Origin of the sequence: Thalassospira sp. NFXS8 (assembly GCF_040148805.1) — a bacterium.
Classification (GTDB): Bacteria; Pseudomonadota; Alphaproteobacteria; order Rhodospirillales; family Thalassospiraceae; genus Thalassospira.
Map to the genome: position 1 here is coordinate 1,672,182 of NZ_JAGEMF010000001.1, position 57,671 is coordinate 1,729,852.

Below are 57,671 nucleotides of genomic sequence, written 5' to 3' on the forward strand. Positions count from 1 at the left end.
TGATCGGCATAGTTTTTGCCAATACAAAAAATACGATTTACCGGAAAAACATCGTCGCTGCCGTCAACCGGAACAGTCGTAACATCGGCAGGTGCAAACAAATAGGCCATTGGGGGAACTCCCTGAGAGACATTTATCCCCCAGTGATACCGAAGCCTGTGGCAAAAGGAAATGGCGCAACGTTCAAATTCGCCACACCCCTGTCAGGATATGTCAGGAGGAGCGATTAATTTACCTGACCACCCCAACCTGCCCGCCCCAAAATGACCCGATACATTTTACCCCGACGGATCAGCGGCATAAAAAAAGCCCGCCGTCTATCATTGCGGCAGGCTTTTGGCAGTTGATATTGATAGAGACCTGAAAACAGAACCTGTGTTTTACAGTAACCCTTCAATCACGCGGTCGGGCGGGGTATGTCCATCGACAAAGGTTTTAATGTTAATCAGCACCTTTTCGCCCATATCAATGCGCCCCTCGATGGTGGCCGACCCCATATGGGGCAACAGCACGGCATTGTTAAGTTCGATCAGTTTCGGGTTTACCGCAGGTTCATGTTCAAACACATCCAGCCCGGCCCCGGCAATTTCCTGATTGGACAACATCCGCGTCAGCGCGGCTTCGTCAACAATTTCACCGCGTGCGGTGTTAACCAGAATGGCGTGTGATTGCAAAAGCTTTAACCGCCGCGCCGACAGCAAATGATAGGTCGCCGGTGTATGCGGGCAATTGACCGATACCACATCAACATGGGCCAGCATCTGGTCCAGGCTTTCCCAATAGGTGGCTTCAAGTTCTTCTTCAATATCGGGGTGAACCCGGCGGCGGTTATGATAATGTACCGACAGGCCAAATCCCTTGGCCCGGCGTGCCAAAGCCCGGCCAATGCGGCCCATGCCAACAATACCCAGGCGCTTGCCCCAAATACGGTGGCCCAGCATCAATGTTGGCCCCCAGCCATTCCAGTCGCCAGAACGAATAAGGCGTTCCCCCTCGCCGACCCGGCGCGACACGGAAAGGATTAACCCCATCGTCATATCGGCGGTGTCTTCGGTCAGGACATCGGGGGTATTAGTCACAGTAATGCCGCGCTGGCGTGCTGTTTGCAGATCAAGATGGTCTATACCATTGCCAAAGTTGGCAATAAGACGCAAATTCGGCCCCGCATGGGCCAGAACCGCCGCATCGATACGGTCGGTAACAGTCGGCACCAGAACATCGGCATGTTTCACAGCTTCGATCAGGGCGGTTTTGTCCATCGGCGTATCGTCGATGTTCAACCGGCTATCGAACAGTTCCATCATGCGGGTTTCAATCGCTTCCGGCAACTTGCGGGTCACGATGACGAGGGGCTTTTTCTTGGTCATCTGCCGATCCTATGCGGTCTTTTAACTCTTTGCTGGCAAGATTGCTTTTTGGGCCTTTGCATCTTGCCGCAATGCAGTGATGCCACGGCCAAAGGTACGAAAGCAAGAATTTTGACGTCTTTTTTGTAATTTTATTTCTTAAATATCCGATTTTGACGATAAAGTCGGGTTACTGACCACAAAAAGGGAACCACCCCCATGCCTGCTGGGATGCGAAAGCTCCTTCTATTGATCGTATTATGCGGTTTTATCCTGCCAAACTTTGCTCTTGCACAAGAATCGGGCCTGCCGATCCCCCGGTTTGTTGCATTGCGGTCAGATAAGGTACATCTGCGTTCCGGCCCCGGGCTGCGTTACCCCAAGGTCTGGATTTATCAGCACAGCCATTTACCGATGGAAGTGGTATCGGAATTTGATACCTGGCGCAAAGTACGCGACTGGGAAGGCAGCGAGGGCTGGGTCCATCAAAGCCTGCTAATCGGCACCCGTTATGTCATTGTCACCGGCGATGAAATTACGCTTTATGCCGCAGCCGACAAAAATGCCCGGCCCATTGCCCTGGTTAAAGCCGGGGTTGTCGGCCGGGTGGAAACCTGCCCCAAAGGGGTCGACTGGTGCCAGGTCCAGTTTCAGGATTACGACGGCTGGGTGCAACGCCAGGGAATTTGGGGTGTCTATGACACCGAAACCATCGAATAAACGGGCGGCCAAAACCAGGCCGCCCTGTTAAATGCAGGGTCACATCAAAACAGGGCGACGATACGATATTAACCCTGTCAGGTCATGTTGTTGCCAATAGGCGGCTTTATGACGCAGGAAAGGACACACCTGTCATTTTCTCGCTTAACTGCCACAGCTTTTCCGCCTGGTGCGGATCACAGGCCCACGGCCACACACCGGGAAAGAAAACCCCGACCGTTTCCGCATCGGCACTTACGACGGGGGAAATATCGCAATCTTCGCAATAAACCCCGCCCATACCGTTTAATTGCGGGCTGGTTGCACACCAAACCGTGGTGGCCGCCCCTTGTTCCAGTGTTTTTTTGCCTGTTTCAGGGTCGATAATTGGCGATCCGTCTTTGGCAACAAAACCGGTTGCCTGCAATGCCTCGGCGGACATATGCCGGCTAAGATTTGTGGCAAGAATACCGCCTGGATGCAGCGAAAAGGCCCGCACATTATGGGCTTTACCACGTTGATCAAGTGCCAGGGCAAACAAGGCATTTGCGGTTTTTGACTGACCATAGGATTTCCACGGGTCATAATCACGATTGTTAAAATTCGGGTCTTCCAGATCCACCGGCGCATACCGATGCCCACGGGACGACACCGCCACCACGCGTGCCCCTTTGGCCTTGCACAAAGCCGGCCATAACCGCATCGTTAACTGAAAATGCCCCAGATGGTTGGTGGAAAACTGCGCTTCGTTGCCGCGATCATCGCGCAAAAGCGGGCTTGCCATCACAGCGGCATTATTTACCAGCACATGCAATGGACGCCCGGATGCCAGGAACGCATCGGCGAAGGCATCAATTGATGCCGGGTTCATCAGGTCCAGGTCCATAAGTTCTGCACCGGGCACCTCCGCCAGCGCCTTTTCCGCCCGGGCGCGGTCGCGGGTGGGCACAATCACCTGTGCCCCAGCCTTTAGAAAAACCCGAACCGTTTCCACGCCAAGCCCCGAATACCCGCCGGTAACAATGGCAACCTTACCTGTCAGGTCTTGTCCGTTGATAACATCGTTTGTCGTTGACGCGGCCTTGAACCCCGAGCCGATGGGCGCCTGTGCTGTTGTCATTTTGTGTCTCCTGTTCATACGGTGACACTTGATATAAGCTGGGAATTCTGAATGATGAATACGCTAAAGTCCCAATAAATTGCGCGATCGTACCAAATGACTGTTGATCCCCTGTCCGATGCCCTACATATTTTAAATGCTCGCAGCACCATTTCCGGGGCGATGAAAGCAGGCGGTAAATGGGCCTTGCAATTGCCGCCTCCTGACGGTGTAAAATTTAACGCCGTTGTCCAGGGTGGCTATTGGCTAATACCGGACCCGCGCGAGGATCTATCTGCGGTCTGGATCGAAACCGGTGACGTTGTGCTATTTAACGGGTGTTACGGCTATGTCATGGCCAGCGAACCGGGCCTGACGCCAATTGATGCCCGCAAGGCGTACCGGGACACCACAAATAATTCCCTTGTCATTGGTGAACAGCCGGAGTGTTTTGTTCTGGGGTTGCATGTCCGCCTTGATATCGACGGGATGGATTTTTTGACCGGCGTTTTACCCAAACTGGTGCGTATTCGCGCAGATAACCGGGAATCGGCGATTTTGCGCTGGTTACTGGAACAAATGATTGCGGAAAAGGACCTGGGTTTGCCAGGCCAGGCTGTGGCATCCAACCAGTTGGCACAATTGATGTTCGTACAGGTATTGCGAACCTATATTGCCAATGCCGACCCGCAGGAACGCGGCTGGTTACAAGCCATTGGCGACCCGCATATCGGCCCGGCCCTGCGCCATATCCACACCTGCCCCGCCCACGCATGGACCCTGGCCGAACTTTCCCAAAAAGTAGGCATGTCACGCACCAGTTTTGCCTTGCGGTTTCGCACCAGGGTTGGCATGCCGCCATTAACCTATGTGCAAAACTGGCGTATGCGCCTTGCCCGTCGCGCCCTTCGCGAACGTGATATTCCTGTATCCTCGCTGGCCCTTGAACTGGGTTACATGTCGGAAAGTGCCTTTAGCACTGCGTTTAAACGCAATACCGGCCTGTCCCCCAAACAATTTCGTACCACTGCCCGCCAGTTACACGAAAGGCCACAATCAGTTGCAGGAAACCCGCAGCAAACTGTGGCCTAACACAAATTAAACAGGCACACGCGGCCCGCAATTACGCGGCAGCGGGCAACGTCCGGCGCAAAACGGCAAACATTTCAAGATGGGGCGACCACAAAAACTGATCGACCGGCACCACCTGTTGCAATTCATAGCCACCATTACGCAACAGACGCATATCACGGGCAAAGGTTGCCGGGTTGCACGACACCGCCAAAATCCATTCCGGGCCAAAATTAGCCAAAATTTCGCATTGTGCCAGTGCCCCGGCGCGCGGCGGGTCAAACACCACAACATCGGCATCTTTCAGGGCCTCGGCATCCAGCGGCTGGCGAAACAGGTCGCGATGCACAACCTCGATCGGCGCAGATGCCCGACCAACGGCATATTGCATCGCCCGCACGGCAGCAATATCCCCCTCAACCGCCATGACCCGGCGCCGGTCACCGGTTAAGGCCAGCGGAAAGGTAAAACTGCCAATTCCACAAAACAGGTCAATCACCTGACGGGCAGGAATGCGCGATAATGCGCTGGCAATGGCATTGGTAAGGGCCGTTTCGCCCTGTTTGGTTGCCTGCAAAAAACCACCCGACGGAACAAACACCGGCACATCGGCAAAACGAACTTCCGGCGTACGGCGCTGGGCAACGGGTTCGGCTGCGTGATCGCCCACTTTCCATGCCAAACGGGCAAGATCAACGTGATCAGCCAGTTCGGCCAGGCCCTGGCGCAAATCAAGGTTGGGCTCATGGGTGGCGCCAATCATGACATCAAGGCCGTTGTCGCTGGCATTGACCACGACATTGCGAATGATGGCAACGGTTTCACGCGGCAATGATTCGAGAAACGCCTGGCACTGATTTCTAAAATCTACAATCGCTGGCAGCAAAACAGCACAATCGGAAACATTGACGATATGGTGACTAAAACGTTCGGTAAAGCCGACAAAAACGCCGTCCTGCGTACAAATAACCGAAAAATCGGCCCGGCGGCGGCTGGCGGGCGGCGATGTTTCAAGGGCAGCAACCATGTTTTCGGCCGCCCCGGCATCGGAAATACCGGCCCGCATCACAGCCTGCACCGCACGATGCCGTTTCCAGATGCGATAATCCTCGTCAGGAAGATGCTGTAACGAACAGCCCCCACACTGGTCATAATGCGAGCATTTGGCCGCTGCATGGTCTTTGGGGCGTTTTTGAACCGCGACAACCTCGGCGCCATATCCGTCACCGCGTTTTTGACGCAGCTTAACGCGAACCTCATCGCCGGGCAGCACCCCGTCGACATAAACCAATACCGATTTTCCCCCAATGGCTGTGGTTTCGGCCAAACCGTCTCCTCGCGCGCCGATATCGGCAATTTTAACATCAACCTCAACCCCGATCAGCGGGTCACGCCGGGGCGCTCCGGAACGACGGCCGGGACGGGAACGAGGATTGCGCGCGCGGTTTTTCATAATCGATCTCTTATACGGGATAAAATTTCAAACCTGCTTTGGCCTTCATCGCGCGATGGCGTTTTTCTGTCACGATGGGACCTGCGGGTTATGACGGCCCCTGTTATAGGGCCTTGGGCCGCCTGTGCCTAGGGTCCAACTGGCACCTATTGCCATGTCGCAGGGGACGACCCCTAACTTCCGTATAGGTGTACCGATTTATCTTTTATCCCTAACCTCGGTTTCAGAAAACATTTCGCGACACATTTGGAATGAAATCCGATAAGCTGCCATCTTAAGGTGCGGAACGACATGGGCGAATTCCTGATTTGCCCGGATAAGTGGGGGATCGTCGGGCCAGTTCCAGGAAACCTGGCCTTCGCACAGACCAGGACATAAATAACAAAACGGGGAGCCCATGCAGGACGGCGTTAATCTGCCTGACGATGGTCGGGAAAAAAACAGAACCGCAATCAAGCCACGTGCAGTCGCTATTGCAGCCCTGTTCTTCTGTATACTGGGCGGCGCTTTCTGGCTTGTGGCCCGGCAAATGGAACAGGCGAACGATCACGCCCTTGCCGCCAATGCGAACCTGCTTGCGCAGGGGCTTGGCGACCGGATTGATGAAACCATAACCGCCAATTTACATGCCCTGGAAAACTTTGCCGATAGCTGGCAGGGCGACGCACCGCTGGATGAACGCCAATATTTATCCCACGCGTCCTCGTTGCAATCCCGGTTCGAGGCGTTACAGGCCGTCAACTGGATTTCCCCCAACTATATCATCCAGTTTGTCGCGCCGATAAAGGGCAATGTCCCGGCAATGGGGGCCGATTTAAAACGCCACCCGGTGGCGGGGCCGGTTCTTGACATGGCGTTTGACCAGCGCAAAATCCAGATGACGCCGACACTTGAGTTATTGCAAGGCGGGCGCGGATTTGCCGCCTATGTGCCCGTTATAGACAGCAAGGGCGAAATTATTGGCATGGTAAACGGGGTGTTTCGCATCCGCACCATGCTAAGTAATGTGCTGGAAAGCGATTATCTGGCGGGCTATACTATTCGGGTACGCGAAGGCGATAGCGTCCTGTTTGAAATGCAGGGCGACAGCACCGACCCCAGACTAACCCGCAGCACTCGCATCAATGTGGCCGGGCGGCATTGGGATATTGAGGTTACGGCCGATCCCGACATTTCCGGATTGAGCGCCCTGACCCCGAACATGATCAGTGTTTTTGGTCTCATACTGGCGTGCTTGCTGTCTGGCTTGTTATTTATGTATGCCAACCGCAACCCGACGGCAAAAAGCCTGCACCGGCTGCGCGGGCGCGAAAATATCAGCGACCTTGCCCTGACCATTAACAAGGCAGATGGTCATTTGCGTATGATGTCGCCCGAAACCGCCAGTTTTTTTGATCTGCGCGAAGAAGATTACGGCTTTATCCGCCTTTACAATATCGCCCCTGAATTTCAATCTGATGGCACATCATCGCACCGCGCCCAGGACAAGCTGTTAACCGCCGTCAGCCAGGGCGAAACGGAAGTCCGCCGCGAATGGGTCGTTCGCAGTGCTGAAGGCGTGCATGTTGTTTGCGATCTATTGATGACGCCGTCGGATGTCCATCCCGATTGCATTGATGTTGTGTTGCATCATAACCCGGCGGCCAACGCGGCAGTAAACCGCCTGCGTTACCTTGCCACCCACGACCCGCTAACCGGCCTGCCCAACCGTGCCCTGTTTGACGACCGCCTGAACCAGGCCGTTGCCCACGCCAAACGTTACGAAAAACTGTTATCGGTTCTGGTTGTCGATATCGATAACTTCCGGGCGGTGAATGATAAATACGGGTCCGATGTGGGCGATGAAACCCTGCGGTCCATTTCCGGGCGATTGCGCGCCACAGTGCGCGAAAAAGATACCTGCGCGCGACTTTCCGGTGACATGTTCGCCATTATTGCCACCGACCTTTCCGAGGCCGAAGGCGCCGCCCTGGTGGCTGAACGCATTGTCGAGGCAATTTCCCATCCTATTCCCATTGCAGGGGATGAAATCCGCTTGCATGTCAGCGTTGGCGTGGCCCTTTACCCCAATGATGCGCGTGCGCCATCCCAATTGCTGGCCAATGCCGATGCGGCGATGTACCGGGCGCAAAAATCGGCTGAGTCGTCTTATTGTTTCTTTGTTGAAACCATGAACAACGTCATGCACGCCCGTCTGTCACTGGAAACACAGCTACGCCGGGCAGTGGATGAAAAACGCTTTGTTCTGGAATATCAACCACGTTTTCGTTTGTCCGATCATGGTGTGACCGGCTTTGAAGCCCTGCTGCGCTGGGTCGATGATAGCGGCCAACGTCACCTGCCCCCCGACTTTATTGCCGTGGCGGACCGAACAGGTCTTTTGGCACCGCTGGGGCGCTGGATCATTGAAACAGTGTGTTTGCAAATCAATCAATGGCGCAGCGAGGGATATTTGCCGGTGCCCATTTCCCTGAACCTTTCGGGGCGGCAATTTATTCAGGCCGATATTATCAAAAACATCGTCGAGGAAACCGAACGTCAGGATATTCCACCAGCCCTGATCGAAATTGAGGTTGCCGAAGATATCGCCATGCGCGACCCCGAACGGTCGTTAACCCAGTTTTATCGCTTTGCCGAAGCCGGTATCGGCCTGACGCTGGATCAGTTTGGCGCTGCCAATTCGTCGCTACGCTATCTTAAACGCTTCCCGATCCAGCGGATAAAACTGTCGCGCAGCCTGTTTGATATCGAGCTCGATGAACAACCTGAAAACAGCGTGCTAAACCCCGCTGTTCGCCTGTGCAAAAGCCTGAACCGCCGCGTTGTTGCCGTTGGTGTCGAAACCGAAGACCAACTGGCAATGCTGGGGGCGGCAGATTGTGACGAAATGCAGGGGTTCATTTTTTCGGCCCCGGTTGCAAAAGACGAAACCCAAACATTTTTGACCCGCCAGGCAACGACAGATCAGCCCGGCGATCATTGATTTTATATCGGGCGGCGACCATACGGCACGAACCAGCCACATTGATCATGGCTACCGTTACCAGGCGGTAGCCATTTTCACATCGCCATAACATATGCAAATTACCGTGGCGGGAATCGCACCCAAAACTGAAACCCGCGTGCCGGGTGACCATTACGGGCAAGCCCCAAATGGGCGTGCAGGGCATTGAGCCTGCTTAGCGGGCGTTCCTACATTAAAAAGGCAGCCGCCAGCCCCAAAAAGGCAAAGAACCCGACCACATCGGTAATGGTGGTTAAAAAAACCGATGACGACACCGCCGGGTCCACGCCCGCCCGTTCAAGGGCCAGCGGAATAATCGCACCTGCCGCACCGGCCATAATCAGGTTAATGACCATCGCCACCCCGATAACCGCGCCCAGGCGCATGTTATCAAACCAGAACCAGCTAACAGCCCCGCTTAGCACCGCGAATGCCAAACCGTTAAGTGTGCAAACCGCCACTTCCTTGCGCACCACGCGCCAGGCATTGGTGCTGTTTAATTCGCGGGTGGCAATGGCGCGAACAGCCACTGTCAGGGTTTGTGTCCCGGCATTTCCGCCCATCGAGGCCACAATCGGCATCAACACGGCCAGGGCCACCAGGCTTTCAATGGTATGTTGAAACAGGCCAATCACCAGAGATGCACCAATCGCCGTTCCCAGATTGACAAACAACCAGGTAAAGCGGGACCGCGTGGTATCAAAAATGGCACTGGAAAGGTCGTCTTCCTCGCCAACACCGGCCATGCGCATCATGTCTTCTTCGTATTCTTCGTCAATCACGTCCACCACGTCATCGACCGTAATCACACCAACCAGCCGGCCATTATCATCCACGACAGGGGCGGAAATCAGGTCGCGCTGGCGAAACAGATGGGCGACATTTTCCTGTTCCTCGGTGACCAGCACCGTGCGCATGTCGTCTGTTTCCATCACGTCACGCACCAGCACCGGGCGATTGGTACGAATGGCGCGCGATAACGGCACCATGCCCACCGGGCGATACCGCGGGTCCACCACGATAATATCGTAAAAATCTTCGGGCAGGTTTTTGGCTGAACGCAGAAAGTCAATTGTCTGGCCGACACTCCAGTAATCGGGGATCGCCACCAGCTCGCGCTGCATAATACGGCCAGCCGTGTATTCCGGGTACGATAGGGCTTCCTGTACCCGGGCGCGTTCAATTTCCGATAACGCGCCCAGCAATTCGCGCTGGTCTGCTTCTTCCAGGTCTTCGATAACTTCAACCACGTCATCCGAATCAAGTTCGGAAATGGCTTCGGCCACGGCTGCCGTACCAAGCTGCGCGATGACTTCCTCGCGCAATTCGTCGTCAAGTTCGGTTAGAAGTTCGGGGTCAAAGTCGGGGCGGATAACATCGACAAGCTGCTGACGTTCCGTACTGCCGGCCCAGCCCAGCAAATCGGCAATATCGGCAAAGTGAAGCTCGCCAACCAGTTCTTCAACGCGTGGCGTATCTTCCTGATGCAGGGCATCAAGAATTTCGCGGGCATATTCGGGTGTCAGATCAACATAATCATCGCCTGTCGATACAGACGACGTCGCACTGCCCGGACGATCAAGTTCGTCGATGTCAGTCATCTGCCCCTCCCCAGTTATTTTACATGCTGCGCCGGTTTACTGTCCCAAAGAAAAAAGCCGTACCGGACATTGCAGTCCGGCACGGCTGTTTCTGCGCTAACGTTCATGTCCGGTCAAGTGCGGTGATGCACTGCCCGGTTAAACGCAATTAATTGCGAGACTGTTCCCGGTCAATCGCATCCACAACAGCGATGGCGCTCATATTTACAAGGCCACGCACAGTGATTGACGGGCTAACCACATGAGCAGACTTTGCCGCACCGACCAGAATCGGGCCAACAGGCAAGCCATCGCCCAGCATTTTAACCATATTATAGGAAATATTCGCCGCATCCAGGGTTGGCATCACCAGCAGGTTGGCAGCGCCCTTCAACATCGAATTGGGAAAAATGCGATTACGAATGGTTTCGGAAATGGCTGCATCGGCATGCATTTCGCCTTCAATTTCCAGATCCGGTGCCTGAACACGAATAATTTTCAGGGCATCCCGCATCTTGCAAGCTGACGGATTTTCATGGCTGCCAAAATTGGAATGCGAAATTAACGCTGCCTTTGGCGTAATCCCGAACCGTTTTACCACATCGGCCGCCATAATCGCGGTTTCGGCTACATGTTCGGGGGTTGGATCAACCGAAACATAGGTATCGGTCAAAAAGAACGTCCCCTGTTTCATGATCATCATATTTACAGCCGAGAAATCCGAAACACCTTTACGCAGGCCGACCAGATTACGGACATAGCGCAGATGGCGCAGGAAACCGCCCTGGCACCCGCAAACCATCGCGTCCACCTCGCCACGACGCAGCATCAGGCAGGCCACCACGGTCGGGCGGGTCCGCACGATAGAACGGGCATATTCCGGGTTAATGCCGCGACGGCCCATAATGTTATGGAAATCCTGCCAGTCCTGTTCGAAATGGCGATTATCGTCGGGGTCGTGAATTTCAACCTGAACATCCGGGATCAGGCGCAAGCCAATTTCCTTGATGCGATCCAGAATAACCTCGCGACGCCCAATCAGCACCGGATGGCAAACGCCATCATCCACCAGAACCTGACAGGCCTGAAGCACACGCCGCGATTCGCCTTCGGGGTAAACCACGCGTTTTTTATGGCTGCGTGCCATATCAAATACCGGCTTCATCACCAGGCCGGACCGGAAAACAAACCCTTCCAGCTGCTGGCGATAGGCATCGAAATCCTCGATCGGGCGTTTGGCAACACCACTATCCATAGCCGCCTTGGCAACACGGGGCGGAATTTCCAGCATCAGGCGCGGATCAAACGGTTTCGGAATCAGATATTCCGGCCCGAATTTAAGTTCCTCGCCACCATAGGCCGTGGCAACAATGTCCGAAACCTCGGCAGTTGCCAAATCGGCAATCGCCTCGACAGCGGCAATTTTCATTTCCTCGTTAATTTCGGTGGCCCCAACATCGAGCGCGCCACGGAACAGGAACGGGAAACACAGAACGTTGTTAACCTGATTGGGGTAATCGGTCCGTCCGGTTGCCATAACGGCATCGGGGCGAATTTCCTTAACCAGTTCGGGCGAAACTTCCGGTGTCGGGTTGGCCAGCGCCATAATGATGGGGCGTTCGCCCATTTTGCGCAGTTCTTTTTCACCCATGATGTTGGGTGCTGAAAGACCCAGGAAAATATCGGCGCCTTCGATCACGTCATCAAGGGTGCGGGCATTGGTTTCAATGGCATATTCCGCTTTCCACGGGTCCATTTCTTCTTCGCGGCCTTTGTAAACCACGCCGAAACGGTCGGTAACGGTGATGTTTTCGCGCGGCAGGCCCATCGATACCAGCAGGTTCAAACAGGCAAGGGCGGCGGCCCCGGCACCCGATGCCACCAGACGAACTTTTTCAATGTCCTTGCCAACAACGCGCAAGCCATTGCGCACGGCAGCGGCAACACAAATGGCAGTACCATGCTGGTCATCATGAAAAATCGGAATATTGCAACGTTCGCGCAATGCTTTTTCAATGATGAAGCATTCCGGCGCTTTGATATCTTCAAGATTGACGCCGCCAAATGTGGGTTCCAAGGCTGCGACAATATCAATGAATTTTTGCGGGTCCAGTTCGTTCACTTCCAGATCGAACACGTCGATATTGGCGAACTTTTTAAACAGGACGGCCTTGCCTTCCATCACCGGTTTCGATGCCAGCGGGCCAATCGGGCCTAACCCCAGAACAGCCGTACCATTGGTGATGACCGCCACCAGATTGGCACGCGCCGTGTAATGAACGGCGGTTTCCGGGTCTTTGACAATTTCCTCGCAGGCAAAGGCGACGCCGGGCGAATAGGCCAGGGCCAAATCACGCTGGTTGGCAAGTGTGGTGGTTGCCGCGACTGCCAGTTTACCGGGGGTGGGATACCGGTGATAGTCCAATGCCGCTTCGCGCAGCTTGTCGTTTCTGTTTGTCATAATAATACCTTTAACTTCAGGTATTTAGGTGAAATTAACCTAAAGTGGATTAAGTCCTGAAAAATTGTAGCCGTGTGGGACCGGCCACCGTAGTGGAATTATCACACCGAGAGAAGCGTTCTATTGTTTCAATAGCAAAAATCCCCGCCCCCTTTGCGTAAAAACCGCCAAGATCTGGCAGAGCATAACACGGATGGAACGCCATTCGAAAACTTTAACATTTTCCAACTGTGTTCCATCCTTATGGTCTTAAACGGTTCGCACGACGTCTGTTTGTCCGATCTTTTACCACCCTGACAAATTGGAACGATCTAGTAGCAGTCCCTTACTCGAACTCGGCCAACGTGACATATTCGCCGTAATGCAAACGGGGGTGTTTACCCGGCTGCATATAGGCGTTCTTAAAATCGTCCGTGGCATCAATCGTAAGTAATTTGCAACGCTGCTTTGCCAGAAATGCGGCCATCTCCGGGGCCTCCATCGACCATTTAATCGGCTCGCCAATCAGCTTCAGATACAGGAAAAGGGCCAGCCGGGTATTGTTGCGCGGGCTTTCGCGCGGCTCCACTGCGGTAAATAAAAACCGGGTTCCAACCCCGCACAAATTACGGATAGAGGTAAACATATGCGTCACCTCCTCGGTTGTCAGATACATCGTCACACCCTCGCTAATGAAAAGGGTCGGACGCTCGCTGTCAAACGGTTCAAATGACCGTAATCTGTCCTCGATATTCTGATGGGTAAAATCGACGCTCAGATAATTCACATTGGCAAGGCCGGCCTGTGCCTCGGCAGCATTTTTAAAGGCATCGGCCTTGAATTTCTGGGTATCGGGGTGGTCAATCTCAATAAAATTAACATCGGGAAATTCACAAGACAGCCGAAAGGCAAGGCTGTCAAACCCGGCACCAAGACTGATGACCTGTTTTGCACCGGCGGCAATGGCGGCACGGGTTTTATCCTCGATACAGCGTTTGCGCAAAATGTAGTGCAGGGTAATGCCGGGCAGAAAAATAAATTCACGAATGGCGGTTTTTAACCGCACCAACGGATGGTCCAGTTCGGCCAGACGCGCGCGGCCTTCTTCGGATGCCGCCAAAACACATTCGCCAAGACGCCGTATTTCATCGGGCACCAAATAACTTTGCGACGTACATTTCGCGGTAAAAACCAGCCCCTGTAAAACCGTATATGCCGTCGAACTTGCGGTATTTTCCTTCACTTTGCTTCGTCCCCAAAAAAGGTAATGTGCCGCGTGGAATATTCCAGCAGTTTTTGATTTTTCAATATTTCCAGATAGCTTTGCGCTTCCTCGACAGGTGCCAACGCCATTTCGGCAAATTCCTGCAAGGATACCCGGGATTTAAGAATTGTCGGGTCGCGCGGGTCGGGAATGGCGGCCTTGCGCACCATGTCGGTAAAATACGCCAGACGCTCGGCCAGGGGCGCATAGGCATATATCATGCTCAGGTTATTGGCATCGCGCAGGCGACTTGAAAGGATCTGCATCAGGTCTTTTAACCGTGACGGGTCCTCGTTGCTTTTTTGCCAGAACGTTTCACGATTAATCACCACCAGTTCAGTATTCCGGCTTGCCACAGCCGATGCCGAGCGCGGCGACGAATCGATCAGGGACAATTCACCAAACATATCCCCCGCCCCCAATTTGGCCAAACGCAGGGTTCGGTCCGAGGGTTCGTGATAACGGGTGATGTCGATCCCGCCCTTGGTTATCAAAAAGGCCTCGTCCCCCGCCTCGTCCTGCGCGAAAATCTCGGTTCCCGCATCTACCAGAAGCCACTGAAAACTGCCGCTAAAATGATCCAGCAGGTCTTTTTGTTCCTTGAACATGCCAAAGGCCCAGCGATACATCGGCTCCATCGGTGTCACAAACGGCGTAATTTCAACCCCGAGGCTGCCCAGTTGCAAGGGTTCTGAAAGCCGTTCCCAGCCCAGGCGTTGATAGATACCCGACGTATCGGAATTAACCGTCGCGATAATATGGGTTACCCCCCACATATGACCAATATCAACAGCCATGCGAAACAGCCCGCCAAAAACGTTCCGGCGGTTACGCCATTGCGCAACAATGGCCAGCATACCCGCACTGGCAAATACCGGTGCCGGGCGGCCTGCAACCTGTTCCTGTATGGTTATTTTTTGCCGATAGCTTGAAAAATCAAACGAATGATCGGATGGCAACTGCAAGGTTGAATCGCGATTCACCCGAATCGTCGCAACAGGTGTGTCATCGCTATAGGCAATGATGTTGGCAACTGATGGAATGGCATCAAACAAGTCCACCACGGCCCCGTCATATTTTTCGGCAAAATGTCCCTGTTCCGAATAAACCTGATACCGCAGCCGATAAACGTCGCTCAGTTCTTTTTCTGTCCTGGCAATCTTTATTCGAATAGACATATTTTAATTCTGCACTCCCCGTGTTCCAGCCTGTATCTGCATTGCACAGCCACAGCAAATATAAGGGCAAAAGCAAAACCCGCGGTATCCCGGCGTTTTGCGCGTACAAATCCTGCCACCCAAGCATTATTGGAACAGATATTAATTTTGCCCTATACCCCGATAGAACAATAATAATATACAGAAGTAGGTATTTATCTATTAAAGAATATGGAAATTTGTTGCCGGCCCCAGCATGGCAATGACACGTATAAAACCATTGCAGCCAAGCCTGAAATACAATTTTGGGCCAGAATCAGAAAGGCCCTTCCTTGCAAAACAAGGAAAGGCCTTTTTGGTGCGGTCGAGAAGACTCGAACTTCCACGGGGGTTAGCCCACAGCGACCTCAACGCTGCGCGTCTACCAATTCCGCCACGACCGCATATATAGTAGTAACAAGCCCTGTGAGGTAACTTTGCGGGCTTGCCTTGGCGCGGAAAGGGAGATAGCAAAAAGCCTGACCCCAATCAAGGGGAGTTTTCATTTATTTGACAGGAAAAATGAAAAGTATCGATTTTAAGGCTAAAAAGCCGGAATGGCGGGTCGCAACCAGCCCGGTTTCCTACCCCGAAGCTCTTTTGGAAATGGAATCCCGCGCCGACGCCATTTATCGCAACGACGCGAACGAACTGATCTGGCTGGTGGAACATCCCCCTCTTTACACCGCGGGCACCAGTTCAAAACGCGAAGACCTGGTAGAGCCGGACCGTTTCCCCGTTTACGACGCCGGGCGCGGCGGCCAGTACACCTATCATGGCCCGGGTCAGCGCACGGCCTATCTAATGATGGACCTGCGCAAACGGGGCCGCGATGTGCGTGCCTATGTTCACAGCCTGGAAGAATGGATTATTCGCACACTGGCGCTGGCCGGTGTCACCGGTGAACGCCGCGACGGCCGGGTTGGCATCTGGGTGGACCGTGGCAATGGCCGCGAAGACAAAATCGCGGCTATTGGGGTTCGGGTTCGGCGCTGGGTCACATTTCACGGAATTGCGATTAATTTAAACCCGGATTTGACACATTTTGGCGGCATCGTGCCCTGCGGCATTGCCGAACATGGCGTTACCAGCCTGCAAGATCTGGGAGTCGACATCACCATGGCGCAACTCGATCAGCTACTGGCACAGACATTTGACGATGTCTTTCCCACGCCATCTATCGCTAATGCCACAGATGCCTGATGTAAATATATGCCCCAAAAGAAACGGAACTGCGCACTATGGCTGCACCGATGGATGAAATGACCAACCGCGATCATGACACACCTGGTCATGGCGACACAGACATGCCCGAAAGCATCGCGGTCGGAAATTTTGTCGATGCCGAACGCGATATCCTCGCGGAACTGGAAACAGCCCTTTCCGAACATATTTCCCTGGTGCTGGAATGGAACCGGCGATTGCTGGTACGCCACGATGATGCGACCAGCCCCCGGTCGCAAGATACCCCGGCCCCCTCACAATCAGCTCCACAGTACGTCAGCCCTCATACACATGACCACGCACATGATCATGACTGCAATTTTGGCGCCTGGTATGCATTAAACCGGCATAACCGCCTGCTTGACCAGCCAGCGATCAAATCGCTGGCTGCCACCCATGAACAGCTTCATGCATGTGCCCGCCGATTAATGGATCATTCAAACCGGACGGGCACGGTTGATGGGGCTGAATATGATGCGATGGCATTACGCGCCGAATCGTTTTTTGCCCAAATACGGCGGCTGGAACGGGCATTTCGCACCGCGCGCTCCGACGTGGACCCGTTAACCGGCGTTTATAACCGCCAGACCATGCTCTCTGATCTGGAAATCGAACGGGAAAGGTCAATCCGCACCCATTCATCAGCGGCCATTGCCCTTGTCGATCTGGATTTTTTCAAGGCTGTTAACGATACGCACGGCCATCAGAATGGCGACCTTGTTTTGCAATCTGTTGCCGGTATCTTGCAATCGCATGTGCGGCCATTTGACAAGGTTTACCGTTATGGCGGCGAGGAATTCCTGATTTGCCTGCCAAATGCCGACATGCGCCAGACCGCCCGCGTTCTGGAACGGCTGCGCCGCGTAATCGAGGCATCACCGGTGACCTTGTCGAACGGCATGTCATTGCCTGTAACCACATCCATTGGTGCCGCCCCGATCCTGGCAGACAGGCAGATCGGTCAAATCATTGAAAAAGCGGATCGCGCCCTTTATGCCGCCAAGGAAAGCGGACGCAATCGGGTTCGTGTCTGGCGCAGCCCCGATGAAACCGACCAGGACAAAAAAAACACCCCGGGAACAGGAAACCGTGCGACATAACATAACAGGGCACAAACAGCCCCTTATGCCTGTTTCACATCATATGCCATGCCTGTGGAGCTTGTTTTATCCAAGTCATGTGCGGACAACATCGCAATCAAGGCAAATAAAAACCATCGCCCGACGCCCGCGATACGCGAGTATTTTCAATACACTTCGCGTCCACCTGTTCCTTTTGCCCACATTACAATCCCGATATCACATTAAAACATAAAAAAATTCTACCGGGGCGCACTCTTGTCTTCACAAGTTTGAAACATATCTGCAAACTATAATAATAATAACGCAACCGGGTATTCATACCGCAAACGATAATGGTTGCCCCTTGGGAGGGAATTCGTTTCGCCAAAGACGGAGGCCCATAATGACGACCACAACAGATTACACCCCTGGCGACCCGGCCCTGATGTTGACAATTCTACGCTCGGCCAGCGCCAACCTTGGTCCTGACGCCCTCAGGGATAAAGTCCTTGCGCTGTTCTGCTGTGATGATGACGGCATCCAGATCACCCTGCAAGATACCCCAACCTTACGTTCCCGCATCGAATATGCCGCATCCCACCTGAAAATGGCGGGTCTGATTCGCATTGCCGATGATGGCACACTGGCAATTACGTCGCTGGGCGAGGCCATGCTGATCACGTATCCACTAGGTATTGATGACGGTGTTCTGTGTTCACTGCCTGCCTTTCGCAACCGGATCTACAGCGACAACGCGCCCGTGACGCAATCACGCCCCTTGCCCAACCCCGCATATGGATATGGGTTTTCGGCCGGTCTTGGCGCCCACCGCCTGACAGAAAACCCCTACCCTGCCGATTGTCGCGAACATGAAGACTGGCTGATGGGCTGGGACGAAGCGCTGGACCAGGACAAACGCGAAAAGGAAACACTGCTGAGCTGATGCTAAAACCGTGATGGCGAACATCACAAAAGCGGCTATTTGACATATGGCGTTAACCAACGCCGCAAAACTTGCAAAACCGAACACGGTATTGCAAATGGAGCTGCACCCATTGTGCCCTGATGCACGATGCAATCACGTGACGGAATTTATCAAATCAATCAGCTTCTGCCCGATATCCCCACCGGCAGATATCCGCAAAGCGACGCGTTATCGCGGGAAATTTTCACCGCGCACATCCCCCAACATGGCACCTGCGCTGCCATCCCGAATTTACAGCATGCGCCGATATCTCGAGGTCAGGTTCCCATCTGGAAATAGCATGATGTGGCAATAAAAGCGTGATCGGCCAACCGCCCTTCGCTGAATCGCGGCCATTACCACAATCATTTACCGCCATTCCGGTTTCAGGAATTTTTCGGGGTCGGTTTTTTACCACGCCATGCCGCAATTTGAACAACACTGGAAACCTCAGCCTCATCACCGTTTTTTGGCAAGGTTGCATCAGCCTGCCCGGCCAATGCCTTGTCATCTGCTGGAACCATGCTATCGCCGTCATTATCCCCTTGCGGCGTTTTAAGCGTGCTGGTGGCTTGCTGGGTTTTGGCGGGGCGCTTGTCGCAATCGGATGGCAACGGCTCACCACCAGCTGCGTTGGACGTCTTACTGCCCTTACGCCCGACATGATCCACTTTCGTACGTCGAGGGTGCTCTATTTCTGGCGCACCGCCTGATATCGCAGCGTTTAAATGCGTGTCCGGGCTTGCATCCATGTTTTCTGCCGGCGCATCCACTTTATCACGCAGGTGGCCTTCAATTTTTTTCGTGGCCATATCTTTCAGGGCGCGGGTTTCACTGCGTTCGGCGCGGGTTCGGCCAAATTCGACGCGGTTGGCATCCGCCTTTTTCGATTTTTCATCGCGCGCCTTACGTTTGCGATGCTGACGCAAATTCACCACATCGGCCATTGTCGCCTCAAAAATTGCTGCCGAAACAAAAACCGGTTACCGGGCCATATCTATCATATCCACCCATATACCCCGAGCAAATTGCACGAACATGCTTTCGCGATGCCATCGTTATCGACACCCATCGGCATAAAACCGGCGCGTTTTCTGACAAAAGGCATCGAAGAAAACCATGCTGCCAACAGAAATTTCCCAGGGCCCAACAGGAAAAAGGGCACCCCCGAAAGGAGGCACCCTGTTTTGGCCGTTCACCCGATCAGGATCGAAACTGACTAGCGAACGAAAACGTGAACTTCATTTGCCGAGACGGCAGAACTCGTCGAGTCTGACAGGCGAACACGTGAATTGGGCATGCCCATATCGGTCAATGAGCGCACAACACTTTGCGCGTCGCGCTTTGCCTTGCTGCTGTTTAGTGCAACCTGTGCCGGGGTACCCCGGTTCGGCGTCACAGCCACAATGTCAAAGGTCGCATCAGGACGACGTTCCAGCGCGCGATTAACAGCGTTATAAAGTGCCTGTTCGTATTTCACGCTGGCACTGTCAAAACGGATAACCACAAGCGGACGATCACCCGAGTCGGGCATATCCCGGTTACTTGCAATCGGCTGTGCCGGTGCAGACTTGGTTGCCAGCGACGCGCCAAAAATCTCGCCATTTTTAACGGCAAGCGACAGGGCGTTCAAATTGGAACGTTCGCCTGCAATATAATTGGTCTGGCGTGACAGGTCTTCGCTGATTTCACCCAACAACCGATCGATCAGAACCGAGGTCCGGTTGGTTTCGTCTTCCAGCATGGCCAGTTGACGGTGATCTTCATCAACCGCGCCGGAAACCTGATACGCGGAACGTACCGATTCCAAAAGGAAAGTCGACAAGGTGGAATCGGCAGCAACATCATTGGCCAGCGAATTTAGCGACGCGATATCGCCATTCACCCGGTCAAGTTCCTGCTGGGCCTGGTTCCACTGGTTAACCAGCACCGGGTTGCCCGGCGTGGTACCAACCTGCAAGCGGGCATTAATTGCCGCAACCGTACCATGATAAGCCTGTGAATGGCTTACCGTCTGGGCACGCAGACTTTGCAGTTCGTTGTTGTGGGTGTTGAGTGCAGATTTCAGGCGGTTAAGCTCCTGACGCATGCTTTCAACCTTGGTCCCGACAAAAGTACCTGTCGATGACATACCGGTTAATGGCTGCGTACTGCGCACGACATCGGCCTGTCCGGCCCCTGTCCCGACATCCGCCTGTCCGGCTCCCATATTTGCGGAAGACTGGTTAGCCGAATTTCCGGCATCCTCCCCACTGAGCGCCGGCCACATGGCATCGGTAGAATTTGAACACCCGCCTAACAGCAGGGCGACGCCGAAAACGGCGAGGTAGGTTTTGCGAACGGCCATTTCGATCAATTACCTAATAGGAATAAGCGAATCTCCCTGAGCCTGCTTTTTTATAGAAGAAACAAGCCCCTGCTCCCCTGGGATTGAAAAGCATCTTAATAGAGGGTTCCCTAAGGAACAAGACGCATTTCCCCCTTTTTTCCCGTAACATAGCGATAATCGCTAACATGGCGGAAAACAGCGCTCTTCAACCGCCTTTATGGACGATTTTTTACGGCCCTGAAGAAAAAATACAGTTTTTTGAAAATTACCGCTTGCAAAGGGCAACGCGTTTTCATAAGTTCCGCTCCGCCGACGGGGAGCACACTTCGCAAGCCGCCGGAAACAAGGACGATGCGCCCATAGCTCAGCTGGATAGAGCATCTGACTACGAATCAGAAGGCCGGAGGTTCGAATCCTTCTGGGCGCACCATTGAAAGGCTCGACGTTAACGCGTCGAGCCTTTGTTCTTTCCGGGTTCCCGTTTCCCCGCACGAATGCCATCAGCCACGGCCCCGCAAATCACCCGGGGTATATGATGATGGTCCAAATATCGCGCACCACGAAATTGACCTCGACCACGGCTACCCCAAGAAGTTGGATGGAATGGCACGGCAAAGCTGTGCTAAATAGTTGGCGCACGATAATATAAAGTGTGAGCAGCAATATTCTTGCGCCTGCCAGCTTGCCGGACAACAACGGAGACATCCATGAACGCCAATACCCGCATTACCATTTCCTGCCAGGACCGGGTTGGTCTGGTGTCCGACATTACCGGTCGCCTGTTTGATATTGGCGTTAATCTTGGCCCTACCGGTTTTGCCCTTGATCAGGGCCGCGCCACATTTACCACCGAGTGCGAATTACCCGACACCTGCCCAATCACCGAATGCGAAGTGGCCTTGTGCGAACTGTCGATGGAACAGGCAGAAGTCACGGTAGAGGCGATTTACCCGGTTCTGCCGGCGGCCAATGCCCCCGGTGCCACCCATATGATTGAATGTTCCGGCATCGACCAGCCCGGCCTGATTGCCCGCCTGTCAGAAATATTTATCGAATTTAACGCCAATATTGTGCAGCTGGCCGCCAGCGCGTCCAGTGAAAACGATTCGCGCGTTTATACCACACGCTTTGCAGTTGCCATCCCGGCTGACCGTGCCGCCGCCTGCCTGGCAACCCTTGCCAATACAGCGGGGTCCCTGCGGCTGCTTTTCAAATTCGACGAAACAGGCAAATAAACCGCGCCATATTTTGTTGCACGCAACAAGGGCCCATCGCACTGCGGCGGGCCCTTGTGATTTGTTTCATCGATGGGAGTGCAACACCTAACGCCAGCTTAGCTAACGACCATGCCATCATCAAAAACAACATGGTCTTCGTCCAGGTCATCTATCGTGATGCCATCAATTTGGACACCATAATCATAATGCGCCCCATTGGCGAAATCGATATAAACACCGGTATCATTCTGCTCGGCGTGGTCGATAAAACCCTCAAAATTGGTAATGCCGGATTTATACTGAAAATTGTCCGACAGTTTTATGTAATCGGCATTTGATCCATCAGCCTGAAAATCGACGATACGGTCACGCTCGGCACCACCTTCATAATCATCCCATAAAAAGGTATCCGCCCCCGACGCAAGTCCTCTGTGGTGAACGTCGCCAATCAGATAATCATTGCCATCTCCGCCTTCAAGCACGTCATTACCATCCCCTCCCTGAAGCACATCATGGCCATTACCGCCCTTCAGATAGTCAGTGCCAGAACCACCTTCCAGCCGGTCGCGTCCATCATCGCCGGAAAGAAAATCATCGTCACCGAGGCCTTGTAACAAATCATCACCGCCGCCACCGCTCAGAGAATCATTCCCCCACTCGCCGTAAAGTACATTGCGACCGTCATCACCGAAAAAAATGTCATCGCCATAACTGCCGGTCAGGTTTTCAAAGTTGCTGATGGTGGAATTTTCATAGTGACCGCCGGAAATCTCGCTGGCCGCCAGATCAACGGTTATGGGGTTACCGGGATCAGTTGTCACAAACAGGGTATCTAAACCACTGCCGCCATCCATAACGTCGCCATTTTCACCACCATAAATGGTGTCATCACCGCTGCCGCCCAACAGGGTATCGCTACCACCATCATGGGAAAACAGCCAGTCATCGCCACTGCCCCCCCATAGTGTTGCGTTACCTGTTATCTCGGGATCAAAGTCACCACCGGCTTCCATCCAGTCATCGCCGTCGCCGCCAATCAAAATGTCATGACCGACACCATCGGCATACACCGAGTCATCCCCGGCACCGCCATCAAGATAGTTATCCGGGTTGTCACCAGCACCTTCATATTCGTCAGCATCGTTGCCCATGCTGTCATTGCCGTTCCCGCCATACAGGGTTTCGCCGTTCAGTCTGTCATCGCCATCGCCACCATAAATGGTATCCGTTCCCATCCGGCCAAACAGGGTATCGGCCCCATCCGTTCCCGTGGCGATATCGTCAAACTGGCTTAAGCTGACAACCGTGAAATCGTGGATGGTATCGCCTTCGGCATAACCGCCACTGCCTTCACCGGTTTGCAAATTCACATTTACCCCGGCATCGGAGGCGAGATAGTCCAGGGTGTTTTTGCCTGCGCCGCCCAGCATGTAGTCGGCCCCTTCCCCGCCAACAAAGGTATCGTTGCCGCCACCGCCATCCATATAGTCGTCGCCGCTGCCGCCATCGAACTGGTCCAGCCTGGAACTGCCGATCAAAATGTCGTCACCGGCACCACTGTCAATAACGGAACGTTCATCTTCCAGGGCGACGAACTTATCATCAAAGGCCGTTCCACGAAGTTCAACTGTGTGCACATCATCGGAAAACGATATCTGGTCCCCTTCGGCCTCGCCGCCGTGCCCCAAACCGTCATTCAGATCAAGCTGCACGCCTGCATCTGACGATGAATAATCCAGCACGCTCTGCCGATACAGATATTCACCCTTTTCAAAATGAATAGTATCCGCCCCGGCCCCGCCATCAACATAGCTGAAATCGCCGGTAATGTGGTCATCCCCATCACTACCGATCACGCTGATGGTGGGGCGACCGACTGAATCCCGGGCGATAATGCTGTCGCCCTCGGCATCGCCACCCGATGCAGAAAAAACCGCATCGGGATATATCGGGGCGTCATTTAAGCGATAATCCAGATTTACAGCCTGCTCGGACCCTTCATATGAAAGGGTAACTTCGACCCTGCTTTCATCTATCACAAAGGTATCGCCACCGGCCCCGCCAACGAGAACATCACCGTCACCCACGGCAGTCAGCTGGTCATCCCCCGCCAGGCCATAGATCTGATCAACCTCTTCCGTGCCGGTTAGCACGTCGTTCCCGCTGGTTCCGATAATGCTCGCCATTCTCGCCTCCTTGCGTACAGATGAAAAAGTACACCAAGGCTACTACCGCAGGTTAACAAATACAAATGCAATAAAACTAAATAAAATGAAGCAATAAATTATGTTATTGCCTCAAAATTAAAATTAATTCCGAGTAAATTAAAGTGAAATTAATTTTTATTGAAAATTAAAATCTTATTTTACATGAGAAAATCCAAATATTACTTACGACAACTGCTCTATGGTCGAAAATCAAATCAGATCTCCCTCAAAACCAACAGATTCTGTGTCCGAATCAGGTTCGTCGAACACAACATTGGCAGGTGTCAAATGCGAGATATCGATCCCGTCAATCTGCACGCCATAGCCATAATGTCGCCCGTCGGCGAAATCGACATACACGCCGGTGTCATTCTGTTCGGCATGCGCCAGCAAATCGGTAAAATCGTGAATGCCGGATTTATCCTGAAACTCCGCGCTGAATTCCAGTTTATCTTCGCTGCCAAAATCGGTGATGCGGTCGCGTTCCGCGCCGCCTTCAAAAGTATCCCACAGGAAGGTATCCGCACCGTGCGCGCCGTTGGCATCCTCGCCATCACCGGTCAAAAGGTCGTTGCCATCACCACCAGCAAGCGTGTCATCGCCAGCACCACCGCGCAATCCATCATGCCCGCCCGCGCCCCGCACAATATCATCCCCAAAGGAACCTTCAATAATATTGCGTCCCTGATCGCCTTCCAGAATATCGTCATAGCGCGAACCGCCAAGGTTCTCGATATCCTCGAACACGTCACCATCGGCACTTTCGCCTTCGGCAAGGCCGGTCGCAAGATTGACATGCACACCGCTTTCGCCGTGATCATTGTAATCAAGGGTGTCGACACCGGCACCGCCCTTTAACAAATCACCGCCAAGGCCACCGGTCAGGATGTCATTGCCATCACCGCCAATCAGGATGTCGCTGCCACCGCCACCTTCCAGGTCGTCATTGCCTGCACCGCCATCAAGGTAATCGTCACTACTGGTCGCGCCAAATTCATCGCCGCGGAGGAAATCATTTCCGCCGCCGCCAAAAATAAAATCATCGCCGCCAAGGCCGCTCAGGACATTGCCGCCATCATCGCCCATCAGGGTGTCATCAAAATTGGTGCCATATGCCACTTCGACACCACTATAGGTATCGCCGGTGGCTTCGCCTCCCTGCCCTTCACCCGTTGCAAGGTCAACATAAACACCCGTCGTCGCATTCGCCGTATCGTAATGCACACTATCCAGGTTACCGGCCCCGCCATCAAAATGATCGGCACCGGCGCCGCCCGTCATGTTGTCATTGCCACCACCGCCAACAAGCGTATCGTCGCCAACCCCGCCGATCAGGGTATCAATGACAGAGGACCCGGTAAGCACGTCATCCCCCGCGCCGCCATCCATCCGGTTTCCGCTGTAATGTGAACTGGTCAGATAATCATCATGGGCAGAACCGATCAAACCCTGAAGGCCAAAATACGTTCCGAAACTATCACCTTCGGCATCGCCGCCACTGGCGGATCCGGTTGTCAGGTCAACCGTAACCCCTTCACCTGAGTGGGCATAACTGACAACATTATATCCGTCGAAATGATCTGCACCGCCACCGCCTTCAAAAACGACATTTCTGCCATCAAAGAGATCATCATGATCCGATCCAATGATCGTCATGTCGATCCGACCGGCAGTGCTGATGACCGTGTCACCCTCGGCGTCCCCACCGCTGGCATAAAGTTCGGCAGAATAGTAATCGTAATCAACATTGATCCCGACATCCGAGCTGACATAGGAAAGCGTTGCACTTCGACCTTCTCCGCCAAAAACAAAGGTGTCGGCCCCTGCTCCACCTTCGATCACATCATGTCCGGCGCTGCTTTCGATACGGTCATTGCCATCAAGGCCGAAAATATCGTCATCTTCTGCGGTGTCCTTAAGGGTATCATTTGCATCCGTTCCGACGATCTGCGCCATAACATCCTCCCTGGCCTCGCAGGCCAAATAACGCGACAAATACCGGGTAAAACTTTCCTGCTACTGCTTTGCAAGGCGTGACCGGGCTGCCAAATTGCACATATTCATTTGCGATATCCGACAGGTTAATTCTGTCGATTTCCATACCAACGACGTCATCGGGCGTATCGGTGAAATCACCAAGGACGTCCATTTGATTTCCCCGGCGGGGTGGCAAGAAAATCGGAAATTTTTAAATGCGGGTCTGTGCTGAATCTTGTTGCCACAATCACGGGCATTGAGGTCAAAAATACCGTCGCGTTCCACGTCGTTTTCAAACGCTTCCCAAAAAAGAAGCGTGGAATCTACGTCAATTGCGAAATTTCTGCCTTTTCCTGTCTGTCTTTATTACCACTGGCATTTGAAACACACGTCATGGCTGCCTCTTTCTGCACGAATAAATAAGTACAGAAAGGTTACTACCGGATGCCAGGCAAGACAAACATATAAAAACTAAATATAATGAAGTATTAAAATTCATTTTTGCGCCATTAAGGAAAACAATTTTGAATAAAATCCACAATATTCATTCTGGATTCAACGCAATCATACGATCAGAATTGGATTCTGTTTCTTCCAGCATCTTTTGCGACGAATAGTTTTTCATCAGCACACTTTAAGACGCGCCAGGGGTCGCTTTCACCCTCGGCCCTTTCAGCCAGACCGATTGAAACTGTAATGCCAACGCCACGCTTTGCTTCAGGCAACGTAATTTTGGTCGCAGCAATTTTTTTGCGTAAAATTTCCAGCGTTTCCGTGGCGCGCACGGATGTCCGACTGGCAAATAAAATGGCAAATTCTTCGCCACCATAGCGAAATGCCTTGCCGCCACCCCCCATATGATCCAGTTCCCGGGCCACCTTGCGCAGTATAATGTCACCAACGTCATGGCCGTGGCTGTCATTGAATTTTTTAAAGTGGTCCACATCAAGCATGGCAATGCAATATTGCCCGCCCAGTTCCACCAGTGCATGGCTTAGCGCGCGCCGCCCCGGCAGCCCCGTCAGGTCATCCACAAATGCCATGCGCCAGGCTTCCTGAACAACACCACCCAAAACCACGCCCGTCGCCGCCAGATAGCCAAACGGGACATATCGGGGTTCAACCACAATGGCCGTAAAAACCGCAGGTAACGTACAAACAAACGCAAATTCAAGCGACCGCCCCCGTGCCAGCAACACCACACCTGTTATGGCCGCAATGATAAAGGCCATCTGGGGGACTGTGTTTGCCATCCCGTCTAACGTAATGAAACGGATGTTCATCACGTTATATAAAGCGGTTGAAACATCGGGCCGGACAGCAAAAAGCATCAGGGCAAAAAACTGCAGGGACAGAAACAATATGCGCGCAATGCCGCGTTTCCGAAACACACCACGTTCCGACATAAACGCCAGCAACAACAGGTTCACCGGAATAATATAAAGTGTTGCCAGTTGCAGGAATTGCACACCCTCTGGCGACAGGAATGCGGGTGCACCGATAAAGAACCAGTAACAGAAGAACAAAACCAGCATCGCGTAAACAACGCGCCCCCGGTTAAACCATCCCCCCAGTACCACACCAAGTACCGCCATCAAAAACGGACGATACTGTACAAACCCGACAAGACCATCCGGCAAAACCCCGGCCCTGTCCGCAAATGCCAGAGCCGTTACCGCTGTCAAAATCAACAGCGGTATTGACCCGACAGAAATGCAGGCAAAAAAGGCACGACGCATCAGACCCCTGGCCCATTATATCGATAACCGGAAATTGGATCGGCAATATAAAGATAAAACCTGAACAATTCCTATAATAGTTTCAATTTCATACAAATACTGGCCAGTAACATCCAAAACCGGATCGCGCCTAGCACGATCCGGACACACCAATGCCCGGCAATTGCGGCCCGGCTTCGCCTTAGCCACGCATAATTATTGGCAAATGAACCCCCAACCATCGTCGCATTGGACGCCACCCGCCAGATTTTGCTAACATGCGCCAAATTATTGCGGCGCAAAAACAAAAAGACCGCATTTTCTGCCCAGGCAGGCCCCGGTACAGGTTTGACGCCATTGCGCCCTTAACGGCAATCCGCCGTTTTGCGCAATGACAGCAAGGAGAATGACATGAGCTTCACCACCCCGACCCCGGCCCCGGCACGCCTGAACCGATCCGAGCTGGCCGTGCCCGGCAGCCGCATCGAACTTTTTGAAAAAGCCGCCAAATCAAAGGCCGACGCCATTTTCCTGGATCTGGAAGATGCCGTTGCCCCGCGTGACAAGGAACAGGCGCGCAAAAACATCATTAGCGCCATCAACGACATTGACTGGGGCGACAAGGTTTTATCCGTCCGTATTAACGGCCTTGATACGCATTATATGTATCGCGATGTTGTTGATGTTCTTGAACAGGCTGGCGACCGGCTGGACCTGATCATGATCCCCAAGGTGGGCACGGCATCCGATGTTTATGCCCTTGATATGCTGGCAACCCAGATCGAGGCCGCCAGGGGGCGCAAAAAACGCATCGGGTTTGAACTGATCATTGAAACCGCGTTGGGCATGCAAAACATTCATGAAATTGCCGCCGCATCGCAACGCAACGAAAGCCTGCATTTTGGTGTGGCCGATTATGCGGCATCCACCAAAGCAATGACCACCGGCATTGGCGGCCCCAACCCGCATTACGGCGTTTTAACCGACAAGGACGGCGACGCCCCGCGCGATTATCATTGGGGCGATATGTGGCATTACGCCATCGCCCGCATGGTAGTAGCCGCCCGCGCCAATGGCCTGCGCCCGATTGACGGCCCGTTTGGCGATTTCTCCGACCCCGAAGGCTATCGTGCCCAGGCGGCACGGGCGATGGTGCTGGGCTGCGAAGGAAAATGGGCGATCCACCCCAGCCAGATCACCCTTGCCAACGAGGTTTATTCCCCGTCAGAAGCGGAAGTAACCAAAGCCAAACGCATTCTTGAAGCAATGGAAAAAGCCCAGAATGAAGGGGCCGGTGCCGTGGCCCTTGATGGCCGCCTGATCGATATTGCATCGATCAAGCAGGCCGAAGTTATGGTGCATCAAGCCGATATTATTGCAGCAAAGGATGCGAAATAGGCACCCGAACCTAGAAAGCGGCACGCTGCCATCGTCCGGCAACCGTTTCCACGGGGTCGCCCGGTTGAACCAGATGAATATGCGTGCCGCCTTCACCACCCCCAAGGCCCGGTTTAAGACGCTGGCTGGCATCGTAATGCCCGCCATTCTGCGTTCGAAAAGGGATGGGGGCAGCGGTGAACAAATTCTCCAGACAAAGGCAAAAGTCTGTACTTACCTGTCCCCAGCCGGCGTCGTCCATCCGGTCACTTTGATATACCGGGAAGGCAGGTAAAACATCGAAACCGGGATAAAACAGCGTCCCGTGCTGAATGGGCCACAAAATATCATCCAGGCTACCATTCACCCCGCGGTCGCTATAATGGGGTAAACGCCCACCAATCGGCACAACCAGCATTGCCCGACGCCCGGCCAAAACCCCTTCGCCATAACGATCCCCCCAGCGTTCGCCGCCGTGCTGGCCCACACCATACGCAAAACCATAGGTAAAAACGCGGTCGAACCACCCTTTCAAGATTGCAGGTGCGCCAAACCACCACAGCGGAAAACTGAACAATACGGCATCGGCCCATAACAGTTTTTTCTGTTCGGCCTCTATGTCCGGGCTTTGGCTATCGGATGCAAAAGCATGGCGCGATTCCGCAACATAACTTAACCGTTCTGCGGCCACCCTGTCGGTAAAATCGGCCTCGTCGGCAATCGCCTTCCAACCCATTGCATATAAATCCGATACCTGCACGACATGGCCCTGGCTGCGCAATGTCCTGATCGCCAGATCCTTTAATGCACTGGTTAACGACAGGGGTTCCGGGTGGGCATGCACAATCAGAATGTTACTCATAATTCCGTCCTTTTCAGAATAATCTGCTTTGATGCGTGATCATTCCCCATCACCCTGCTATCGTTGAAATTAAAGTTTTTTTGATCTGGTATAAATTCAATGGATATCGAACAGCTTGATCTTAATTTGCTGGTCACGCTTGATACATTGCTGGCCGAACGCAATGTGACCCATGCTGCCCGTCGCCTGAACCTGAGCCAACCTGCCATATCGGCCCGGCTGACCCGGCTGCGTGACCTGCTGGGTGATCCTCTTTTATTGCCATCCCAACGCGGCATGATCCCGACGGAACGCGCGCTGGACCTTCAGGCTCCGTTGCATGATGCCATCGAGGCGGTGCGCAGCGTCATTGCCGAAACCAGCCCGTTTGACCCAACGCAGATAGAAGCAACAATCGCCATTGCCGCCAGCGATTATGTTCAATATTCGGTGTTGATACCGCTTGCCCAAATCATTCGGGCAGAAGCCCCGGGTATTCGCATTGCCTGGCGCACCATTGATACGGCCCGGCTTGAGGAGCAAATGGTCCGCGGGGAGGTTAACCTGGCCCTAACCACCCCGGACACAGCCCCCGAAACCCTGCATATGCGCAAGCTGTACCACGAAAGCTATGTCACCATTGCCCGCCCCAACCACCCCGCCATTCACGGGCAGATCGACCTTGAAACGTTTTGCGACCTAGGTCACGTGATTGTTTCGCCAGAAGGCGGCGGGTTTTACGGCCCGGCGGATGATGCTCTGAAAGTGCTGGGACATGAACGCCGAATATTGCTTTCTGCCCCGGGCTTCCTTGTGGTTCCCGAAATTGTTGCCCAAAGCGACATGATCGCCCTAGTTCCCGGCCGGGTTGCCGCCAACCGCCACGGCCGTTTGCAAATTTTGCCCCCACCCCTGCCAGTCCCGGGTTTTGACATAGCGCTGGTTTGGCATGACCGCACCACAACCCACCCGCTACATCGCTGGTTACGCGAACGCATTTACAAATTGCTGCGCGCACCCGAACTGGCGTCATAAAAACAAAAAACCGAACCGGTCATTCATTTCCGGTTCGGTCATATTTATAAAATCAGGCTGCCGGGCACCTTAAAACGGCCCTTCAAGAACCAGTCATCGCAGTTTATCAGGCACCAAGACCTTCAAACGTAATTTTGCCAATCGCCTTGCCCGATTCCAGCAATTCGTGCGCCTTGCGCAGGCTTTCCGGGCTAAGGCTGCCGTAATTTTCGGTGGCCGTTACCTGAATTTCACCTGCATCGACCATGGCCGCCACTTCCGCCAGCAATTTATGCTGTTCGATCATGTCCGGGGTTTGGAACATGGAACGGGTAAACATAAATTCATAGGAAAAGCTGGCTGATTTTGCCTTCAACAGATCAACGTTATGAAGGTCCGAGGCCTCGGTGATGGAAGCAATCCGTCCTTGCGGGGCAACCAGATCACACATTACATCCCAATAATCATCGGTTTGCGAGGTGCAAAGAACATAATCAACTGTGGCAAAACCGGCACCTTCGAGTTGTTCTTTCAAAGGTTTGCGATGGTTAATCACGTGATCGGCACCCATTTTGGTTACCCATGAAATGGTTTCCGGGCGCGACGCAGTGGCAACCACCTCAAGGCCGGCAAGTTTGGCCAGCTGAATGGCGATGGATCCCACTCCACCGGCGCCATTAATAATTAAAATGCTTTTGCCCATATTGCCCTCAACATTGGTACGGTCAATGTTCATGCGGTCAAACATGGCTTCCCATGCCGTGATCGATGTCAACGGAAAGGCCGCCGCCGTGGCAAAATCCAGGCTTTTGGGTTTTAGCGCCACAATACGTTCGTCAACCAGCTGTAATTCACTGTTCGACCCCGGGCGCGTTACATCGCCTGCATACCAAACTTCATCCCCGGCCTTAAACAGGGTGACATTTTCCCCCACAGCCTCAACCACACCTGCCGCATCCCACCCCAGCACCTTAAAATTACCGTCATCAGCTTTGCCCTTGCGAACCTTGAAATCAACCGGGTTCACCGCAACGCCTTTAACCCGAACCAGAACATCGTGGCCTGCCGGGGTTGGCGTTTCAATTTCGGTTTGTTCAAACAGGGCGGCATCGGTTACCGGACGGGCAACTTTTAATCCAATGGCTTTCATTATCGTTCCTCCTTGCCGAGGTTTAATTTGCGAATGACAGAGTCCTAACGCATAATCATGATAATGATAAGTACGCACAATTTTTGCATATAGTAACAATTTGTATACTAATGCAGATTTCCGCCATTTCTGGAGGCCCAATGTCCGATTTTGATTGTCCGCCCAATCACAGCCCCGGGTGCCCGGTCGAAGGAACGCTGACAGTTATTGGCGGAAAATGGAAAGGTGTTGTCCTCTATCATTTGCTGGACGGCACCAAACGCTTTAACGAACTGGGCCGCAAAATGCCGGGCGTTACCCAACGCATGTTAACCCGGCAATTACGCGAACTTGAACAGGACGGCCTGGTCAATCGCAAGGTTTATGCCGAGGTACCGCCGCGGGTTGAATACAGCCTGACCGCAAAAGGGGAAACGTTACGCGCCATTATTCTGGCGCTAAAAGACTGGGGGGAAACCCACGTTCCCTATTATGCCCCCATTGCGGCAAACTCGGATCAGCCCGCATCAATGCCGGTTCCCGGGTCGAAGCAAGCCTCATCCGGTCGTAATTCGGCCACCTCGAAAAAGCGTCACAATGCTGGCGAAGGCGTTTTGTGAACCGCGGCATCGCGTGTCATTACAAAAAATGTTGGCTGACTAAAACCGGGATGCGTGCCATCCCCCGTTATTGCGAACCCGCAGCGCGTAAAAAAGCTAATATTACCCGCCAGTTCCTTGCGCACATGCAACCGCATCCGGGTGTTGCGACCTTTTTGCAAAACATGGTTAACGGCAGCATCAATTAACGCCCGGCCAATGCCCTTACCGTGATACGCCGGATCAACCGACATTTTATAAATATAGGCATCGTCGGGTGTTTCCTCGATCCAGACCTGCCCGACAATGACATGATCATTTTCAATATCGCGCGCAACAAGCACCATATCACGTTCAAATCGCCATTGCAGTTCGGCCTCGTCCACACGCGTTACCGAACTGGGCGGGTTCACGATACCATCCTGAAAGGCAAAGGCTGCTTTTAGAATACCTGTCAGGCGGTTAAAAACGGCGATATCAGGATTCAGCAACGGTGCAATTTCTAAATTGGTGGACATATTCTTTCCATTAAGCAAACTTGTAGACGCAAAATTTACGGAATTTGGCCCATGATATGGTCGAAAATTGAATTTATCGCGCCTTTTTTTGCTCCACCCTTGACGTGGCAGACTGATCACGTATGTTCCGCTCCATTGTTTCCCAGCCGGATTTGACGTCCTGATGCACAACTTTCTGGATTTCGAGAAGCCGATCGCCGAACTTGAAGGCAAGATCGAAGAACTCCGCCATTTGAGCGGCAATGATGATGAAGTCAACATTGCCGATGAAGTCGCGCGCCTGCAAGACAAGCTGACCAAATTGCTGCAAAGCACTTATGGTCGCTTAACGCCGTGGCAGAAAACCCAGGTTGCCCGTCATCCCGACCGCCCGCACTTTGTGGATTACGTTAAAAATCTTTTTGACGATTTCACACCTTTGGCCGGTGACCGGCTTTATGGGGAAGACGAAGCCATCATTGGCGGCCTGGCCCGTTTGCGGGGTCGCAGCGTAATGGTAATTGGCCACGAAAAAGGCCGCGATACCGAATCGCGCGTAAAACACAATTTTGGCATGGCCAAACCCGAAGGCTATCGCAAGGCCATCCGCCTGATGCGTATGGCCGAACGGTTTAACATTCCGGTGATTACGCTGGTTGATACCGCCGGTGCCTTTCCTGGCGCCGACGCCGAAGCCCGCGGCCAGTCCGAAGCCATCGCCCGGTCGATTGAAACCTGCCTTGATATCAAGGTGCCACTGGTTTCCGTCATCATTGGCGAAGGCGGTTCGGGCGGGGCAATTGCGCTTGCGATTGCCAATACCGTATTGATGCTGGAAAATTCCATTTATTCGGTTATTTCACCCGAAGGCTGTGCCTCTATTTTGTGGCGTTCCGGCGACGAAGCCAAAACCGCCGCCGAAGCCTTGCGCCTTACGGCACAGGATCTGCATCAGCTTGGCGTGATTGACGATATCATCACAGAACCGCTGGGTGGCGCACAACGCGAACCCAAGAACGCCTGCAAACAGGTGGGTGATGCGATTGAAAAAGCACTGATCGAACTTTCCGGCCATGAAGGCGGTGTTTTAAAAGCCCGTCGTCGCGACAAGTTTCTGGAAATGGGCCGTCAGGGCCTGAACTGACGAACCCTAAAATACCTTGAATTTAAAACGGGCTGACACGCTTTGCGCTGTCGGCCCGTTTTATTTTCCCGACACGGGTTACCGCGCCGCCATGATATATGTTGCTGTCGCGACGATCGCGGTTGAATTAAGCGGCCGAAAAACTGCTAACTTTTTGACAAATAACGAGTCTTGCGGATTATTGGTCAAATTGGCGCAAACACGCCCACCGGGTTAATAACCGCCATCCAAATTCGCTTAACCCCCGTCATAATTGGTAATTACACCGATATTACGTATCGCATAAACCTTGTCATCCCCATGATTCGCAACTTTCAGCCCCGATATCACACGATACGTACAAATTTGAATAAATTAAGGTGGTTCTGAATAGGCTTCCTCGACTAAGATTTTGCCAAAGCAAGGGGAGTTGGGGAATGAAACTTACTTTTGCGGGATCAGGATCAGCGTTCTGTACTGCCGCAGATAATTTCCAAAGCAATATGATTTTGGAAACCAAAAACACCGAAACCGGCCAACTGGCCCGGTTGTTAATAGATTGCGGCACCGATGCGCGCCACGCGCTGCATCGCCTTGGGTTATGGCCAAAGGACTTTGAGGCCATTTATGTCAGCCATTTACATTCCGACCATATTGGTGGACTGGAATGGATTGCCCTTAGCAATTATTTTATTTTTCGCCGCCATCGCATCGATCTTTATATGGTTGATGAGCTGATCGAACCGCTATGGGAACATAGTTTGCGCGGCGGCCTTGAAGTAAGCGACCACGGCAACAGCACCCTGGATACTTATTTCAATGTCAAACCCCTGTCGCAAAACGGCGCCTTTAACTGGCATAACGTTAAGTTGAATATTTTGCCCGTTGACCATATCGTCGCTAAAGAAGGAAAAATGCAGTCATTTGCGTTGATTGGTGAAACCAAATCGACATGCTTTTTCATTACAACAGATGCGATTTTCAATCCCGATGCCCATATGGCCCACTACCGCAAGGCTGACATCATTTTTCAGGATTGCGAACTGGGCCCGCGGTGGTCGGGTGTGCATGCACATTATGATCAGTTAAAAACGCTACCCGACGACATCAAAGCCAAAATGTGGCTTTATCACTACCCGGCCTATGCCAAACCCGATGCCGTTGCCGACGGCTTTTGCGGGTTTGTCGCACCGGGCCAAAACTTTGACCTGACCTGACCGGATGTGCCGGTCGGGCTTTGCAGTATAACGGGAAACGTGCATGCCGAATTCGGTATTTGCCTATATCTGGCGCCACAGCCGCTTTCAACAGATCGTGCTTTTGATCGTTACAGTGCTGTCTTTTCCGTTTCTGTACTATTCACTCGATCTGCCCAAAATGATCGTCAACCAGGCCATTGGCGGCGCGGGTGAACCGTTTGATATTTTGGGCGTCAAACTTGATCAGGTTGAATATCTGTTTGCACTCTCGGGCATTTTTCTGGCCCTGGTTTTTGTAAATGGCGGCTTCAAGTATTTTATCAACGTCTATACCGGCGTTATGGCCGAACGGCTTTTGCGCCGGATGCGTTATATCCTGTATGAACGCGTCCTGCGCTTTCCGCTGCCCCATTTTCGCAAAACCAGCCAGGGCGAAATTGTCTCCATGATTACGGCCGAAGCCGAACCCCTGGGTGGCTTTTTTGGCGAGGCATTCTCGCTGCCGGTATATCAGGGTGGCATTCTGGTAACGATATCGGCCTTTATCTTTATTCAGGACCCGTTAATGGGGCTGGCGGCTGTTTCGTTTTATCCGTTACAGGGCTATCTGATTCCCAAACTGCAACGCCGGGTGAACAAACTTGGCAAGGACCGGGTGCAAAACATTCGTCGCCTGTCCGAACATATTGGCGACAGCGTAAGCGGTGCGACCGACATTCGTGCCCATAATACGCAGGGCTACGAACTGATGCGTTATACCCAGCGCATGGGGCGTATTTTTGAAATCCGCAAGGAAATCTATTTCCGCAAATTCTTTATCAAATTCCTTAATAACTTTATCGCCCAGATCACGCCGTTTTTCTTTTACTCAATCGGCGGCTATCTGGTTATTGCTGGCGATTTGTCGTTTGGGGCACTGGTCGCAGCCCTTGCCGCCTATAAGGATATGTCGGCACCGTGGAAGGAACTTCTGGCCTATTACCAGCGCCTGGCCGATGCCCACATCAAATATGACCAGCTTTACGAACAGTTTGAACTGCCTGATCTGGACCAGGAACACGAACTGGTCGCCCCGGTGGCCGGGCATCTCAACAGCCCGATGGATGTATATGCCCTGTCATGGACGGACGATGACGGCACCCGGGTGGTTGAAAATGTGTCGTTCAACATGCCATTACCAGGCGCGGCCCTTCTGACTGGCACAGCAGACAGTGGCAAATCACATCTTGCCCGGTTGCTGGTACGCCTTATCACGCCAAGCGGCGGTCGCGTGCAGTTTGCCGATGTTAATTCAGCACAGCTTCCCGCATCCTATCTGGGTCAGCGCACCGGATATGTCGGACCGGATTCATACCTGTTTCATGGCACCATATCGGACAATCTGCTCTATGGCCTGAAACACCGCCCACTGGCCGAACACCAGCCCGATGCAAACAACGACAATCCGGCCCTGACCGACGAAACACGCCATGCCAACGCCGCGCCCGAAGAAGCAAAACTTTTGCCTCCGGCCCTGGTAGAAAAAATCGAACTGGCGTCCCCAACCGACCTTCCCGACCATCTGACAGCCGAAATGTTTGATGAAATCAAACGATCAGGCAATATCCCCTATGATCCGGGCGGGCAATGGATTGACTATGTTGGGCCTGGCTACGATTCCCTCGAACAGTTAAACGCCGAACTGTTAAGTCTTCTATCGGTTGTTCATCTGGATCGTGATATCTACCGGATCGGCCTGTTTCGGCGTATTGATCCGAAATTGCGCCCCAATCTGTCCAAGGCAGTATTGGCAGCACGCCCGCGCCTTAAGGAACTTCTTGCCGAACGCGGGCTGGCCGACCTTGTCGAACCTTTTGATATTAAAAACTACAATGACAACGCAACAGTCGGGATCAACCTGATTTTCGGGGTGCCGGTAAACCCGAATTATGAACGTCGCAACTTTTTGAACCACCCCTATTTTCAAAGCGTGTTACGCGATAACGGCCTGTATGAACCCATGATCAATATGGGCCGCAACATGCTGGAACTGATGATCGAACTGTTTACCGGCCTGCCGCCGGGGCATGAATTTTTTGATCGCTACAGCTTTATCTCGGCCGACGAACTTAGCGATGTCAAAAACATGCTGAAACGCATTGACGGCGTTGACGTTGGTAACATTCGTGAAGATGACAGGCTCCGCCTGCTTGAAGTTGCCATGAATTTGACCCCGGCCCGGCACCGTTTGCGGGTGATGGACGATAATTTCCGCGATCTGGTTCTTAAAGCGCGGCCAAAATTCCACGAAAATATTCCCGAAGACCTTGCCAGCGAAATTGACTTTTTTGACGCCGATAACTACACCGCAGCGGCTTCGATCCTTGATAACCTGTTGTTTGGTCGCTTTGCCTATGGTCGTGCCCATTCCGAAGAACGCGTGGGCGAAGTTCTGTTTGAAATCGCCCGTGATGGCGGCCTGTATGAAGCCCTGATTGCACTGGGTCTTGAATCCGACGTCGGGGTGGGCGGAAGCAGGGTATCGCAAAGCCTGCGCCAGAAAATAACGCTGGTACGTGCCCTGATCAAAAACCCCGATATCCTCGTGGTTGACGAAGCCCTGTCCGCGCTTGATAACGAAACCCGCGATCAGGTTGTTGAATTTCTGACCAGCACAGCCAGCGAACGCAGTGTCATCTGGGTTGATGGTGCCGATATGCCAGGCGACCGTTTTTCGACCTGCCTGCACATGTCCAACGGCAAGCTAACCAAACGCGACAAACAGGACGACACCGCCGCCGATGCCCGTAGCGATGCAACCGCCATTACCGCCGAAACCGATACCGTCCCGGCCGAGGATGGCAGCATCGAGGAAGAAGTCCGGTTGCTGCGGACCATTCCGCTATTTTCCGCACTGGACCCAAATGTCATCAAACTGCTGGCATTTACCAGCCCGCGTCTTACCTATAAACGTGGCGAGGTTATCGTCAAACAGGGTGAACCGGGCGACGCCGCCTTTATCGTTATTTCGGGGCGCGGTGAAATCTGGCTTACAACGGACGAAGCCCAAACCCTGAAACTGCGCGATGTCGAACCCAAGGAAGTGATTGGCGAAATTGCCCTGTTGGTTGACCAGCCGCGATCTGCCACCATTCGCGTGGTCGAGGACATGACGGTTCTGAAACTTGATAAAGCCGAATTCCTTGGGCTTGTCCGCCAGGACCAGGCCGTATCTGTCCAGTTGTTGCGCGTTCTTGCCGAAAGACTGGACCTGACCACAAAACAGCTTACAAGCCGAGACCAGCCGAACCGATGAATAAAATTGCTGCCATTCTGATTGCCGCCTTTGTCGCCATTGTCCTGATATTGGGTTTTGTTGCGATTATTGGCGGCAGCCTGGCGGGCGCACTTATGGTTGTTATCGGCATTCCTTTTGCCTTTCCCACTACCACAACCCTGTTATTCCTGGTTTTTATGGTATTAATCATTCGAACAGTTTTTGAACAACGGCGCAAACGCCGCGAAATTAAAAGCTGGCTGGATGACGACAACACCAAATAACCCGTAAAAATATATTATTTTCAAATCGTTAGACGTTTTCATCCAACAGGGTTTTCATCAAATAGCCCGTACCGGCAGAAAAAACATCGTTTAAACGCCCCTTCCAGCCAAAAAAACCACACCAAATCGCCTTACCTTCGGTGACCTCCTCTGCGCCAATATTGTTAGTCTGCCTTTAGTTCAACAGGCAGACCCGGCACATTATTGGCCGGGCCCGTTTTTAAGGAGGCTCCCATGACGGCACAATTGAAAGAACAGCGTTGTGTGTCGTTAAGCAATCTGACCGATTTGCGCTTGTTGCGCGAACACGCCTATATCGACGGGCGCTGGAGTTCGGCAGATAACCGTCAGGTCATCGAGGTGACAAACCCGTTTGACGGCAGCTTTCTTGGCACTGTACCCAATATGGGCGTTGTCGAAACCCGGCGTGCGGTAGAGGCCGCCCATAACGCCTTTCCGGCCTGGGCTGCGTTATTGCCACAAGAACGCGCCGGGCGGATGCGCCGCTGGTTTGAATTGCTGATCGAAAACAAGGAAGACCTTGCTCTGTTAATGACGCTCGAACAGGGAAAACCGATCACTGAATCGCGCGGTGAAATCGACTACGCCGCCAGCTTCATCGAATTTTACGCCGAAGAAGCCAAACGGGTGAATGTCGAAAGCATTTCATCGCACCTGCCCAATCGCGCCATGAGTATTCGTCGCGAACCGGTTGGTGTAACCGCCGCCGTTACCCCGTGGAATTTTCCCTGCGCCATGATCACGCGCAAGGCTGCTGCCGCCCTTGCCGCTGGCTGCACCATGATTGTGCGCCCCGCCACCGAAACCCCGTTTTCGGCCACCGCATTGGCCGAACTGGCCGAACGGGCGGGTATCCCGGCAGGCGTCTTTAATGTCATCACCGGCGATCCCAACCCGGTGGTTGGCGAACTGTGTGGCAACCCGGTTGTGCGGGCATTGTCCTTTACCGGGTCAACCCAGATCGGGCGGCTGTTGCTGGCGCAAGGCGCGCAAACGGTTAAAAAAATGTCCATGGAACTGGGCGGGCACGCACCGTTCATTCTGTTTCCCGATGTGGATATGGACCAGGCCATTACCCACGCCATCGGGGCAAAATTTGCCACCAGCGGCCAGGATTGCCTGGCAGCGAACCGCATTTTTGTCCATCGCGATATTTATGATCAGTTCATCGCCCGTTTTGCCGATGCCATTGAAAAACTGCGCGTTGGCAACGGGCTGGACGAAGATTGCGATATTGGCCCGCTGATGCATGACCGCGCCGTTGCCAAATGTGCCGAACATGTTGAAGACGCCCGCGCCAAAGGCGCCCGGGTTGTTGTCGGTGGCAAACAATTAGGCGGGCTTTTTTATGCGCCGACCTTGCTGGCCGACGTCACCGATGACATGCAAATCTATCACGAGGAAACCTTTGGCCCCGTGGCCCCGGTTATTGTGTTTGACAGCGAAGACGAAGTCATCGCCAAAGCCAATGATAGCGAATATGGCCTGGCCGCCTATCTTTATACCAATGACCAGTCACGCGCCAACCGGGTCGCCAATGCGCTTGAATACGGCATGGTTGCGCTGAACTGTGTGAAAATCACCGGTGCGCCAATCCCCTTTGGCGGGGTCAAACAATCGGGCCTGGGCCGCGAAGGATCGCGCCACGGCATGGAAGAATTTACCGAACTTAAATATGTCTGCGCAGCGTTTTAAATGCTGGCAGTTCGCCCCACGACCTTGAACGGGAGAAGAAAATGAATGTGATTAAAAACAACACCGCCGAACTGCAAAAAATGGACCGGGCGCATTTCATGCATCCGTCAACGCATATGCGCCAGCATGCAGACGGTGAAACACCCAACCGCATTATCAATGGCGGCAAGGGCATTTACATTCATGACACCGAGGGCAAGGAAACCCTTGATGCCTTTGCCGGTCTGTATTGTGTCAATGTCGGTTATGGCCGCACCGAAATTGCCGATGCCATTTATGCCCAGGCCAAAGAACTGGCCTATTACCACACCTATGTTGGTCATGGGAACGAGCCGATCATTCGCCTGTCCGAGCGCATTGTTAAAAGTGCGCCCGAAGGCATGCAGCGGGTTTATTATGGTATGTCCGGGTCGGATGCCAACGAAACCAACATCAAGCTGATCTGGTACTACAACAACATTCTGGGTCGCCCGGAAAAGAAAAAAATCATCTCGCGCTGGCGCGGTTACCACGGTTCGGGCATCATGACCGGCAGCCTGACCGGCCTTGCCACCTTCCACAATGCATTTGATTTGCCCAAATCCCCTGTTCTGCACACCACCTGCCCGCATTTTTACTGGAATGCCGAAGCCGGTGAAACCGAAGAACAGTTCGCCAAACGTTGTGCCGATGATCTGGAAAAAATGATCCTGCGCGAAGGCCCCGAAACCGTTGCCGCCTTTATCGGCGAACCGGTTATGGGCACGGGCGGCATCATCACCCCGCCGAAAGGCTATTGGGAAGCCATTCAGGCTGTCTTGAACAAATACGATGTTCTTCTGGTCGCCGACGAGGTTGTCACCGCGTTTGGCCGTACCGGAAGCTATTTCGGATCCCAGCATTATGGCATCAAACCGGACCTGATCACGATTGCCAAAGGTGTGACATCTGGCTACCTGCCGCTGTCGGGCGTTATTGTCGGCGAACGTGTCTGGAAAGTTCTTGAGCAGGGTTCTGATAAAATGGGGCCGATCGGCCATGGCTGGACCTATTCCGCCCACCCGGTTTGCGCGGCTGCTGCCAATGCCAACCTCGACATTGTTGATGGCGAAAACCTGACGGGTAATTCTGCCGAAACCGGTGGTTATTTCCAGAATCTGATGCAGGAAACCTTTGCAAACCATCCGCTGGTGGGTGAAGCGCGCGGTGTCGGCCTGATGGCCGCACTGGAATTTGTTGCCGACAAGGATAAAAAGGAACGCTTCGATGCGAACCTGAAAGTGGGTGCGAAGGTTTCAGCCGCCTGCCTGGAACGCGGCATGATCGCCCGTGCCATGCCGCATGGCGATATCCTGGGCTTTGCCCCGCCGCTTTGCATCACCAAGGCTGAAATCGACAAGGTTGTTGATATTGCCAAACAGGCAGTCGATGCCGTTACCGACGAACTGGCAGCCAAATAAGCAGGTTTTCAAAAGAATACTTTTCCAAAACAGCTCCTCGTCCTTATGGGCCGAACCTTGTGTTCGGCCCTTCTTTTTTGGCTAAAAATGCTGCCATGCAACCCGATTGCTTTCGCAGCGCACTATACCAAAGAAAAGCATGGTAAATACCAACGGATAATCCCCTAAGCACCTGACATTGAATGTACATTAAAATTTAATTGTATAAATTTTAAATTAAAACAAACTATACTTACAGAACAAAAAATATACGTATATTGGGGCGCAAACCATCTAACTTGCCAAGCGAAATGGACTCGAAATGGCCAATTTACCCCGCCTATGCTGGAGAGTTGCGGCATGTCTTGCTTTTCTTGAAATGCTTTTTAGCCTGCAACCATTTATTACAGGTTTGGCAACAGACACCCTGTTGCCTGGCACCCATTACCTTAACCTTACAGGCTGGATCGGGCTTGCCCTTTACGGCACTTATTACCGCATCAGCCGGCGCCATTTTGATGGCCTGGACAAATTACAGGTAGTCCTGGCTATCATCGGCACGCTTACGCTCGCTGTTGGCACAACGATTGCCAATATCGGCGGTCCATCCACACCGATGCTGTTTGGCATTGCCATCCAGTTATGTGGTATGGCGCTGTTTGCCTATATTACCATCAAACGGCCCTTGCCCATGCTGGCCGTCTAAGGCGCATTTATGCCCCTCCATATAAAATGCAGCAGGGGCCTTTGGTGCCCCTGGCGGAATATTGTGCCGAAGTTATCGGGTTTATCGCCACGGGAAACCATTCCAATGATGAAATTCCGGTCCACGCGACAAAGCGCGCCGCTTTACCGACCGGGATGACACACAGGAAGAATTTTTTGCGGCCATAAACCCCGGCTGAACCAGTCTTGATGGATGAACCTGCAGAGCGAGGTAGCAATGCAAGACTGGAAGCACACCATGGGGCAGCATCGCATTCGGCCCGTCAACTGTAAGCCGCTAAAAAAGGTAAATAAAAACCCCCGCAGAAAACTGCGGGGGTTTGAATGTGACGGTTTTAAACCGCAACTGACAAAGAATTACATCTTGCCCATTTCTTCTTCTTTTTTAGCGATTTCATCGCGCAAATCGCCAAGAACCTGTTTGGTGTCGCCACCAACTTCTTTTACCAGATTGTCGCCAACACTTTTCGATGCAGCTTCAAATTTGGCGCGCTGATCGGCGTCAAGTTTAATGACCTTGATGCTCGGCTTGGCTTTCTTGATTTTATCAAGCGCCTTTTCGTTCAGGTCTGCCTGGGCCTTGAAGATATAATCATCAAGTTCCGATTTTACGTCTTTCAGCAATTCCTTGCGTTCATCCGACAGGCCTTTATAGAAAGCGTCGTTGGTGACCACAGTGGTGGTATATTGCTGCTGACCAGCATAAATCAGATAATCGGTGACTTCGTAAAACTTGGCGCTTTCGATGAAGAAAATCGGGTTCACCTGGGCGTCGATCACGCTGGTTTGCAAACCGGAATACACTTCGCCCCACGGCAATGCGACCGGATCAGCACCAAATGACTTATAGCTGTCAATCAGGATCGGCGAGGTCATCACGCGAAATTTGACACCGTCAAAATCCTTCGGCGTTTCGACTTTTTTCTTCGTGGTCCATACCATTTCCCCTTCGGGATACATGGTATAAAGTTTCAGGCCCTTGCTTTCGAAATCCTTGGAAAGGCCCTTATAAATCGTCGGGCTTTGCGACAGGATTTCCTTATTCACGTCATTGTTTTGCGACAGCAAATAAGGAACGCCGAAGACCTGAATTTCAGGAACAAAGGTGCCAAGATGGCCCGGCGATGCATTCGAAAACTGAATAGCCCCTGAAGCAGTCAGTTCGGTAATATCGTTTTCAGTCCCAAGCTGGCCATAGGTGTAGATGGTGACATCAACATCACCGCCACTTTTTTCCTCGACCAGTTCCTTGAACTTCTGGGCGTATAAATCCTGGACATCGCCCGTGCTTTCTTCGATGGCGAATTTCCATTCCTCCGCATGCACGGTCATTGCCGTACCTGCAACCGCAAAAACAGCTGCGGCAGACAGGGTCGCCTTGAAGAGCTTTGTCAAACTCATTACAGAAGTCTCCCTTGTTGGGCCGCTACAACCCTGCGTCCTCACAAGATCGGCGGCGGTTAGATTGATACGTCGTGTGTTTGAACGTTTGGAGTTTTGAAATGTTCCTGCATCAGGTCAATGAACGTTTTGTGTCATGACAAAAATACAAACGACCCTACCCAAAATACCCTCGGCCATGTTAGGGTGCCGACAAAACGGATGGGTGGAACGAGCAACATGTGGCTACCGACGACAGATCTGAGTGGCGACACAGGCCCTAAATACAAGGCACTGGTCGAAGCAATCATCACGGATATCGAGTCCGGGCGCTTGCGCCACGATGTCCGAATGCCAACACATCGCGATCTGGCATATCATTTGAAAGTCAGCGTTCAAACCGTCAGTGCTGCTTACAAGGAAGTGGAAAGACAGGGTTATTTACGATCCGAGCGACGTCGCGGCACCTTTGTCCAGGCCCGCCTGACGGACCGTGCATCGTCCTTTATCCTTGATAACCGCCAGCCCGACCTGATCGACCTTTCCATTGTTCGTGCCGCCTATACCGATTTTCACAATGACCTGTCACGCCAGATGCACCGTCGCCTGGCCGAAGACCCGCACCACCCGTGGATGGAAAGCTGCCGCCCTGTTGCGGGGTTTGATTACCACCGTGAAGTGGGCGTGAAATGGTTGGCAGGCATGGGTCTTTCCGCCGAACCGTCACAAACAATTGTTACCAATGGGGCCGCCCAGGGCATTTTCATCGCCCTGGCATCCATCGTGCAACCTGATGATGTTGTCCTGACCGAAAGCCTGACCGATCATGGTGTTATCGGCACGGCCAGTGTGCTGCGGTTTAAACTTGGTGCCCTTCCAACCGACGATGAAGGCATCCTGCCTGAAGCATTTGAACGTGAATGCCAGCAACGCGCCATCCGCGCCCTGGTTGTCACCCCGGTTTACACCAACCCGACCAATTGCCTGATGGGGCTGGAACGTCGTAAACGCATCGCCGAAATTGCCAGCCAGCATGGCGTTTACGTAATTGAAGATGATGTTTACCGCCCGCTTCTGGAACAAAACCTGCCGCCGATTACCAGCTTTTTGCCACAACTGGGTTTTCACATTTCCAGCCTGACCAAAATTGTCATGCCGGGCCTTAGAACCGGGTATCTTGTTGTGCCCAAACACCTTTCGATTCGCGCCAGCAGTGTGCTTCGTGTCACCGGATGGATGGGCACCCCCCTGATCGCCGAGATGGGCGCACGCTGGATTGAAGACGGAGTGGTGGCACAGGCCGTGACCGTGCAGCGCGCCCTGATGCGTGAACGACAAAGCCTGGTCGCCGAGATTTTGGGTGATGCCGTTGTACGCCATCACCCGACATCATTGTCGGCCTGGGTCCGCATCCCTGAACACTGGCAAGAGGAATGGTTTGCCTCGGAATTGCGGAAAAACGGGGTCGCTGTGACCATTTCCGACCCGTTCATGACGGTCAAGGTCAAACGCCCGAATGCCATTCGCGTATGTGTTGGCGGTGCCATCGATACACCAAGCCTGCATCGGGGCCTGATGCAGATCCGCCATACCATGGAGCAAATGCCCGGCGTTCACGCGTTCGATGTCATGTATTGATTTTGTCATGACACAAAAATTTCATTGAACCGTTCAATAGCGTTTCTATTCTGACCTTCTGGCGCGAAGCAGACTGATATCTGTGGGAGGGAACCGTTCGTATAGTCACGCGTTCCAAATGAATGTCTCGCACGCGCATCAAGGAGGTCGTATGTCTGGATCGAACGGAGAAGCGCCGGTAGAATCTCGCACGGCGCTATATGTGCTTAGAAAAATCGACGACTGGCTATCGGTCATCGAACGGCAATTGCTCGGCTGGAGCATCATCATCATGGCAATCAACACGGTTGCCAACGTTATTGCCCGGCTGGGTTTCAGTTCCAGCCTGTTTTTTTCCGAAGAACTTAATACCTTCCTGATCATTCTGGTGACCTTTGTCGGCATATCGGAAGCGGCACGAATGGGGCGTCATATTCGCATGTCGGCCTTTTCCGACATGCTGGGACCGGTTGCCAGCAAGGTTCTGATGATCATTGTTACGCTGGGTACAGCAACATTGCTGTTTATTCTGGCATATTATTCCATCGATTATGTGGCCGGACTGATCAAAACCAACCGCCTGACCCCGTCGCTTCGCATTCCGATGTATCTGACGGTTCTTGTCGTGCCCTTCGGTCTGACTGTGACCGGTATCCAGTTCGTTCTTGCTGCCCTGACCAATATATTCAAGCCGGGTGTCCACCTGTCTTACCGGGTCGAGGATACGTATGACGACAACCTTGATACGCATTTGTAAGGGGGCGGGAAAACAATGGATTTAGGTACAACAATTATTGTCGTCATGCTGGGCCTTTTGTTGCTCGGCTTTCCCATGATGGTTCCCCTTGCATCGGCCAGTGTCATCGCCTTTGCGTTTTTCATGCCCATCCCCCATCAGATCATCATTCAGCAAATGGTCAGCGGCATTAGCCCGGTCGCCCTGATCGCGGTGCCGATGTTTATTTTTGCTGCCGATATCGTCACCAAGGGCCACACCGCCAGCCGCCTGATCGACCTTGCCATGACGTTTGTCGGGCATATGCGCGGCGGGCTTGCTGTCACAACGGCTCTTGGTTGCACCCTTTTTGGGGCGGTTTCGGGGTCCACCCAGGCAACCGTGGTGGCCATGGGCGGGCCGCTACGCCCCAAAATGCTGGAAGCTGGCTATAAAGACAGCTTCACCATGGCCTTAATCATTAATGCCAGCGATATCGCCTTTCTGATTCCGCCGTCGATCGGCATGATCGTATTCGGCGTGGTTGGCAAGGTTTCGATTGGCGAATTGTTCATCGCCGGCATTGGCCCGGGCATTTTGATCCTGCTTTTGTTTTCGGCCTATTCGGTCTGGTATGCAAAGGCCAACGATATCCCGACCATTCCACGTCGCACATGGCTGGAACGGGGCAAGGCCGTTATCAATGCCGGCCCGGCCATCATGTTCCCGGTTCTGATTGTCGGCGGGATTTATCTGGGCTGGGTCAGCCCGACCGAGGTAGCCGCCGTTTCGGTGATTTACGCGATCATCCTGGAAGTGCTGATCTTCCGGTCGGTGAAATGGCACGAATTACTGCATATCGCCCGTTCAACCGGCCTGATCACCGCTGTGGTTTTCATTCTGGTGGGTGCTGGCACAACATTTTCGTTTGTCATTTCCTTTGCCCAGATCCCGCAGGCCGTGATTGGCGCGCTGGCGCTTGATAGTGCCGGTCCCTACACCATCCTGTTTGCCATCTCGATTGCCTTTTTCATCGGCTGCATGTTTGTCGACCCGATTGTGGTTATTCTGGTCCTGACGCCCATCTTCATGCCGCTGGTCAATAATGCCGGGATCGACCCTATTCTGGTTGGTACGCTTGTGACCTTGCAGGTGGCTATCGGCTCGGCCACGCCGCCATTTGGCTGTGACATCTTTACCGCCATTGCCATATTCAGGCGACCTTATGCCGAGGTCATCAAAGGGACACCGCCCTTTATCTGCATGTTGCTTTTGGTTGCGGTCTTGCTGATTTTCTTCCCGCAAATTGCAACCTTCCTCCCCGAAACCGCCTTTCGCTAGGCATCCTGCCAGCCCCGGTGCCTGTACCGGGGCTGGTCGGAAAACTGGCAACCCCGGCTTTGGACACAGCGTTATCGTTTTTTGACGGAGCATACCCCCGATGTCAGCCATTACCGACATCACGCCAGAGCTGGTTAATCTAAGCTACAAACCCGACCCGGTTGCCCCGGCAGGCCGGATCGGGTTAATTACCCTGGCAACAGATTTTAACAGCGAAGACGACTTACGCCGTATTTTACCCGCTGATATTGGTCTGTTTACCACCCGCATTGCCAATGCCAACCCGATCACGGTCGATAGCCTGCGCGCAATGGCCGACGATTTGCCACGTGCCGCACGCACCATTTTGCCCGGCTTTGGCGTCGATGTAGCGATTTTTGGCTGTACGTCAGGTACTGCCGTCAATGGATCAGACCGCATCAGTGCCTTGATCCGCGAAGGCCTGCCCGGTTGCAAGGTCACCAATCCGCTTTTGGCATCGCAATATGCGCTGCGTGCCGTTGGCGCAAAAAAAATTGCCATCGCTGCCCCCTATATCCTTGATGTCACCACAACCGTGGCACAGGGCATTGCCCAACAAGGGTTCGAAATAACACGGGTTTTGGGATTTGGCCTTGAAAACGACCCGGATATGACAGCCATTCCGCCCGATGCCTTGCTGGCAGCAGCCTTGCAGGCTAACTCCGACGATGCGGATGCTGTTTTTATATCCTGCACGGCCATTCGGGCGGCAGAAATTGCACAGCGCGCAGAAAAACTGTTGGGCAAACCCGTGATTACCAGCAATCAGGCTTTGATCTGGCATGCCCTGCATCTGATGGACTATCAAAACCCGGTCACAGGCTTTGGCAGCCTGTTTGACCACACGCCACCCACCGCCAGTTAAACGAGGTCGCAATGAAAAAGCCGATAACGCTTGGCGATATCCTTGCCGCCCGCAAACGCATCGCCGGGCATGTCATTCACACGCCACTACGTCCCAGCCAAAGCCTGAGCGACCATGTTGGCACCCCCGTCTGGATCAAATGCGAACATCAGCAATATACCGGCAGCTTTAAGCTGCGTGGTGCTGCAAATGCCGTTTTAAACCTGACAGACGATCAGAAAGCCAAGGGTGTTGTTGGTGTTTCCACCGGCAATTATGGCCGTGCGCTAGCCAATGCGGCGCGTAATGCCGGTGTCCGCGCGGTTATCTGCATGTCGGAACTGGTCCCGAAAAACAAGGTCGAGGGTATTCGTGCGCAGGGCGCTGAAATTTGCATTTCCGGCAAATCCCAGGACGAGGCACAAAAAGAGGTCGACCGTCTGGTAAATGACGATGGCATGACGATGTTGCCGCCGTTCGATCATGCCGACATTATTGCGGGTCAGGGGACCCTGGGCGTCGAGGTGCTGGAACAATTGCCCGATGCCGAAACCCTGCTGGTGCCGCTTTCGGGCGGCGGGCTTCTGGCCGGTGTGGCGCTGGCGGCAAAATCGATCAACCCTGCCATTCGCGTGGTCGGCATTTCGATGGAACGTGGCTGTGCCATGATCGAAAGCCTGCAGGCAGGCAAACCGACATCGGTTCGCGAATGGCCCAGCCTGGCCGATAGCCTGGGCGGTGGCATTGGCGAAAACAACCAGTATACCTTCGATATGTGCGCCGATTTGACCGACGATTTCGTTTTGGTCAACGAGGCCCAAATTGCCGATGGTATTCGGGCCGCCTATGTCGATGACCAGCAAGTGATTGAAGGCGCCGCTGCCGTTGGCATTGCAGCACTGCGCGCCAGATTGATCGACAATCCCGGCAGAACCGTGGTGTTAAGCACGGGTTGCAACATCGATATGGGCCTGCATCGCCGCATTATCGGTGGCGAGGATGTCGACCTTGCAAAAGAGGCCGAACAGGATAGCCCCACCTCAGAGGGAGCATAACCATGCCAACCATCCGTATCCTGACAGAAACAGATTTACGTACTGTCATTTCGCTGGATGTTGACGCAATTGATTGTGTGCAAAACGCTTTTCATGCGCTGGCAACCCAAGATGTCAGAATGCCGCCAATCCTGCGGCTTGATATCGACGATTATAATGGCGAGGTCGATGTCAAAACCGCCTACGTCCCCGGTGTTGACAGCTTTGCCATCAAAATCAGTCCCGGTTTTTTTGACAATCCGAAACTGGGGCTGCCATCTGTCAACGGCCTGATGAACCTGTTTTCCGCCAAAACCGGCCTGCTTGAAGCTGTTATGCTCGATAATGGCTATCTGACCGATATTCGCACGGCCGCAGCAGGAGGTGTTGCCGCCCGCCATCTAGCGCGCGAGAATGCCAAACATGCCACTATTTTTGGCACTGGCGTTCAGGCCCGTTTACAGTTAACTGCGCTAACACTGGTACGCCCCGTAACATCGGCGACCATTTGGGGCCGCGACATTGCCAAGGCGGAAAAAACCGCCCGTGAGCTTAGCCGTGATTTGAACATCGCGGTGCGTGCCACCGATAATGGTGCCGAAGCCTGCGCAAATGCCGATATCATTGTGACAACCACACCGGCGCGAAGCCCCGTTTTACAGGCGGACTGGGTTAAACCCGGCACCCATGTGACGGCAATGGGCTCCGATGCCGAACATAAAAACGAAATTGACCCTGCCCTGATCGGGCAGGCTGATCTTTATGTCTGCGACAGCACCGCACAATGCCGTATTCTTGGCGAACTTCACCATGCCATTGATGCCGGCCTGATCGATGCCAACAGCAGCCAGACGGAACTGGGTCAGGTTATTGCCGGTTCTGCGACGGGGCGCAGCGACGCCCGGCAAATCACGCTTTGCGACCTGACCGGTACAGGTGTCCAGGACACCGCAATCGCCACCCTCGCCCGGCAAAGATGCGATGCATCCGGTGCCGGCACCGAGATCGTTTCCTGATTAGGGCCTTGCCCTGCTTTGGAGGCCTGCAATGAGCCAGGTTGAACTGAATTTCACGCGCGACGAATATGCCGTGCGGCTTGATAAAACCAAAAAAGCCATGGTGGAAAAGGGGATCGATCTGTTGATCGTCACCGATCCGTCAAACATGGCCTGGCTAACCGGTTACGACGGCTGGTCGTTCTATGTGCATCAATGCGTTTTAATCCCGATAGAGGATGATCCGATCTGGTATGGCCGGTCGCAAGATTCCAACGGGGCCAAACGCACCGTTTACATGACGCATGACCGGATCATTCCCTATCCTGACTATTTCGTGCAAAACACGACCCACCATCCGATGGATTATCTGTCGGAAATTATTGAATCGCGTGGGTGGGGCACACGCAATATCGGGGTCGAGCTGGACAACTATTATTTTTCGGCACGTTGCTATCTGCAACTGCAAACCCATTTGCCCAATGCGACCTTCAAGGATGCAACCGCCCTTGTGAACTGGCAACGTGCAGTAAAATCCGAACAGGAAATTTTCTACATGCGCCAGGCGGCGCGCATTGTGGAAAACATGCACGAACGCATTATCGAAATCGTCGAACCGGGCATGAAGAAAAACGAACTCGTCGCCGAAATCTATCGTACCGGCATTGTCGGTGTAGAAGGCATTGGCGGCGATTACCCGGCCATCGTGCCATTATTGCCATCGGGTGTGGATGCCAGCGCCCCCCACCTGACATGGGACGACAAACCGATCCCCAATAATGCCGGCACATTCTTTGAAATTGCCGGTTGCTATAAACGCTATCATGCGCCGCTGTCGCGTACGGTTTATCTTGGCGAACCGGACCAGCGGTTTCTCGATGCCGAAAGTGCGCTGATCGAAGGGTTGCAGGCCGGGCTTGAGGCCGCAAAACCCGGCAATGTTTGCGAAGACATCGCCAAGGCATTTTTTGGTGTATTGCAAAAATTCGGCATCGAAAAAGACAGCCGCTGTGGCTATCCCATCGGCCTTTCCTATCCGCCGGACTGGGGCGAACGCACCATGAGCCTGCGGCACGGAGATCGCACCGTGCTTGAACCTGGCATGACGTTCCATTTCATGCCGGGCCTGTGGTTTGAAGACTGGGGTATTGAAATTACCGAAAGCCTGATGATCACGGAACACGGGTCCAAAACCCTGACCAACTTCCCGCGCCAGCTGTTTGTTAAAAACTAATCTTTTACACAGCACGCACGGACGGATAAACAAGGGTTGCCGAGGGTCGCGGCAACCCTGCATTTTCATTCAAGGATACGGCCAATGACACACGCATCGCCCATTACCCCGACCATCCCGCTAGATACCGACGGGGTTTTTCACGGCTTTTTAAAGCTGCCCTATTCGCGTGACGATTCCGCATGGGGCGCTGTCATGATCCCCATCACTGTCATCAAAAACGGTACAGGCCCCACCGCCCTTTTAACCGGTGGCAATCACGGCGATGAATATGAAGGTCCGGTTTCACTGTTCAAACTGGCCGCCAGCCTTGCCGCCACCGAAATTTCGGGCCGCATCATCATTTTGCCGGCGATGAACTATCCGGCGTTTAAAAATGCCTCACGCACATCGCCCATCGACAAGGGCAACCTTAACCGCACTTTCCCCGGTCGCCCCAATGGCACGGTAACCGAAAAAATTGCCGACTATGTTCTGCGTTATCTGGTGCCCGAGGCTGACCTTGTGCTGGATATGCATTCGGGCGGCAAAACACTGGATTTTGTGCCCTTTGCCGCCGTTCACGTTCTGCCTGATAAAAAACAGGAAGCCGCCTGCGTTGCCGCGATGCAAGCCTTTGGCGCGCCCTATTCGATGATGATGCTGGAACTTGACAGTGTTGGCATGTTTGACACCGTGGTCGAAGAAGCCGGTAAAACCTTTGTCACCACCGAACTGGGCGGCGGCGGATCGACCAGTGCCGAACGGGTTGCCATTGCGGATCGCGGGGTGCGCAATTTACTCATCCATGCCGGTATCGTTTCGGGCGAGATTGAACAACCAGAACAGACCGTCATGCTGGATATGCCCGATGGCACCTGTTTCGTTGCCAGCGAAAATACCGGCCTGTTTGAACCCTGTGTTGATTTGGGCGAAACCGTAAAGGCAGGCGACATTATTGCCCGTATTTACGACACCGAACGCACCGGTGTTCCTGCCACGGTTTATACAGCACCACGCGGCGGCATTTTGGCCTGCCGCCATTTCCCCGGGCTGATCAAAACCGGCGACTGCCTTGCTGTCATTGCTGATGTGGTGCCTGCATGATCCGGTTTGATGAACAGGATCTGAAGATCTTGCTCACGCTGCAACGCGAAGGGCGCATTACCAAGGTCAAACTGGCCGAGGCAGTGAACCTTTCGCCAAGCCCATGCTGGGAACGGTTAAAACGGCTGGAAGATCTGGGCGTGATTTCAGGCTATCATGCCCGGATCAATCTGGAAGAACTGGCCCGCCCTACGCTGGTTATGACGGAAGTCACCCTGCGCCATCATCAGCACGAGGATTTCGCCACCTTTGAACGCGCTGTTCAGGATATCCCCGAAATCATCGAATGTTTTGCCCTGGGCGGCGGCGTTGATTACATGCTGAAAATTCTGTGCCGCGATGTTGATTCCTATCAGCGATTAATCGACCGTTTGTTGATCGCGGGCATCGGGATCGATCGATATTTCACCTATATCGTTACCAAAAAGGTGAAATTCACACCCGATCCCCCGCTAGAATCGCTTATCGATCAGCCCAAACGGCAAAAATAACATCAAACCGGGTATTTTACCCCGGCCCAAAGGCACAAAGCCCTGCAACGCCATTCGCTGGCTGCAGGGCTTTTGTTTTGAGAAATCACCCCGGCGCGCCCTGCAATGCAATATAAGCATATGTCACCATATTTTTTACCGTATTTCAAAAACTTAGGCGTCGATTAAACATCCGGGAATTGCATTGTTTCCATGCAATGCAAATGAAAAAGAACACCCGCGTAAAACGTCGCAAAAATTAAACTATTTGGCGAAATGGGGGCAAAAAGCGGCCAAAAAGCCCTATTTACCCGGTGATTAGCCGTAATATTGCCCAGCGCCGTCATTACCCTTCAAGCATGTAAGAAATCGGAGGTTTTAAGCGTGCCGTCACCTGAAAAAGAAAACCAGACCCCACCCTCATCCGAGGATGACAGTGGCGATCGTGGCTTTTTTGCTGTTTTTGTCGTTGGCATCGCTGCTATCAGCTTTTCCGTGGGCGCCGGTGTTATGCTGGCCGAAGTTCCGCCATCGCAATATCTGCGCAATGCGTGGTCTGCCGGCGTTGCCCTGTGGGAAAAGGAGACCCAGTATAACGATATCGGTCGGCTGGATTTTTGGGCACCCGCGCGCAACGACAAAAAAGGCGTCACCATCTATGATGAAAACAAGGCTGAAAACGGCCTGACGCTGTATTCCTCCGGCGATGGCCCCCATGCCGTCCTGATTGATATGAAGGGCAACATTGTTCATGAATGGAACACGCCCTTTAGCAAAATTTATAACGATAGCTCGCCCATCAAGAACCCGCAAAAAGACGAATATATGCATTGGCATACCGCCAAGATGCAGCCCAATGGCGACCTGATTGTGCAATACACTGCTGCTGGTGATACACCTTACGGTTATGGCCTGGCGCGGATCGACAAGGATTCCAACGTTGTCTGGGGGTATCTGGGCACCGCCCATCATGACTTTTCCGTCGATAAAGACGGCAAGGTTTATGCCCTGACCCAGGAATTTCGCAACAATACATACCAATATCGCAACCAGCTAAAGCCACCCCGGCTGGACGATTTTGCCGTTATTTTATCGCCCGAAGGCAAGGAACTAAAAAAAGTTTCCATCCTCGATGCGATCATTAATTCGCCCTACGACCACCTGATCGATTTTGTACCGTACTATTCCAAGGACGACGTACTGCACACCAATACGATCGAGGTGATTACGGCCGAAACCGCACAAAATTTCCCTTATGGCAAGGAAGGCGATGTTTTGCTGTCCTTCCGCGATCTTGGCATTCTCGCCGTGCTCGATATGGACCAGGAAAAGATTGTCTGGGCCACACGCGGTTCATGGCTGGGCCAGCACGACCCGGACCTGCTGCCCAATGGCGATATCCTTCTGTTTGATAACCAGGGCCAGCTTGACGACCCCGATGCCGGCATGTCGCGAGTCTTGCAGATTGATCCCAAAACCGGCGGCATTACCTGGGAATATGACGGCAGTAAGGACAACTATTTCTATAGCGATATCCGATCCGATCAGGAACGCCTGCCCAATGGCAACACTTTGATCACGGAATCAACGCCTGGACGCCTGTTCGAGGTAAATAAAGATGGCGAAATTGTATGGGAGTTCTATAACCCCATCCGCCGCGATAACCCCGAAAAAGCCGACGAAAAACTGATCCCCATCGTTTCACAGGCCGAGCGCATTTCTGACGACCGCGCCGCGCTGTTTTCTTCCCCCACGAAAGGAGAAGACCAATGAAGCTGACCTTGAAAAATATCACTCTTGCCGGTGCCATCGTCGCATTAGCCCCGCTGCTGACTGCCATGCCAGCCCAGGCCTATGTCGGACCCGGTGCCGGACTTAGCCTGCTCAGCGCGCTTTGGGCCGTAATCGCGGCGGTTGGTGTTGCCATTGGCTTTGTCCTGATGTGGCCGATCCGCAAAATGCTGCGAAACAAACGCCGTAAAAATGCTGCCGGCACCACAACGGCACATGCCAACACGGCCAAGTCTGACCAGCACACGTCATAACCCCTGTCGCCATAAGGCCCCTTATGGCGACAGCATTAGACAAGACTGCGCAACACGGCTTACGCCGTGACAGACAGGTGCCCGCCGATCAAGGGTCTCGTTGGTCAATTTTGATCATCGGAATTTGGTAAAAGCCAACACAGGAATTCGGATAGTCCCATGGGTATTTTTGACTGGCCCGCCCCCGCCTTTGACTGGCTTGATGCCGTATTGGCCGATCAACTAGGCCCGTTAGGCCGGATCATTGCCTGGTCCGTTGTGTGTGCGATTGTTTCCATGGTGCTGTATGCCCTGCTGTCGCCGCAAAACCGGATCAAAAAGGTAAAATCCGACGTCGCAAATTCACGCCAGGCCATGTCCGACGACGATGGCGAGGATTTTGCCGAAGGAATGCGGCTGGCCAAAGCCCAGTTGGGGCATTCGTTAAAACTGGTTGGTGTCATTGTGGTGCCGGCTGTTGTGGCATCCTTGCCCGCCCTTGCCCTGCTGATATGGCTGGACGGGCAATATGGCTATACGTGCCCCATGCCCGGCACCCCCACCACCATTTCGGCCAGCCCGTCTGATGCGCATGTTGAACAAATCGGCACAGGCCCCCTGTCGCAAAATGGTGGCGCCTGCCCGATTGTGCGGGTTTCCACCACCACCGATACCGGCACATCCGACATTGTTGTTCCCCTGCAGGCCGCGGTACCGGTTATCGGCCATCACCAATGGTGGAACACCCTGATCGGCAACCCGGCTGGCTATTTGCCAGACAACACCCCTATCCAGCAAATCCGTTTTGACCTTCCCGCACAGGAAATCATCCATGTTGGTCCCGATTGGGCCCGTGGATGGGAGCTGACCTTCTTTGTCATGCTTATTCTGGTTTCCGTGGCGATAAAAAAAGGATTCCGCATCGAATGAACAAGATGACGCATAGCGACGATAAATCGCCGACCAAAGGTGCCGCTTTTCATGTTTCGGGCTGGGATCACTGGATTAGCGGGCAAATTGCCGATAACCCGGACCGCTGGATCGGATTTGGTAACTTCGATACAAAAATGGCCGCCGATACGATTGCCGATGTCCAAATTGAAAAGCCGGTTTTTGTTGCCGGGCTGGCACGATCCGGCAGTACCATCCTGCTGGAAACCCTGGCAAAACACCCGGCATCGGCGACCCATCGTTATCGCGACTACCCGCCGGTTTTCACGCCCTATCTATGGAACAAATTCGTCGACCTCGCCCCAAAACCCCGCCAGCAGGTTGCAGTTGAACGCACCCATGCCGACGGTATCAATATCACCCCCGAAAGCCCCGAAGCCTTCGAGGAAGTGATCTGGATGGCATTTTTCAAACATCTGCATGATACCAATCACAGCAATGTTCTGGGTGGCGAGGTCAGCAATTCGGCCTTTGAAAACTTCTATCGCGACCATATCCGTAAAATGATCGCCATTCGCGATGGGTCACGCTATGTCTCTAAGGCCAACTACCTGATCACGCGCATGGAATATCTGTTATCGATGTTCCCCGATGCCCGGTTTGTCCTGCCGGTGCGCGACCCGCTTTGGCATATTGCATCGCTTGCCAAACAGCACACCCTGTTTTGCAAGGGTGAGGCGGGCAACCCACGCGCACTGGCCCATATGCAGCGCGTTGGCCATTACGAATTTGGCATGGACCGCCGCCCGATCAATGTTGGCGACACCCACGCCACCCGCCAGATTTCCGCCCTGTGGCAAGAAGGCCGCGAAGTGGAAGGCTGGGCCCAATACTGGGCCAACCTGCATCATTTTCTTGCTGATCGCCTGTCGATCAACGACAAATTGCGTGCGGCAACCCTTGTCGTACGCTACGAGGATTTCGTTGCCGA

General features: G+C 53.3%; 48 protein-coding genes and 2 tRNA genes (2 of these 50 cut by a window edge). 31 read left to right on the top strand and 19 right to left on the bottom strand.

The genetic code is table 11. The features are described 5' to 3' along the window. Together J4E05_RS07590 and J4E05_RS07595 are read right to left on the bottom strand one after the other, a co-directional pair. Positions 1–110, bottom strand: partial view of a fumarylacetoacetate hydrolase family protein gene (locus J4E05_RS07590; RefSeq protein WP_349593947.1) — the 5' portion only. The gene continues 577 nt to the left of window position 1, outside the view; the window shows 110 of its 687 coding nt (coding positions 1–110); its start codon is at positions 108–110; its stop codon lies beyond the left edge, outside the window. Positions 111–380: 270 nt separating this feature from the next. After that, complete coding sequence (locus J4E05_RS07595) at positions 381–1,367, bottom strand: 2-hydroxyacid dehydrogenase (protein ID WP_085593560.1); 987 nt, start codon at positions 1,365–1,367, stop codon at positions 381–383. A gap of 198 nt (positions 1,368–1,565) precedes the next feature. On the opposite strand from J4E05_RS07595, the gene J4E05_RS07600 reads away from it, so the two are divergent. Further along, positions 1,566–2,066, top strand: coding sequence for an SH3 domain-containing protein (locus J4E05_RS07600; RefSeq protein WP_085593559.1), 501 nt, complete (start codon positions 1,566–1,568; stop codon positions 2,064–2,066). Between the two features lie 106 nt (positions 2,067–2,172). Here J4E05_RS07600 and J4E05_RS07605 read toward each other — a convergent pair whose 3' ends face one another. After that, entirely contained in the window at positions 2,173–3,165 is a 993-nt protein-coding gene (locus J4E05_RS07605) for an oxidoreductase (RefSeq protein ID WP_349593951.1), read from the bottom strand. Between the two features lie 96 nt (positions 3,166–3,261). On the opposite strand from J4E05_RS07605, the gene J4E05_RS07610 reads away from it, so the two are divergent. Further along, entirely contained in the window at positions 3,262–4,236 is a 975-nt protein-coding gene (locus J4E05_RS07610) for an AraC family transcriptional regulator (RefSeq protein ID WP_349593954.1), read from the top strand. Positions 4,237–4,267: 31 nt separating this feature from the next. Here the strand turns inward: J4E05_RS07610 and J4E05_RS07615 are convergent, their stop codons facing one another. Further along, complete coding sequence (locus J4E05_RS07615; protein WP_349593956.1) at positions 4,268–5,668, bottom strand: class I SAM-dependent RNA methyltransferase; 1,401 nt, start codon at positions 5,666–5,668, stop codon at positions 4,268–4,270. A gap of 397 nt (positions 5,669–6,065) precedes the next feature. Here J4E05_RS07615 and J4E05_RS07620 point away from each other — a divergent pair, with 397 nt between their 5' ends. Then, a complete protein-coding gene (locus J4E05_RS07620) occupies positions 6,066–8,651 on the top strand; it encodes a bifunctional diguanylate cyclase/phosphodiesterase (protein WP_349593959.1) in 2,586 nt (861 codons plus the stop codon). A gap of 209 nt (positions 8,652–8,860) precedes the next feature. Here the strand turns inward: J4E05_RS07620 and mgtE are convergent, their stop codons facing one another. The 5 genes from mgtE to J4E05_RS07645 form a co-directional block, all read right to left on the bottom strand. After that, on the bottom strand, positions 8,861–10,273 hold the full coding sequence (gene mgtE, locus J4E05_RS07625; protein ID WP_085593554.1) for a magnesium transporter: 1,413 nt from the start codon (positions 10,271–10,273) through the stop codon (positions 8,861–8,863). Between the two features lie 148 nt (positions 10,274–10,421). After that, the gene (locus J4E05_RS07630; protein ID WP_085593553.1) at positions 10,422–12,713 is read right to left on the bottom strand and encodes an NADP-dependent malic enzyme; all 2,292 of its coding nucleotides are present in this window, start codon (positions 12,711–12,713) and stop codon (positions 10,422–10,424) included. Between the two features lie 325 nt (positions 12,714–13,038). After that, positions 13,039–13,935: a class I SAM-dependent methyltransferase gene (locus J4E05_RS07635; RefSeq protein ID WP_349593963.1), complete on the bottom strand. Its 897-nt coding sequence runs from the start codon at positions 13,933–13,935 to the stop codon at positions 13,039–13,041. Further along, on the bottom strand, positions 13,932–15,134 hold the full coding sequence (locus J4E05_RS07640) for an N-acyl amino acid synthase FeeM domain-containing protein (protein WP_349593966.1): 1,203 nt from the start codon (positions 15,132–15,134) through the stop codon (positions 13,932–13,934). Before J4E05_RS07640 ends, J4E05_RS07635 begins: the two co-directional genes overlap by 4 nt. Positions 15,135–15,469: 335 nt before the next feature. Next, positions 15,470–15,556, bottom strand: a tRNA-Leu gene (locus J4E05_RS07645). Positions 15,557–15,674: 118 nt separating this feature from the next. Here J4E05_RS07645 and lipB point away from each other — a divergent pair. The 3 genes from lipB (at position 15,675) to J4E05_RS07660 (ending at position 18,380) form a co-directional block, all read left to right on the top strand. Next, positions 15,675–16,355, top strand: a complete 681-nt coding sequence (gene lipB, locus J4E05_RS07650; protein ID WP_085593550.1) for a lipoyl(octanoyl) transferase LipB — start codon at positions 15,675–15,677, stop codon at positions 16,353–16,355. Positions 16,356–16,393: 38 nt separating this feature from the next. Beyond that, the gene (locus J4E05_RS07655; protein WP_349593969.1) at positions 16,394–17,476 is read left to right on the top strand and encodes a diguanylate cyclase; all 1,083 of its coding nucleotides are present in this window, start codon (positions 16,394–16,396) and stop codon (positions 17,474–17,476) included. Between the two features lie 364 nt (positions 17,477–17,840). Beyond that, on the top strand, positions 17,841–18,380 hold the full coding sequence (locus J4E05_RS07660; protein ID WP_085593549.1) for a hypothetical protein: 540 nt from the start codon (positions 17,841–17,843) through the stop codon (positions 18,378–18,380). A gap of 407 nt (positions 18,381–18,787) precedes the next feature. Here J4E05_RS07660 and J4E05_RS07665 read toward each other — a convergent pair whose 3' ends face one another. Continuing rightward, positions 18,788–19,348: a DUF4169 family protein gene (locus J4E05_RS07665; protein ID WP_349593972.1), complete on the bottom strand. Its 561-nt coding sequence runs from the start codon at positions 19,346–19,348 to the stop codon at positions 18,788–18,790. A 272-nt stretch (positions 19,349–19,620) separates the two neighbouring features. Next, positions 19,621–20,748, bottom strand: a complete 1,128-nt coding sequence (locus tag J4E05_RS07670; protein WP_085593547.1) for a hypothetical protein — start codon at positions 20,746–20,748, stop codon at positions 19,621–19,623. A gap of 335 nt (positions 20,749–21,083) precedes the next feature. Here J4E05_RS07670 and J4E05_RS07675 point away from each other — a divergent pair. Continuing rightward, positions 21,084–21,160: transfer RNA gene (locus J4E05_RS07675), tRNA-Arg, on the top strand. Between the two features lie 277 nt (positions 21,161–21,437). Then, positions 21,438–21,965: a glycine cleavage system transcriptional repressor gene (locus tag J4E05_RS07680; RefSeq protein ID WP_349593975.1), complete on the top strand. Its 528-nt coding sequence runs from the start codon at positions 21,438–21,440 to the stop codon at positions 21,963–21,965. Between the two features lie 98 nt (positions 21,966–22,063). Here J4E05_RS07680 and J4E05_RS07685 read toward each other — a convergent pair whose 3' ends face one another. The 4 genes from J4E05_RS07685 to J4E05_RS07700 all read right to left on the bottom strand — a co-directional run bounded on the left by J4E05_RS07685 (position 22,064) and on the right by J4E05_RS07700 (position 27,870). After that, complete coding sequence (locus J4E05_RS07685) at positions 22,064–24,133, bottom strand: calcium-binding protein (protein ID WP_349593978.1); 2,070 nt, start codon at positions 24,131–24,133, stop codon at positions 22,064–22,066. Between the two features lie 231 nt (positions 24,134–24,364). Further along, positions 24,365–26,110, bottom strand: coding sequence for a calcium-binding protein (locus J4E05_RS07690; RefSeq protein WP_349593981.1), 1,746 nt, complete (start codon positions 26,108–26,110; stop codon positions 24,365–24,367). After that, on the bottom strand, positions 26,079–26,303 hold the full coding sequence (locus J4E05_RS07695) for a hypothetical protein (protein WP_349593984.1): 225 nt from the start codon (positions 26,301–26,303) through the stop codon (positions 26,079–26,081). The genes J4E05_RS07690 and J4E05_RS07695 overlap by 32 nt, the downstream gene beginning before the upstream one ends. A 400-nt stretch (positions 26,304–26,703) precedes the next feature. Then, positions 26,704–27,870, bottom strand: coding sequence for a GGDEF domain-containing protein (locus J4E05_RS07700; RefSeq protein WP_349593987.1), 1,167 nt, complete (start codon positions 27,868–27,870; stop codon positions 26,704–26,706). Between the two features lie 390 nt (positions 27,871–28,260). On the opposite strand from J4E05_RS07700, the gene J4E05_RS07705 reads away from it, so the two are divergent. Next, positions 28,261–29,247 (top strand): HpcH/HpaI aldolase/citrate lyase family protein, encoded by a 987-nt coding sequence (locus tag J4E05_RS07705; RefSeq protein ID WP_085593539.1) that lies wholly within the window; start codon positions 28,261–28,263, stop codon positions 29,245–29,247. A gap of 10 nt (positions 29,248–29,257) precedes the next feature. Here J4E05_RS07705 and J4E05_RS07710 read toward each other — a convergent pair whose 3' ends face one another. Then, positions 29,258–30,088 (bottom strand): NAD(P)H-dependent oxidoreductase, encoded by an 831-nt coding sequence (locus tag J4E05_RS07710; protein WP_349593992.1) that lies wholly within the window; start codon positions 30,086–30,088, stop codon positions 29,258–29,260. 99 nt (positions 30,089–30,187) lie between these two features. On the opposite strand from J4E05_RS07710, the gene J4E05_RS07715 reads away from it, so the two are divergent. Further along, positions 30,188–31,102 carry a LysR family transcriptional regulator gene (locus J4E05_RS07715; RefSeq protein WP_349593995.1) on the top strand — a complete coding sequence of 305 codons (915 nt, stop codon included), beginning with the start codon at positions 30,188–30,190 and terminating at the stop codon, positions 31,100–31,102. A 106-nt stretch (positions 31,103–31,208) separates the two neighbouring features. Here J4E05_RS07715 and J4E05_RS07720 read toward each other — a convergent pair whose 3' ends face one another. Beyond that, complete coding sequence (locus tag J4E05_RS07720; RefSeq protein WP_349593998.1) at positions 31,209–32,231, bottom strand: zinc-binding alcohol dehydrogenase family protein; 1,023 nt, start codon at positions 32,229–32,231, stop codon at positions 31,209–31,211. A 140-nt stretch (positions 32,232–32,371) separates the two neighbouring features. On the opposite strand from J4E05_RS07720, the gene J4E05_RS07725 reads away from it, so the two are divergent. After that, the gene (locus J4E05_RS07725) at positions 32,372–32,830 is read left to right on the top strand and encodes a winged helix-turn-helix transcriptional regulator (RefSeq protein ID WP_349594001.1); all 459 of its coding nucleotides are present in this window, start codon (positions 32,372–32,374) and stop codon (positions 32,828–32,830) included. Here J4E05_RS07725 and J4E05_RS07730 read toward each other — a convergent pair. After that, a complete protein-coding gene (locus tag J4E05_RS07730) occupies positions 32,803–33,327 on the bottom strand; it encodes a GNAT family N-acetyltransferase (protein ID WP_349594004.1) in 525 nt (174 codons plus the stop codon). The genes J4E05_RS07725 and J4E05_RS07730 overlap by 28 nt on opposite strands. A 163-nt stretch (positions 33,328–33,490) precedes the next feature. Between J4E05_RS07730 and J4E05_RS07735 the strand changes: the two genes are divergently transcribed. From J4E05_RS07735 to J4E05_RS07765, 7 genes are all read left to right on the top strand, one after another. Next, positions 33,491–34,450, top strand: coding sequence for an acetyl-CoA carboxylase carboxyltransferase subunit alpha (locus tag J4E05_RS07735; protein ID WP_085593825.1), 960 nt, complete (start codon positions 33,491–33,493; stop codon positions 34,448–34,450). A gap of 416 nt (positions 34,451–34,866) precedes the next feature. After that, on the top strand, positions 34,867–35,646 hold the full coding sequence (locus J4E05_RS07740) for an MBL fold metallo-hydrolase (protein WP_085593827.1): 780 nt from the start codon (positions 34,867–34,869) through the stop codon (positions 35,644–35,646). Positions 35,647–35,689: 43 nt separating this feature from the next. Continuing rightward, positions 35,690–38,923, top strand: coding sequence for an ABC transporter transmembrane domain-containing protein (locus tag J4E05_RS07745; RefSeq protein WP_349594007.1), 3,234 nt, complete (start codon positions 35,690–35,692; stop codon positions 38,921–38,923). Beyond that, the gene (locus J4E05_RS07750; protein WP_085593829.1) at positions 38,920–39,168 is read left to right on the top strand and encodes a hypothetical protein; all 249 of its coding nucleotides are present in this window, start codon (positions 38,920–38,922) and stop codon (positions 39,166–39,168) included. The genes J4E05_RS07745 and J4E05_RS07750 overlap by 4 nt, the downstream gene beginning before the upstream one ends. A gap of 234 nt (positions 39,169–39,402) precedes the next feature. Continuing rightward, the gene (locus J4E05_RS07755; protein ID WP_349594010.1) at positions 39,403–40,884 is read left to right on the top strand and encodes an NAD-dependent succinate-semialdehyde dehydrogenase; all 1,482 of its coding nucleotides are present in this window, start codon (positions 39,403–39,405) and stop codon (positions 40,882–40,884) included. A gap of 41 nt (positions 40,885–40,925) precedes the next feature. Then, complete coding sequence (locus J4E05_RS07760) at positions 40,926–42,323, top strand: aspartate aminotransferase family protein (protein ID WP_349594013.1); 1,398 nt, start codon at positions 40,926–40,928, stop codon at positions 42,321–42,323. A gap of 301 nt (positions 42,324–42,624) precedes the next feature. Then, on the top strand, positions 42,625–43,008 hold the full coding sequence (locus J4E05_RS07765; RefSeq protein WP_349594016.1) for a hypothetical protein: 384 nt from the start codon (positions 42,625–42,627) through the stop codon (positions 43,006–43,008). Between the two features lie 377 nt (positions 43,009–43,385). Here J4E05_RS07765 and J4E05_RS07770 read toward each other — a convergent pair whose 3' ends face one another. Then, complete coding sequence (locus J4E05_RS07770; protein ID WP_085593833.1) at positions 43,386–44,429, bottom strand: TRAP transporter substrate-binding protein; 1,044 nt, start codon at positions 44,427–44,429, stop codon at positions 43,386–43,388. A 219-nt stretch (positions 44,430–44,648) separates the two neighbouring features. Between J4E05_RS07770 and ehuR the strand changes: the two genes are divergently transcribed. The 13 genes from ehuR to J4E05_RS07835 form a co-directional block, all read left to right on the top strand. Further along, positions 44,649–46,046: a MocR-like ectoine utilization transcription factor EhuR gene (ehuR, locus tag J4E05_RS07775; RefSeq protein WP_085593834.1), complete on the top strand. Its 1,398-nt coding sequence runs from the start codon at positions 44,649–44,651 to the stop codon at positions 46,044–46,046. Between the two features lie 151 nt (positions 46,047–46,197). Beyond that, complete coding sequence (locus tag J4E05_RS07780) at positions 46,198–46,782, top strand: TRAP transporter small permease (protein WP_168184954.1); 585 nt, start codon at positions 46,198–46,200, stop codon at positions 46,780–46,782. 15 nt (positions 46,783–46,797) lie between these two features. Continuing rightward, positions 46,798–48,081 carry a TRAP transporter large permease gene (locus J4E05_RS07785; RefSeq protein ID WP_085593835.1) on the top strand — a complete coding sequence of 428 codons (1,284 nt, stop codon included), beginning with the start codon at positions 46,798–46,800 and terminating at the stop codon, positions 48,079–48,081. A 100-nt stretch (positions 48,082–48,181) separates the two neighbouring features. Further along, positions 48,182–48,967 carry a maleate cis-trans isomerase family protein gene (locus J4E05_RS07790; protein WP_349594020.1) on the top strand — a complete coding sequence of 262 codons (786 nt, stop codon included), beginning with the start codon at positions 48,182–48,184 and terminating at the stop codon, positions 48,965–48,967. Between the two features lie 11 nt (positions 48,968–48,978). Then, complete coding sequence (eutB, locus tag J4E05_RS07795) at positions 48,979–50,001, top strand: hydroxyectoine utilization dehydratase EutB (RefSeq protein ID WP_349594023.1); 1,023 nt, start codon at positions 48,979–48,981, stop codon at positions 49,999–50,001. Between the two features lie 2 nt (positions 50,002–50,003). Further along, positions 50,004–50,996 (top strand): cyclodeaminase, encoded by a 993-nt coding sequence (locus tag J4E05_RS07800; protein WP_349594027.1) that lies wholly within the window; start codon positions 50,004–50,006, stop codon positions 50,994–50,996. A gap of 31 nt (positions 50,997–51,027) precedes the next feature. Then, positions 51,028–52,209: an ectoine hydrolase DoeA gene (doeA, locus tag J4E05_RS07805; protein ID WP_085593839.1), complete on the top strand. Its 1,182-nt coding sequence runs from the start codon at positions 51,028–51,030 to the stop codon at positions 52,207–52,209. Positions 52,210–52,293: 84 nt separating this feature from the next. Further along, complete coding sequence (gene doeB, locus J4E05_RS07810) at positions 52,294–53,295, top strand: N(2)-acetyl-L-2,4-diaminobutanoate deacetylase DoeB (RefSeq protein ID WP_349594030.1); 1,002 nt, start codon at positions 52,294–52,296, stop codon at positions 53,293–53,295. Then, positions 53,292–53,786 carry an Lrp/AsnC family transcriptional regulator gene (locus tag J4E05_RS07815; RefSeq protein WP_349594033.1) on the top strand — a complete coding sequence of 165 codons (495 nt, stop codon included), beginning with the start codon at positions 53,292–53,294 and terminating at the stop codon, positions 53,784–53,786. The genes doeB and J4E05_RS07815 overlap by 4 nt, the downstream gene beginning before the upstream one ends. 363 nt (positions 53,787–54,149) lie before the next feature. Beyond that, positions 54,150–55,538, top strand: a complete 1,389-nt coding sequence (locus tag J4E05_RS07820; protein WP_349594036.1) for an arylsulfotransferase family protein — start codon at positions 54,150–54,152, stop codon at positions 55,536–55,538. Continuing rightward, a complete protein-coding gene (locus tag J4E05_RS07825; RefSeq protein WP_349594039.1) occupies positions 55,535–55,810 on the top strand; it encodes a hypothetical protein in 276 nt (91 codons plus the stop codon). The genes J4E05_RS07820 and J4E05_RS07825 overlap by 4 nt, the downstream gene beginning before the upstream one ends. Before the next feature lie 159 nt (positions 55,811–55,969). After that, positions 55,970–56,719: a hypothetical protein gene (locus tag J4E05_RS07830; protein WP_085593844.1), complete on the top strand. Its 750-nt coding sequence runs from the start codon at positions 55,970–55,972 to the stop codon at positions 56,717–56,719. Continuing rightward, positions 56,716–57,671, top strand: partial view of a sulfotransferase family protein gene (locus tag J4E05_RS07835; RefSeq protein WP_349594042.1) — the 5' portion only. It continues 238 nt past the right edge of the window; 956 of the gene's 1,194 nt are visible here — the first part of the coding sequence; it begins with the start codon at positions 56,716–56,718; the stop codon falls past the right edge of the window. The genes J4E05_RS07830 and J4E05_RS07835 overlap by 4 nt, the downstream gene beginning before the upstream one ends.

Excerpts from the sequence above, each read along its gene's own strand:
- J4E05_RS07595 (WP_085593560.1), bottom strand. The coding sequence starts at position 1,367 with ATGACCAAGAAAAAGCCCCTCGTCATCGTGACCCGCAAGTTGCCGGAA.
- J4E05_RS07600 (WP_085593559.1), top strand. The coding sequence starts at position 1,566 with ATGCCTGCTGGGATGCGAAAGCTCCTTCTATTGATCGTATTATGCGGT.
- J4E05_RS07605 (WP_349593951.1), bottom strand. The coding sequence starts at position 3,165 with ATGACAACAGCACAGGCGCCCATCGGCTCGGGGTTCAAGGCCGCGTCA.
- J4E05_RS07610 (WP_349593954.1), top strand. The coding sequence starts at position 3,262 with ATGACTGTTGATCCCCTGTCCGATGCCCTACATATTTTAAATGCTCGC.
- J4E05_RS07615 (WP_349593956.1), bottom strand. The coding sequence starts at position 5,668 with ATGAAAAACCGCGCGCGCAATCCTCGTTCCCGTCCCGGCCGTCGTTCC.
- J4E05_RS07620 (WP_349593959.1), top strand. The coding sequence starts at position 6,066 with ATGCAGGACGGCGTTAATCTGCCTGACGATGGTCGGGAAAAAAACAGA.
- mgtE (WP_085593554.1), bottom strand. The coding sequence starts at position 10,273 with ATGACTGACATCGACGAACTTGATCGTCCGGGCAGTGCGACGTCGTCT.
- J4E05_RS07630 (WP_085593553.1), bottom strand. The coding sequence starts at position 12,713 with ATGACAAACAGAAACGACAAGCTGCGCGAAGCGGCATTGGACTATCAC.
- J4E05_RS07640 (WP_349593966.1), bottom strand. The coding sequence starts at position 15,134 with ATGTCTATTCGAATAAAGATTGCCAGGACAGAAAAAGAACTGAGCGAC.
- lipB (WP_085593550.1), top strand. The coding sequence starts at position 15,675 with ATGAAAAGTATCGATTTTAAGGCTAAAAAGCCGGAATGGCGGGTCGCA.
- J4E05_RS07655 (WP_349593969.1), top strand. The coding sequence starts at position 16,394 with ATGGCTGCACCGATGGATGAAATGACCAACCGCGATCATGACACACCT.
- J4E05_RS07660 (WP_085593549.1), top strand. The coding sequence starts at position 17,841 with ATGACGACCACAACAGATTACACCCCTGGCGACCCGGCCCTGATGTTG.
- J4E05_RS07665 (WP_349593972.1), bottom strand. The coding sequence starts at position 19,348 with ATGGCCGATGTGGTGAATTTGCGTCAGCATCGCAAACGTAAGGCGCGC.
- J4E05_RS07670 (WP_085593547.1), bottom strand. The coding sequence starts at position 20,748 with ATGGCCGTTCGCAAAACCTACCTCGCCGTTTTCGGCGTCGCCCTGCTG.
- J4E05_RS07680 (WP_349593975.1), top strand. The coding sequence starts at position 21,438 with ATGAACGCCAATACCCGCATTACCATTTCCTGCCAGGACCGGGTTGGT.
- J4E05_RS07685 (WP_349593978.1), bottom strand. The coding sequence starts at position 24,133 with ATGGCGAGCATTATCGGAACCAGCGGGAACGACGTGCTAACCGGCACG.
- J4E05_RS07690 (WP_349593981.1), bottom strand. The coding sequence starts at position 26,110 with ATGGCGCAGATCGTCGGAACGGATGCAAATGATACCCTTAAGGACACC.
- J4E05_RS07695 (WP_349593984.1), bottom strand. The coding sequence starts at position 26,303 with ATGGACGTCCTTGGTGATTTCACCGATACGCCCGATGACGTCGTTGGT.
- J4E05_RS07700 (WP_349593987.1), bottom strand. The coding sequence starts at position 27,870 with ATGCGTCGTGCCTTTTTTGCCTGCATTTCTGTCGGGTCAATACCGCTG.
- J4E05_RS07705 (WP_085593539.1), top strand. The coding sequence starts at position 28,261 with ATGAGCTTCACCACCCCGACCCCGGCCCCGGCACGCCTGAACCGATCC.
- J4E05_RS07710 (WP_349593992.1), bottom strand. The coding sequence starts at position 30,088 with ATGAGTAACATTCTGATTGTGCATGCCCACCCGGAACCCCTGTCGTTA.
- J4E05_RS07715 (WP_349593995.1), top strand. The coding sequence starts at position 30,188 with ATGGATATCGAACAGCTTGATCTTAATTTGCTGGTCACGCTTGATACA.
- J4E05_RS07720 (WP_349593998.1), bottom strand. The coding sequence starts at position 32,231 with ATGAAAGCCATTGGATTAAAAGTTGCCCGTCCGGTAACCGATGCCGCC.
- J4E05_RS07725 (WP_349594001.1), top strand. The coding sequence starts at position 32,372 with ATGTCCGATTTTGATTGTCCGCCCAATCACAGCCCCGGGTGCCCGGTC.
- J4E05_RS07730 (WP_349594004.1), bottom strand. The coding sequence starts at position 33,327 with ATGTCCACCAATTTAGAAATTGCACCGTTGCTGAATCCTGATATCGCC.
- J4E05_RS07735 (WP_085593825.1), top strand. The coding sequence starts at position 33,491 with ATGCACAACTTTCTGGATTTCGAGAAGCCGATCGCCGAACTTGAAGGC.
- J4E05_RS07740 (WP_085593827.1), top strand. The coding sequence starts at position 34,867 with ATGAAACTTACTTTTGCGGGATCAGGATCAGCGTTCTGTACTGCCGCA.
- J4E05_RS07745 (WP_349594007.1), top strand. The coding sequence starts at position 35,690 with ATGCCGAATTCGGTATTTGCCTATATCTGGCGCCACAGCCGCTTTCAA.
- J4E05_RS07750 (WP_085593829.1), top strand. The coding sequence starts at position 38,920 with ATGAATAAAATTGCTGCCATTCTGATTGCCGCCTTTGTCGCCATTGTC.
- J4E05_RS07755 (WP_349594010.1), top strand. The coding sequence starts at position 39,403 with ATGACGGCACAATTGAAAGAACAGCGTTGTGTGTCGTTAAGCAATCTG.
- J4E05_RS07760 (WP_349594013.1), top strand. The coding sequence starts at position 40,926 with ATGAATGTGATTAAAAACAACACCGCCGAACTGCAAAAAATGGACCGG.
- J4E05_RS07765 (WP_349594016.1), top strand. The coding sequence starts at position 42,625 with ATGGCCAATTTACCCCGCCTATGCTGGAGAGTTGCGGCATGTCTTGCT.
- J4E05_RS07770 (WP_085593833.1), bottom strand. The coding sequence starts at position 44,429 with ATGAGTTTGACAAAGCTCTTCAAGGCGACCCTGTCTGCCGCAGCTGTT.
- ehuR (WP_085593834.1), top strand. The coding sequence starts at position 44,649 with ATGTGGCTACCGACGACAGATCTGAGTGGCGACACAGGCCCTAAATAC.
- J4E05_RS07780 (WP_168184954.1), top strand. The coding sequence starts at position 46,198 with ATGTCTGGATCGAACGGAGAAGCGCCGGTAGAATCTCGCACGGCGCTA.
- J4E05_RS07785 (WP_085593835.1), top strand. The coding sequence starts at position 46,798 with ATGGATTTAGGTACAACAATTATTGTCGTCATGCTGGGCCTTTTGTTG.
- J4E05_RS07790 (WP_349594020.1), top strand. The coding sequence starts at position 48,182 with ATGTCAGCCATTACCGACATCACGCCAGAGCTGGTTAATCTAAGCTAC.
- eutB (WP_349594023.1), top strand. The coding sequence starts at position 48,979 with ATGAAAAAGCCGATAACGCTTGGCGATATCCTTGCCGCCCGCAAACGC.
- J4E05_RS07800 (WP_349594027.1), top strand. The coding sequence starts at position 50,004 with ATGCCAACCATCCGTATCCTGACAGAAACAGATTTACGTACTGTCATT.
- doeA (WP_085593839.1), top strand. The coding sequence starts at position 51,028 with ATGAGCCAGGTTGAACTGAATTTCACGCGCGACGAATATGCCGTGCGG.
- doeB (WP_349594030.1), top strand. The coding sequence starts at position 52,294 with ATGACACACGCATCGCCCATTACCCCGACCATCCCGCTAGATACCGAC.
- J4E05_RS07815 (WP_349594033.1), top strand. The coding sequence starts at position 53,292 with ATGATCCGGTTTGATGAACAGGATCTGAAGATCTTGCTCACGCTGCAA.
- J4E05_RS07825 (WP_349594039.1), top strand. The coding sequence starts at position 55,535 with ATGAAGCTGACCTTGAAAAATATCACTCTTGCCGGTGCCATCGTCGCA.
- J4E05_RS07830 (WP_085593844.1), top strand. The coding sequence starts at position 55,970 with ATGGGTATTTTTGACTGGCCCGCCCCCGCCTTTGACTGGCTTGATGCC.